Origin of the sequence: Streptococcus cuniculi (genome assembly GCF_004570575.1) — a bacterium.
Lineage (GTDB): Bacteria > Bacillota > Bacilli > Lactobacillales > Streptococcaceae > Streptococcus > Streptococcus cuniculi_A.
In genome coordinates this window covers 57,672-101,614 of record NZ_SPPD01000009.1, presented here as the reverse complement: position 1 = coordinate 101,614, position 43,943 = coordinate 57,672, and the positions used below count along the sequence as shown (strand labels likewise).

Genomic DNA, 43,943 nt, shown 5'->3' with positions numbered 1-43,943 from the left:
ATCGTCAAGACTGAGGCAAAGAAAAAATAATTTGTCTCAGTCTTTTTTGATAAGAATACTAGTTTTATCAGTTTTCTTGGCTATATATAAGGAATATCCGAACGTTCCCAAAAAGATAGACACACACAAAGTTGAAAGTTCTTCTTGCAATGAGTGGTATTTTTTGGTAGAATAGTCAAGTATGTGGTGCTAGCACATCCGTAATATTTGATCAAATGAGGAGGAATACACATGGCTAAAGTATGTTATTTTACAGGTCGTAAAACTGTATCAGGAAACAACCGTTCACATGCGATGAACCAAACAAAACGTGCGGTAAAACCAAATCTTCAAAAAGTAACTGTTTTGATTGATGGAAAACCTAAAAAAGTTTGGGCTTCAGCTCGTGCACTTAAATCAGGTAAAGTTGAACGCGTTTAATTTTTTAGAAAAAAGAGGTCCAGTGGACCTCTTTTTCACGAGCCAGAAAATGAGAGAGCGAGTTTAGAGGTCCAGTGGACCTCTTTTTCATTTTGTTTTTAAACTGAATGCTGACTTCTTATCTGTTGTCACAGCCTAGTTTTTTACAGCTATGAGAATTTATGGTAAAATAGAGTGATAAAATGATTTGAGGTACGAAAAATGACGGTTAAAATCAATACAAAAGATGGCCAGATTGAACTAACAGATGATGTCATTGCGACAGTTGTTGGTGGTGCTACAACGGAGATTTTCGGCGTTGTTGGTATGGCAAGTAAATCTGCGATTAAGGATAACTTTCAAGCGCTTCTTGGAAAGGAAAATTACGCCAAGGGTGTCGTGATTAAAACGACCGAAGAAGGGCATATTGCAGTCGATGTCTATACTGTGATGAGCTACGGTGTCAAAATCAGTGAAGTTTCACGGAATATTCAAGAACGTGTGAAGTTTAATTTGGAAAATCAATTGGGTATCGCAGCAGATACAGTCAATGTCTATATTCAAAATATCAAGGTCGTAGGAGAATAATGGTGTCTAAAATTACAACGAGTTCATTTCAAGAAATGGTGCAGGCTGCATCTACTCGCCTGAATAAACAAGCAGAATATGTGAATTCATTAAATGTCTTTCCTGTTCCAGATGGGGACACAGGTACAAATATGGGAATGACCATTACCAATGGTGCTAAAGAGGTATCTGATAAGCCTGCTAGCACAGTTGGTGAAGCTGCTCAGATTTTGTCAAAAGGCCTCTTGATGGGTGCGCGTGGGAACTCAGGTGTTATCACTTCCCAATTATTCCGCGGTTTTGGTCAATCAGTCAAAGGCAAAGAAGAGTTGACAGGAAAAGACTTGGCACAAGCCTTCCAACACGGAGTAGAAGTAGCCTACAAAGCGGTGATGAAGCCGGTTGAAGGAACAATCTTGACGGTATCCCGTGGAGCAGCGACAGCTGCCTTGAAAAAAGCAGAACAGACCGATGATGCTATTGAAGTGATGCGTGCAACCTTGGAAGGTGCCAAGCGTGCCTTGAAGAAAACCCCAGAGATGCTTCCAGTATTGAAAGAAGTAGGTGTCGTGGACTCTGGTGGTCAAGGCTTGGTTTACATTTATGAAGGCTTCCTTGCTGCTCTTACAGGTGAGTACATTGCTTCTGAGGATTTTGAAGCAACACCAGCGGTCATGTCTGGTATGATTAATGCAGAACATCACAAATCAGTTGCAGGACATGTCGCGACAGAAGACATCACTTTTGGCTACTGTACGGAAATCATGGTGGCACTCCGTCAAGGTCCAACCTATGTGAAAGAATTTGACTACGAAGAATTTCGAGCTTATTTGAATGACTTAGGAGATTCTCTTCTTGTGGTGAATGATGATGAAATCGTGAAAGTCCATGTCCATACAGAAGATCCAGGACTTGTCATGCAGGCTGGTCTCCAATACGGTAGCTTGGTTAAGGTCAAAGTGGACAATATGCGTGAGCAACACGAAGCGCAAGTTGAAAAAGAAGAAAGTTTCCAAAAGCCAGCTGAGCAAACAGAATATGCAGTCATTGCCGTTGCAGCAGGTGAAGGATTGACAGAAATCTTCAAATCACAAGGTGTCGACTACGTGATTTCTGGTGGTCAAACCATGAACCCGTCTACAGAAGACTTTGTTAAGGCTATTGAATTGGTCAATGCCCGCAATGTCATCTTGTTGCCCAACAACAAGAACATCTTAATGGCAGCTCAATCAGCGGCAGAAGTGGCAGAAGTGGCAGTCAAAGTGGTAGAAACACGTACGATTCCACAAGGATTTACGAGTCTTCTAGCTTTCGACCCAAGCCATGATATTGAGGCTAACTTTGAAGCCATGACGGCTTCTCTTGCAGATGTCAAGAGCGGAAGTGTGACGACAGCTGTGCGTGATACGACGATTGACGGGCTTGAAATCCACGAAAAGGATAATCTTGGAATGGTTGATGGGAAAATCGTAGTGTCTAATCCAGACATGGTGGAGACCCTCGTTACAACCTTTGACAAGATGTTGGATGAAGATAGTGAAATTGTAACCATTTACGTGGGTGAAGAAGGTGACAAGGCCTTGGCTGAAAGCCTTGCCCAAGACTTGGAAGAAAAATATGAAGATGTTGAAGTGGAAATCCACCAAGGCGGTCAGCCAGTCTATCCATATCTGTTTAGTGTTGAATAAGATACGAGGGCGTAAAAAAAGCGACTGAAAATTAGGAAACACGACGATGAAGCGTAGCTTCTAGGAGTGTTTATCTATTTTCCAAGCTTTTAGCCCGAGTTCAGTTCCATAAGATACGAGGGTGTTGACACGAGTTACACGCGTTTTATCCCTAGCCTCCAACCGTCTCCTAGACCGTTGGAGCGAGTACCAAGGGAAGCGAAACGCACCACTTTTGGGACTTCACGTTGATATTTCAAAGCAGTGGTTGAATGGCTGTTTCGTTTGCCTTTTCGCTTGAACCAGACCTTTACATGAGACATCAGTAGCGCTTACTCAATCGCCAAAGGTCTCGGTTGGTATGCGGAGGTGAGGTAAAATAAGTCAGTAGTTGAGCCCAATCCTAGAAACGAGGGAGTGAGGACGAGCAATTCGTAGAATGCTTTCTTACTCCCTTTTTCATGCTTTCATGATATATTCTTGAAAAAAGCGTGGAAAACGATTTCAAAAAGTGTTATAATGAAGAACAGAAGTAGGTGAAACGATGAAAGAAGTGCAGAAAAAATCAGTTACCATGAAAGATGTTGCCCAGCGGGCTGGTGTGAGCGTGGGAACGGTGTCACGGGTCATCAATCATGAACAAGGAATTAAGAAAACGACCTTGCAAAAGGTACAGCAGGCGATTGAGGACTTGGCCTATATCCCAGATGTCTATGCGCGGGGAATGAAAACCAATCGGACAGAGACGGTTGCTTTGATCTTGCCGACTATTTGGCACCCATTTTTCAGCGAGTTTGCCTTTTTTGTTGAAGAAGCCCTCAGTAAGAAAAACTATAAATTATTGTTGTGTAACACAGATGGGGTTAAAAAAGAGATTGAGTACCTCATGATGTTGCGGCAGAATAAGGTGGACGGTATTATCGCCATTACCTACAGTCCGATTGAAGATTATTTGGCATCTAATATTCCCTTTGTCAGTATCGATAGAACTTACAGGGATAAGGAAATCGCCTGTGTGACGTCTGACAACCAAAAGGGCGGAGAGCTTGCGGCGCAGATGTTACTCGAAAAAGGCTGTCAGCACCTCGCTTTTGTCGGCAGTCACAATGATACTTTCAATGAGACCAAAAAACGCCGCCAATTTTTTGAAAAGACCGTACGCCAGACAGGGAAAGAATGTCTTGTTTTTGATATTCCAGAGCCGGTGGATGATTTTCTTGGAGAACTAGAAAAATTCTTAGTAGCGCATCCGCAAATTGACGGAATCTTTGCCATCAATGATTTTGTGGCCTTAGAGACGATGCAGATTCTGGAGAAGCAGGGCAAGCGTGTGCCAGACGATGTGCAGGTGATTGGTTACGACGGGATTCGTTTTGCAAAAGAGCATGAATATGTTCTATCTACTATCAAGCAGCCACTTGAGCAAATGGCAGAAGAAGCAGTTAATATCTTGTTGGCGATTATCCATCAGAAGAACTATCAGCGACAAAGTGTGCTGCCCATTTCGTACATTGAAGGAAAAACAACAAAAAATTCAAAAAATCTATTGACAGAAAACGCTACCAATGGTACACTATAGGTACGAAATTTATTTTTTACAAAAAATATGAAACGTTTCAAAAATAAAGAAAGCTCTATTTAGAATAATGAGTTTTCTCATTTTAATCAAAATTGAAACGTTTCAAAAAGGAGGAGTTATGAATATAGGAAAGGAATACTCTGTCTGGAGTAGAATCAAGAAACAAAAAGTATTGTTGCTGATGTTGCTTCCAGGGCTGTTGTTGACCTTTATCTTTAAGTACATTCCGATGTATGGGGTCTTGATTGCCTTTAAAGATTACAATCCTTTGAAAGGTGTCATGGGAAGTGAGTGGATTGGATTTCAAGAGTTTACCAAGTTCCTTTCTTCTCCTAACTTCGGTATCTTGCTAGGAAATACGCTCAAGCTTAGTATTTATGGCTTGTTGCTCGGCTTCTTGCCACCGATTATTCTAGCTATTATGCTCAATCAGTTGTTGAGTGATAAGGCGAAAAAGCGCATCCAGCTCATTCTTTATGCGCCAAACTTTATTTCAGTCGTGGTCATCGTCGGAATGATTTTTCTCTTCTTCTCTGTCGGTGGACCCATCAATAGTATCCTCTCGCTCTTTGGTATTAAAGCAAACTTTTTGACGGATCCAGATGCCTTTAGACCGCTCTATATTCTTAGTGGTATTTGGCAAGGAATGGGGTGGGCATCAACGCTCTACACAGCGACTCTGGTCAATGTGGATACGTCCTTGATTGAAGCAGCGAAAATGGACGGTGCGAATATCTTCCAACGCATTTGGCATATTGATTTGCCAGCTTTGCGACCTGTCATGGTCATTCAGTTTGTCCTAGCAGCTGGAAATATCATGAATGTCGGCTATGAAAAAGCCTTCTTGATGCAAACATCGCTTAACTTGACCAGCTCAGAAATCATCTCAACCTATGTTTATAAGGTCGGTCTTGTATCAGGTGACTATTCTTATTCAACGGCCGTTGGACTTTTCAACGCAGTCATCAATGTTATCTTATTGATTGCGGTGAATCAAATCGTTAAACGGATGAACAACGGTCAAGGATTATAAGGAGAATGGAATGAATACACAAATTTATACAACATTCGACAAGCGTATGCTTGTGGTCAATAAAATTATCATTGCATTTCTAGTGTTGATTACGCTGGTTCCCATGCTCTATATTCTGGTAGCGTCCTTTATGGATCCGCAAGCTCTCGTGAGTAAGGGGATTAGCTTTGACCCTGCTGATTGGACGATTGAGGGCTACCAGCGGGTATTCAGCGACAAGTCTATCATTCGTGGATTTTTCAACTCGCTTTTTTATTCCTTTAGTTTTGCAGCTCTTACCGTTTTCTTATCTGTATTGACTGCTTATCCTTTATCGAAAAAGGATTTGGTTGGGAAAAAATGGTTCAATGCCTTTCTCATCTTCACCATGTTCTTTGGTGGTGGCTTGGTGCCGACCTATCTCCTTGTTAAAGACTTAGGCATGTTAAACACCGTTTGGGCCATTATCGTACCTGGTGCCATCAATGTTTGGAACATTATCTTGGCGCGGACTTATTTCCAAGGAATCCCAGATGAGTTGCTCGAAGCTGCTTATATTGACGGAGCCAATGATTTGGAAATCTTTGTCAAGATTATGCTACCGCTTGCCAAACCAATCATGTTTGTCCTCTTCTTATACGCCTTTGTAGGACAATGGAATTCTTACTTTGATGCCATGATTTATATCAAGGATCCAAACCTAGAACCGCTTCAGCTCGTCTTGCGCAAAATCTTGATTCAAAGTGAGCCTGGTAAAGATATGATTGGTGCGCAAGCCGCCATGAATGAACTAAAACGAATTGCAGAAATGATTAAGTATGCAACGATTGTGATTTCCAGCTTACCGCTCATTGTCATGTACCCATTCTTCCAGAAATACTTTGACAAGGGGATTATGGCTGGATCGTTGAAGGGGTAATACTTCCTAGAACATAGCTGTTAGGAAATATCATAAAATGTGTATTAATATAAAAAGGAGTTTTCTCATGAAAATGAAAACATGGATGAGTCTCAGTGCGACTCTATTGGCAACCTCTGCTTTGGTCCTGACTGCTTGTGGCAATAAAAATGCTGCCTCTAGCCCAGATTACAAGCTGGAAAATGTTTCTTTCCCACTGAAAGATAAAGTGACCCTAAAATTTATTACAGGTAGTTCACCGCTTGCACCAAAAGATCCGAATGATAAATTGATTTATCAACGCTTGGAAGAGGAAACAGGTGTTCATATTGACTGGACCAACTATTCTTCTGATTTTGCAGAAAAGCGTAACTTGGACATTTCATCGGGTGATTTGCCAGATGCGATTCACAATGCCGCTGCATCGGACGTTGAATTGGTGAAATGGGCAAAACAAGGGGTGATTATCCCAGTTGAGGACTTGATTGACCAATACATGCCAAATTTGAAGAAGATTTTGGATGAAAAGCCAGAATACCGTGCCTTGATAACAGCGCCAGACGGTCATATCTATTCCTTCCCTTGGATTGAAGAATTGGGTGAGGGCAAAGAATCCATTCACTCCGTGAACGATATGGCTTGGATTAACACGGATTGGTTGAAAAAGTTAAACCTCGATATGCCAACTACAACAGATGAGTTGGTGACTGTTTTGGAAGCCTTTAAGACACAAGATCCAAATGGGAACGGGAAGGCAGATGAAATTCCAATGTCCTTTATCAATGCAGGTGGAAATGAGGACTTTAAACTCTTGTTTGCTGCCTTTGGTATCGGTGACAATGATGACCACTTGGTCGTTGGGAATGACGGCGTGGTAGATTTCACAGCAGACAATCCCGAGTACAAAGAAGGAGTAAAATTCATCCGCCAGCTACAAGAAAAGGGCTTGCTAGACCCAGAAGCCTTTGAGCAAGATTGGAATACATACATTGCCAAAGGTGGCGAACACCAATACGGTGTTTACTTCACATGGGATAAGGCTAACGTTTCAGGCTTCAACGACAGTTATGATGTTTTACCAGTTCTTGCAGGACCAAGTGGTAAAAAACACGTTGCTCGTACCAATGGAATGGGCTTCTCACGTGACCGCATGGTCATTACTAGTGCCAATAAAAACCTTGAATTGACTGCAAAATGGATTGATGCGCAATATGCGCCATTGCAATCTGTTCAAAACAACTGGGGAACTTATGGCGATGATAGCCAACAAAATATCTTTGAATTTGACAAGGCAAACAATAGCTTGAAACACTTACCGCTTGAAGGAACCGCACCAGGCGAACTTCGTCAGAAGACAGAAGTCGGTGGTCCGCTTGCTATCTTGGATAGCTACTACGGTAAGGTGACAACGATGCCAGATGATGCTGCATGGCGCTTGGATATTTTGAAGAAAACCTATGTTCCATATATGAATAATGACGCCATTTACCCACGTGTCTTCATGGAAGAAGAGGATTTGGATAAATTGGCACAAATCGAAGCCGATATGAATGACTACATCTACCGCAAACGCGCAGAGTGGATTGTCAATGGCAATATCGACAAGGAGTGGGATGACTATATCAAAGAACTTGATAAATACGGGCTGTCAGACTGGTTAGCAATCAAGCAGAAATACTATGATAAATATATAGAAAATCAAAAATAGAAACCGAGAGTGAGTGAATATGGGAGACGTGTGGAGTATCAGTAAAGCAAATGAATTTATTGTGCAACATCAGGGAGAGGTCAATCTTCATTACAAGCCAGAGCTTCATTTTTCAGCTCCAATAGGCTGGATCAATGACCCGAATGGTTTTGTGTACTTTAGGGGTGAATACCATTTGTTTTATCAGCATTACCCTTACGGAACGCATTGGGGGCCGATGCACTGGGGGCATGCCAAGAGCAAGGATTTATTACATTGGGAGCATCTTCCAGTCGCTCTTGCTCCAGACCAAGATTATGATAAGGACGGCTGTTTCTCAGGGAGTGCGATTGTCAAAGATGACAAGCTGTGGTTGATGTATACAGGACATATTGTGGATCCAGATGGTAGCGTTCGTCAGGTGCAAAATATGGCCTACTCGACAGATGGCATTCATTTTGAAAAACTGGCTTCTAATCCTGTCGCGACAGGCGAGATTTTGCCAGAAGAGTTGGTGGCGAGTGACTTCCGCGATCCAAAATTGTTTGAAAAAGACGGGACCTATTACGCGGTGGTTGCGGCCAAACATCGAGATGAGATTGGAACGATTGTTCTGCTTGAGTCACCTGATTTGATGACTTGGGAATTTGTCTCCATTTTCCTCAAGGGAGAAAAGCACCAAGGTTTCATGTGGGAATGTCCTGATTACTTCGAGCTAGATGGTATCTCTTGCTTGGTTCTATCACCAATGCGTTATCAAAAAGATGGTCTAGACTATGTCAATATCAACTCGTCCGTCATCATGACAGGGCGTGTAGACTGGGATCAGAAAATCTTTCAGCTTGATACGGTGAAAGAGATTGACCACGGTCATGATTTCTATGCACCGCAGACCATGGAAAATGCTGCTGGCGAGCGAATCATGATTGCCTGGATGCAGACTTGGGGGCGGACCAATATCACAGACCAGCTCGACCATAAGTGGACCTGTGCTATGACATTACCAAGAAAGTTGCAGTTGAAAGATGGTGCCCTTGTTCAAGAACTTCCTGAAAGTCTTTCCGATCAACTGTCACCGCTCCTTCAACAAGGAGTGGTGACAGTTGGGACTTTTCAGGGAGATTGGACAAATGGCAAGGTCTTCCGCTTGGGAGATGAAGATGATTACATCGAATTTGGCTATGACGTGGTGGCAAAAGAAGTCTATATCGACCGCAGTCATCTAAAACAAGCCATTCGAGGAGAAGAAAGCTGGTCTACCGAACGCCGCGCTGTTCAGGCAGAAGCACCAGAGGTGGTGGTTGTGCTTGATACGAACAGCCTTGAACTTTTTGTCAATGGCGGTCAGGATAGTTTGACTAGTACCTATTTCTTATCAGGGGAGCGTCATTTGGCTACACAATAGGGTGGAGGGAGCAAGTCCTCTTCCCCTTTTTTCATTTAAGAAGGGAAAATTGCAGGACAACCGCATGAAGAACATCATTCGTTGAAAAAACAATGACCATCGCAAATTGTTATCCGTGTCTCACCGTTCAACTCTTTTTCCTGAGACCAAACTGTAAAAAATCTCTTTTTTATAAAAAAGAAATATTTGGGAAGTTACGTTTTCTAGAAAAACAACGAGTATTTTCTATTTTTCAGAGCATACTCCCTCTTTTCAGAAAAAATAGGGTAATTTTCTCTTTATATGTTTGTCGTAGAAATCCTGTTATTTTCCTTGCTATTTCTTAGAAAGTGCGGTATAATAATACCTTGTGAGCAGCCCTCACTTACTCATGGCGAGACCATGAGTCATTAGACCAAAAGGAGGAACATATCAATGGCTAAATACGAAATTCTTTATATTATTCGTCCAAACATTGAAGAAGAAGCTAAAAATGCTTTGGTAGCACGCTTTGACTCTATCTTGACTGACAACGGTGCAACTGTTGTTGAATCAAAAGCATGGGAAAAACGTCGTCTTGCATACGAAATCAAAGATTTCCGTGAAGGACTTTACCACATCGTGAACGTTGAAGCAAATGATGACGTAGCTCTTAAAGAGTTTGACCGTCTTTCAAAAATCAACGGCGATATTCTTCGTCACATGATTGTGAAATTAGACGCGTAAGAAGGTAGCTTATGATTAATAATGTAGTACTAGTGGGGCGTATGACCCGAGATGCAGAACTTCGTTACACACCGTCTAACCAAGCTGTTGCGACGTTTACACTTGCAGTGAACCGCAATTTTAAAAATCAAAATGGTGAGCGGGAAGCGGATTTTATTAACGTAGTCATTTGGCGCCAGCAGGCTGAGAACTTGGCAAACTGGGCTAAAAAAGGTGCCTTGGTGGGAATTACTGGTCGGATTCAGACGCGTAATTATGAAAACCAGCAAGGGCAACGCGTTTACGTGACAGAAGTTGTTGCAGATAATTTCCAATTGTTGGAAAGCCGTACTGCACGTGAAGGACAAGGTGGTGGTTATCAAGCTGGCAATTCGTTTGCTGGTGGTAATGATTACAATTCACCTTATCAAGCGCCTGCACAATCTACACCGAACTTTGCACGCGAAGAAAGCCCATTTGGAACAACCAATCCAATGGACATTTCAGATGATGATTTACCATTCTAGGTAAGGACAGATAAAAATAATAAAGGAGAAAAACATGGCTCAACAACGTCGTGGCGGATTCAAACGCCGTAAAAAAGTTGATTATATCGCAGCGAACAAAATTGAATATGTTGATTACAAAGATACTGAGCTTCTTAGCCGTTTCATTTCAGAACGTGGAAAAATCTTACCACGTCGTGTGACTGGAACATCTGCTAAAAACCAACGTAAAGTAACAACAGCAATCAAACGTGCTCGCGTAATGGCTTTACTACCATTTGTAAATGAAGATTAAAAAATAGCCCATTAAGGGCTATTTTTTCACGAGCCAAGAAACGAGGAAGCGAGTTGCAGCTGTGGCTGCCTGTAGGTATAAACTAAATGAGTATAAGACGAACCGAGCCCTTTCTTTCAACAGAAGTGTTACCTTCTCTCAGCCGTTCGATAGGGAGTGCGTCAGGGTGTGATTGTTGCAGAGTAGAAAAAGAACCTTAAGGTAGGTGTGCATCAAACTACCTTAGGGTTCTTTTTGTCTTAATCTGCGTATTGGATGGTGATGGTTCCTGCGGTATTTGTTCCTGTCAGGTAGAGTTGATGAGTGGCTTCTTGAGGGCTTGTGGGTGGTAGGTAGAGTTCCCCTAAGCTTGATTTGAGGGTGCTGACGACCTTGACATCTTTTGAAATCCGAATCCGACAGTTGGAAAGGGTATTTTTTACGACAAGGTGGGTCAAGTCTTTTTCAAACTGTGCTTGGCTTATATCTAGTTGCACATTGGCACAGAATGCCTTAATCGAGATAGCCTGTAGGGCAGGTGCAATGGAGTAGGCGTATTTGTCGGTGAAATTGGCTTCGATATTCAGATAATTGCTGTCAGTTGAGTGAAGGGTGGTAGTAGATGTAGCGTCAAATTGGAGGAACTTGTGTTGTTGCCTCTTCTTATTGATACTGTGGACGGCAACTCCTAGCACGAGAATCCCGAAAAAGAGGGGGCCGACGTTAAATGGAGTATAGGTATAGGGGATAATCTCCCGCATGTAGAGGGAGGAGAAACTAAGCCCGATGAAAAATAAAATGGTATTCTTACGCTCCACTCCCAACCACAGGAAACCAAGAGCCAAGAGCAGGGTGAGGCGGAAGTAGTCAAAGATGATATTGAGCTCGGGGAAAAAGGCGACAAGGATGAGATAGAGAGCAAATAAAATAAGGATGACTTGCCAAGAGTAGTTTTTTTTCATAGAGACCTCCAAGTAGTAAACAGAGTGGTAAAAAAGAAGAGGCTGAGCGATTGTCCCAGTCTCTTGACCTGACCGTTATGGCATTGGTTGCATCGCATTGCGGATGTTGTATTTTTTCTTGAGAAGATAGCGAATACCAAATGCTGCCGCCCCGATTAGAATGGCAAAGAATGGTGATACAACGGGATTGATTGCGCTTGGAATAAGCGCTGCGAGCAAGAAAACAAGACTCCAAGCAAGTGTCGCAAGAACGAGGAAGCCAATTGCTTTGACAAAGCTAGGGCGTTTACCAGTTTTCACTTGATCACGGTAAACAAAGTGGTACATCATATACATACCAGCCCCGACACCAAAACCAATAAGCAACATGGTAATGAGGCCGTAATTGACACCAGCTCCAAATGAGTTCATCGCACCGTTGACTACACCGATAATCGCAAGGAGCAAGAGGCTAGAGTCAAGCCACATGAGCCAAGGATTTTCGTTGAGTTCTGGCTTGTCTGCTTCTTCAGAACGAGTAGTTTTACTTGCTACCCAGTCACTTGGTGCTCCATAGAGGTTGCGGGCGGTGACACCTGCTTTTTGATTTTCTAAAATGACGGGAAGGATTTCTTCGAGCAATTCTTTGATTTCTGCATTGGTCTTACCAGCTTTGATGAGTTGGTTGGTTGCGATATGGATAAATTCTTGATTTTTCTTAGTTAATTCGTTCAATTCTGTAAATGACATCATAATCTCCTTTTGTGGTTAGAACCATTTTTTTCGTAAAAAGTTAATGACGACAACTGCGCTGAGGCAGGCTGAGATAAAGGCGATGACCCAGAAGGAATTTGTTTGTCCTCCAAAAGGCATGCCCGATTCGGGGACATTCATTCCGTAAGCTGAGAAAATAACCGTTGGAATGTCAAGTGCCATGGTCATGAGGGCTAAGGTTTTCATAATCGTGTTTTGATTGTTGGAAATAATCGCCGCAGATGTTTCGGTCATGGCATATAAGACATTGCCATAGATATCCGCCATTTCAAGTGCCTGCTGGGTTTCAATCAAGGTATCTTCCAATAAATCCTCATCTTCTTCGTATTTTTTTAGGGTACTATTTCGGACAGCGAGTTTTTTCACCACACGCTCGTTGAGTTTGAGGGAGGCTTTTAGGTAGACGATGGATTTTTCCAACTCCATCATATCAATAACTTGCTCATTTTTAGTGGCGCGGTCAATATGGGCGCTGATACGGTCTGTCTGTCGATCGATTGAACGCAGGGCGGTGATGAAGAGTTCAGCGTTGCGATAGAGCAACTGGAAGACAAAGCGCGTCTTCATAAAGGTATAGAAATTCTTAATCCGCTTATTGAAGAAGTGCTCAAAGAGGGTCAAGGGCTGCACGCAGGTGGTAATCACGACATCCTTGGTGACAATAATTCCGAGCGGCAGGGTGATGTGGTAGCTCTTGTTGTTACGCTCCTCGTAGGTTGGGACGTCTACGATAATCAAGGTGTAGTTATCTTCTACAGTGATACGAGATGATTCTTCCACATCGAGGGGGGCCCGAAGGTCCGTGATGTCAATGTCGAACTGTTCAGCTAGTTTGACCGATTCTTCCTGGGAGGGGTTAACCAAGTTAATCCAAGAGCCTGGTTCAAAGGTTTGGATTTCTTCTAAATCAGTTAATGTAGAACGAAACATTTGCTTCATACTCAAATCCTCCTCAGTTTTTTATTGCGTTTAAGTGCACCCCTTCATTATACCAAAAAAAGCTCTCTAAAGGAAAAGTTTTTCAAAAATATGGTATAATTGAACAACAACTTAAATATTTTTGGATAAGGCTTGTGCCGATGCTTTTTCATAGATAAAATGAATGTTTATATAAAAACGAACCAAGCAGGTATGATGAACTTTAACTATAAAATAAAGATTATTGTTGTGTTGTAAAAGGATATTTTTGTTTTGTATTTAAAATCAAGTAGGAATCGATAAGTGGTATTGAAAAAGATAGTGCTTTTGATTATGGTAAACATATAGTGGGGGTAGAAAATGGTTTACGACATTTTGTTGTTTTGTAATAAATTTGGCGCTAAGTTGATAATGTTTTATGGTTTATTAATGGGATACCGTCTAGCCAGAAAATATCTATCAGAATTAAACATTATTGTCAAAGCAACGTGTACTAAATGCGGAAATCAACGTGTGATGACTTACGATGCTTTTTCAAAATTTGGATTTGTTAAACGAAAATTCACTAGACGAGGGATTCATTTTTTGGGTTTTGGTGTGTCAATGTCTGATCGGATTGCTGAAGAGCATAGAATGTTTTGTGAACAGTGTCAGAAGAAAAGATTTTTTAATTGGGAAAATATTGAAGAGTTTCCACCTTCTGCACGGAGAGAATGTTTAAAACTGGTGTTTAAAACAGCAGCTCCTTACTTTATCTTATCGGTAATAGTGGATGGATTATCTAGCTTTTGAGTGGCTTGTGTACTGTCAATTGTAGTGGGTGAAATCTATAATGACTCAGGAGAGAATCAATTAGGTTCTCTCTTTTTGGATGCTTATAGCAATAAAAGGGATACAGAGATACCAAAAAAGGAGAGCTGAAATGAGGAAGAAACGAGATAAAAGCCTAACACTTGATGAGTATTTGCGCATTCGTAGTGAAGCAAGGGTAGCTACTCTTCTATTTTGTATATATACCGTTCTTTTTATCATAGGAGGGGTTTATTTAGTATTACAGGGAGGACGAGCTCACCTATATACATCTATTGGGATGGCTGTTTATCTGACACTGGGGCTGAAAATGTTTATTCCACCATTTCATAGAAAAGCCTATCTTGAATTAGAGCAACCAGAATTAAAGACGTATCCTTCTAGAAAAGGTTTATTATCTTCTCATTTTATGTTTTGCCAATTAGGAGCCTATAGTCTAGGATGTCTTGCTCTGATGATTGTACTAACGCAAACATTGTCTGCTATTCCACCAAAAGTAAAAATGATCGACTTACCGAGTATTGAAACCTCAAAAATGGAACCAAGTACAACTCCAAGTAAGTTTGAATAAGTGAAAATAATGAATGAGCGGATAGGGTAGAGTAGAGCTATCATGGATGTTGCGTTTTGTGAGAAGGTATAGCAAACCAACAGCTACTATTCGCTTTCTTGTTAAGAAGGTTCGTCTCTTTATGAATGTTTACCACGGACCCTTTTTATGTAATTGGGCTCTATAAAACTTAAAATCTGATTAAGCAACGAAGCCTCAGGTAGTTGAGAACTATTTCCAGTTGGAAATAAGAAAAGTACTACTTTTTTCAACGTTGCTTTCTAAGAAACTCTGTTTCAATCACAATCCTGGCAGAAGTAGAAAAACCTATTTTACTTCTGCTTTTTCATCATTATTTTTGTTATAACGAACCATAATTTATTTGTCTTGAAAGTTCTGGTTATCCAGGATTTGTCATAAAATTAGTTATTTAGAAAAACTAACCAAACAGGTTATTGACTTTGAATATAAAATAAAGATCATTATGCAAATAGTGATTGTTATTTTGTATTTAGACGTTTACAGCATCGAGTCAATTTTCTTGTATTGTAAGATTAACTAGTACAGATAGTTATTATATGTTTGGTAGATAATTTGTATATCTTGAGTTCTTTCTTTAAGATAGGGTTAAGGAATGAAATATAGACTTTTTGTAAAAGTAAGCGTTTTACATATGGTTTGAAATTTTTAATATCATTTTGTGAGAAGAATGATAGTAAAGGTCAGAATAGTTATTTAAAACAATAAATATATGAGGAGTGTATCATGAGACGAAAAACTTATTTTCGACCTCTTTCCGCTGGTGTAATATTATTTGTTGCCGGTCTAACTTTAATGGCTTGTTCTCCTGAAAAAGAACAGAATGCGGTATCTTCGCAGTCAGCAAGTGCTACAGTGAAAAATAAGGGAAGCCGTACGCAGATCGTGGATATTGCTGCTAGTCAGTATAGAGGTATTGCAATTATTCAATCGAAGAGCTACCCAGATGGTTTTGGAACAGGGAGCTTTATTTCATCAGATACGCTTATTACAAATCGACATGTTTTAACAGCCATTGAAAATGCAGAAGATGCGGTTATTCGAGTTGTAGATGAAAACAATCAATTTGTTGACCTACCTGTCAAATCGTTTGCGATCCCAAACGATGAGAGTATGGATGTTGGAATTGTAAAGTTACAGTCTCCTATTACTTCTAGTTCAGATCTAAAGAACATCAAGCCTTTTGTACTTGCTGATAATAAAATAATAGATAAGGTGAAAGCGAATCAGTCTATTCGAACTGTAGGATACCCTGGTGATAAGGATTATGGAAGTCTATGGAATAGTCAAGGAACTATCTTAGAAAAGGATGGAAATTTCTTAAAGTTTACGGCACCAATTGCAGGAGGTTCTTCTGGATCACCTTTATTTAACGAGGACAATCAATTAATTGGGCTCTCTAATGCGTCAACGGATGATATCAATAATCCAATGAGTTTTGGTTTTTTATTTGACTCTAAAATAAGAGACTTTATTGAAAAAAATAAATAGAGAATACTCTAATGAATATATCAGGAGAAACGATTATGAACACTTCGCTTTTTTCTTGGAAAATGAGCACCAAGAAGCGTCCGATAGAAGCCCTCGGTTTATTTGCAGGGTTCTATGCTCTTCATTTTTTGTTAATTCAATATTTGTCGGTAAATCCTATTATAGATCGGATTTCGTTACCATATATCAGTGATCTCGTAATAACGATTATTGATATTTTAACCCTTCTGTTATTGTTATATGTAATGAGAAAACGAGGTTTTGATTTATCGGATAAAGTTCCTCAAAAAGGGCTAAAAACACTCATTGTTGTTGCTGCCATCGCATTTACTCTTATTTCGATTAGTGATTTTATTTTTCAATATGCTATACCGAGTCCTCCATTAGGTTCTTTGCCTTTTGATGAGCGGGTTGCTACTTTTTTTGTCGAATTTATCATCGCTGTTGTCTCAGGTCCTATATTTGAAGAGGTTCTTTTTAGAGGTTTGTTACTGAAGTATGTTTTTACTGATAGACCTATGTTAGGTATTTTAGTTTCCAGTATTTTGTTTACTTTAGCTCACCCGTCTGTGGATTGGACTGCGTATTGGTATTATGGTATTCCTGGTATTATTCTTGGATTAGCGTATAATTACACTAAAAGTATTAAAGTGCCTATCGGAGTTCATATGATGTTAAATTTGGTCTCGCATATTAAATTAAAATTCTTTTAATTCATTCTAACTAAGCAAACTAAATTATTAAAATACTTGTCAAAAAACTCTAAAATGAATATAATCATATGAGAAACAGAGAAGGTCTCCTTAGTCAGTTTTGCTTTCTAAGAAACTCTGTTTCAATCATAATCCTGGCATAAGTAGAAAAACCCCACTCTACTTATGCTTTTTTATTTTGTGTAACATCTAGCAAATATAGTTTGAATGCGCTTACAAAAAAGGTAGATATTTATTATAAAACATGCTATAATAAAAATAAAAAGGAGGAAATCTGATGTTTCATAGAAACAGAGTAGTATCTAGTTTACTATTATCTGTGTTGCTTCTCTCTGCTATTCCTATTCATGCAGAGGAGACGGCAACTTCAACAACAGCCAGTGAACCCAGTGCGACTGTTGCGACCGCGGATTCTAGTTCTCTGGCTTCAGACGTATCGAGTAGTTCTACAGATACAAGTCTGACAGAACCTTCGTCAAGTAGTGCTTCCCAAACAGACAGCTCCTCGGCCTCTTCAACTTCTGAGGTGGTTGATAGTAGCGCAACCGAGCCTTCAAGTAGTAGTTCTAGCGAGGCTACTACAACTATAGATGCTTCTACCATGGAAGATAGGGCTGCAAGAGAGGCAAGTGATGATCCAACCATGATTTTTGGGAAGGATGATCGAGTAGCTGTAAAGAATGTCAAAGCCTCTCCATACAGGCAGGTCGTAGCATTATTTATAGTCCATAAGGGGCAGATTCGGTGGAATGGGAGCGGTGTCTTAATAGCTCCTAATAAAGTATTGACGGCTGCTCATGTTATTAGAAATCCTGAAACTAATGAGACATACGAGAAAGTGATAGCTGTTCCAGCTAATTCAGGAACAACAGCACCCTACGGGAGAATTCAAGGTAGTACTTATTACTTTTTCACTAACTACATAAACGATTATTCAGCTGGTTATAATTTTAATAAGATGAGTGAGGATATGGCAGTTGTTACCCTAGATTCGTCTTTTAAATCAGTAGGACAACTTTCTGTTACGAAGAGTGTAACTGTTGGTCAACCTGTTGATGTTGTTGGCTATCCATGGGATAAAAACAAACATATGTATATTTCTTCAGGAAAGGTAGAGAAGATTGCGAGTAAACTTATCCGATATCGAAATGATACATTACCAGGAAATAGCGGTGGACCTGTTTTAGACAAGCAAAATCGCATTGTAGCGATTAATGTGGCAGAGCCGAAGATTGAAGAACCGTATACAGATGCATATTGGCAGGAATATGGAAATAATACAGGAAGGGTGATTGATCAAGATGCTGTAAATTTAGTTAACTCTGCATTGCAAAATAAAGTTATTGGAACTGGAATACGCAAGTCAATTCCGACTTACAGGTTATATCATGCTGGATTAAGGTACCATTTGTATACCAATGATAAAAACGAGATGGGAACTCTCTCTAGTCATGGTTGGAGGTATGAAGGTGTTGCTTGGAGAACAGATGCACAAGGCAAGCCAGTTTACCGTCTATATCATCAGGGAATTAAAAAGCACGTATATACTACCGATACAAATGAAAAAAATGTTCTTTCTAAGTCAGGTTGGAAGTATGAAGGTATAGCGTGGTATTCGTCAGGAAGTCGAAATGTCTATCGCCTCTACCATTCAGGTTTAAAAGTTCATCTTTATACAACTGATGCAAATGAAAAAGATACTCTTTCTAAATCAGGTTGGAAGTATGAAGGCATTGCTTGGAATGTGGAATAAAAGGAGCTGTAACATGAAAAAATATCTTACTTATATAATGGCAATATCGTCAATGCTTCTAATATGTTTTACTCTTACTGTACATGTAGAAGCAACAACATATATAAAACATGGGGAATTTTATTTAGATGAATCAACAGTACCGCAAGGAAAAGTTGTGGTTGGGCAATCTGGACAAATCCGTCCCTTACAGGATGGACCCTTGAAAGACTTCCAATACGCCTATGGTTATGATTTGATGGAGAGTTCACCCGCTAATGTTTTAGAGGTAGATGAAATAGGAAACTGGAAAGCAGTCAATGTTGGAAAAGCAACACTTGTCCTCTATCTAAATGATTCCACACAACCATTTTTTGATTATATAAACCAGCATGATATCACCTATAAGCATGACCCTGGTACAATTCCTGATAGGCCTACAATACCAATACAGCGTCAATTCTCTGTGGAAGTTGTGCCAGCAAATAGCCCCGTCTACCGCCTTTACCAACCAGACTTAAAAGTCCATCTCTATACCATGGACGACAATGAATATCGTGTTCTTGGAACACGTGGCTGGAAACAGGAAGGTCAAGCTTGGACTAGTAATAATGCTTCTGGTACTCCTGTCTACCGTCTCTATCACCCAGGCTTAAAGGTTCATCTCTATACCATGGATACAAATGAGTACAAGGTCCTTGCGACCCGTGGCTGGAAGCAAGAGGGGGAAGCCTACAAATCAAGCGGCAGCACCCCAGTTTATCGTCTCTACCACGCAGGCATTAAAAAGCACCTCTATACACGAGATGCCAACGAGAAGAACGTCCTCTCGACCCGCGGTTGGAAATATGAAGGTGTCGCTTGGAATGTAGAATGATGACTATAAAAGACTAGAATTGAGTTTCTAGTCTTTTTAGGCGACTATTTCCGTTATAAGGGATTTTAATTTGAAAAATCATGCCAAAGTGAGCGTTTTTATCGTCTTTAAGTGCTTGTTCAGTCGCTTTGATGAACGCCGGTTCTATCTGCCGCTTCTTGCCTGCCTTGTCCTACTCCTTTTTCAATCTACTATAAAAGCCAAGGGCAATGTTCGGATAGCTCTGCTTTAGAATTTCAAAAAAAGCAGTATCGGCTAGTTCTTCTATAAATCGCCTTTTCTGCTTGTTTGATTGCAACTATTATATCTTCGGGCACTTTGTGTGTCGTATAGCCTTGTATAATAAGTATCATCTCACCATCCGATCATTTTGTGTGGTAGCTGAGAAGTTGTTTCAATAAACTTCCTGCGCAACTACAACTGACAACTGAGTTTCAAAGGAGTGTTTCTTAGCAGTGAAAAAGGGTAACAAGAAAAAACGGGTTGCTCTTTTTAAGTACAAGAAATATCTTTCTGTATTTTGCTTTTTGAAATGATAACGTATGTCTGTTGATGAAAGCACAATTTGACAAGGTGTGCTTGATTTTCCAATACTCTCTATCATCGCGAACATTTATCAAGAATTCTAGTATCTCGTTCATGACAAAATCCTCCACTATCTCTAGTATAGCAGAGGATTCACACCTAGTTTATGAAACGGTTATCTGAAAACTATATTTTCTTCATGCGTTTGTCCTAATTTGATACTTTCTGATTTGGTTGTTTTATTTAGATGTGCTATAATTGAGGTATTTTTAGAAGGAAGAAGAAATGAACGATAAGATTGTAATTCATGGGGCGCGTGCCCACAATTTGAAAAATATTGATGTAACGATTCCGCGTGAGAAGCTGGTTGTGGTCACGGGACTATCTGGGTCTGGGAAGTCAAGTCTAGCCTTTGACACCTTGTATGCAGAAGGGCAACGACGCTATGTGGAGAGCTTGTCCGCCTATGCCCGCCAGTTTTTAGGCAATATGGACAAGCCTGATGTAGATTCGATTGAAGGGCTAAGTCCAGCGATTTCCATCGACCAAAAGACCACCTCCAAAAACCCACGTTCGACAGTCGGAACGGTAACAGAAATCAATGATTACCTCCGCCTCCTGTATGCTCGAGTAGGGACACCTTATTGTATCAATGGTCATGGGGCGATTGCTGCCTCGTCTGTAGAGCAGATTGTCGATGAGGTCTTGGAATTGCCAGAGCGTCAACGCCTGCAAATTCTAGCGCCGATTGTACGGAAGAAAAAAGGACAACACAAGGTCATTTTTGAGAAGATTCAAAAGGACGGTTATGTCCGTGTCCGTGTGGACGGAGACATCTATGATGTGACAGAAGTACCGGAGCTATCAAAGAGCAAGCAGCATAATATTGAGGTAGTAGTGGATCGAATTGTGATAAAAGATGGGCTCCGTTCACGTTTGTTTGACTCGATTGAAGCGGCTTTGCGCCTTGCTGAAGGTTATGTCATCATTGATACCATGGACGGGCAGGAGATGCTCTTTTCTGAATATTATGCTTGTCCTGTTTGTGGCTTTACAGTGCCAGAGTTAGAGCCGCGACTTTTTTCCTTCAATGCCCCTTTTGGGTCTTGTAGCGACTGCGATGGTTTGGGGATGAAACTGGAAGTCGATGAAGATTTGATTGTGCCGGATTCCCAAAAGACCTTGCGTGAGGGGGCTTTGGCACCTTGGAATCCCATTTCGTCCAACTACTATCCGCAGATGTTGGAGCAGGCCATGACCCAGTTTGGGATTGATATGGATAAGCCCTTTGAGGACTTGTCAACCGAGGAAAAGGAACTGATTTTTCACGGTTCAGATGGCAGAGAATTTCATTTTCATTATGAGAATGAATTTGGAGGTGTGCGTGATATTGATATTCCTTTTGAGGGCTTGATGAGCAATATCAGCCGCCGTTACCGTGAGACCAATAGTGACTATACCCGTCAAGTTATGCGGGCTTACATGAATGAGCTGACCTGTGTGACCTGCCACGGCTACCGCTTGAACGACCAAGCCTTGTCTGTTCGTGTGGGCGGTGAAAATGGTCTGCACATTGGGGAACTCTCTGACTTATCAGTAGCGGATCACTTGGAGCTTGTGTCCCACCTGCAGCTCTCAGCCAACGAAGCGACGATTGCGACTCCGATTGTCAAAGAAATCAAGGACCGCTTGACCTTCTTGAATAATGTAGGTCTCAATTATTTGACCCTGTCCCGTTCGGCAGGCACCTTGTCAGGGGGAGAGAGCCAGCGGATTCGTTTGGCGACCCAGATTGGTTCCAACCTAAGCGGGGTCTTGTATATTCTAGACGAACCCTCTATCGGTCTTCATCAGCGGGATAATGACCGCTTGATTGCTAGTCTTAAGAAAATGAGGGATTTGGGCAATACCTTGATTGTGGTGGAACATGATGAAGATACGATGCGAGAGGCAGACTATCTGATTGATATCGGACCAGGTGCGGGTGTTTTTGGAGGTGAGATTGTGGCCTTTGGAACACCTGTACAGGTTGCAAAAAATAAAAAATCCATCACTGGTCAATACCTCTCAGGCAAGAGGGAAATCCCCGTTCCTCTGGAACGTCGTATTGGCAATGGTCGCTTTGTTGAAGTGACTGGGGCGCGTGAGAATAATTTGCAAAACGTGACGGCTCGGATTCCGCTCGGCAAGTTCGTCGCTGTCACGGGGGTATCGGGTTCTGGGAAGTCAACCTTGGTCAACTCGATTTTGAAGAAAGCCATTGCCCAAAAGCTCAATCGCAATTCGGAAAAACCAGGAAAATTCAAATCCATTTCAGGAATTGAGCATCTCGATCGTTTGATCGATATTGATCAAAGCCCGATAGGACGCACCCCACGTTCCAATCCTGCTACCTATACGGGGGTATTTGATGATATTCGGGATTTGTTTGCCCAGACCAACGAAGCCAAGATTCGCGGTTATAAGAAAGGGCGTTTTTCCTTTAATGTCAAAGGCGGTCGTTGCGAGGCCTGCTCGGGAGACGGAATTATCAAGATTGAGATGCACTTCCTACCAGATGTATTTGTGCCTTGTGAGGTCTGCCATGGGCGTAGGTATAATTCTGAAACCCTCGAAGTCCATTACAAGGAAAAAAATATCGCAGAAATTCTGGATATGACAGTCAACGATGCAGTTGAGTTCTTCAAACACATTCCCAAAATTGAGCGGAAGTTGCGGACCATTCAAGATGTCGGCTTAGGCTATGTCACGCTGGGACAACCCGCTACGACCCTCTCAGGAGGAGAGGCGCAGCGGATGAAGCTGGCGAGTGAACTCCACAAGCGTTCAACGGGGAAATCCTTGTATATCTTAGATGAACCGACGACAGGGCTTCATACAGAAGACATTGCCCAGTTGTTGAAGGTTTTGGCGCGCTTTGTCGATGACGGAAATACAGTGCTCGTCATTGAGCATAACCTAGATGTGATTAAAACCGCAGACCATATCATCGACCTCGGACCAGAGGGCGGTGTCGGTGGCGGTATGATTATCGCAACAGGAACGCCTGAAGAGGTCGCGGTAAATGAAGCCAGCTATACAGGACAGTATCTGAAAGGGAAGTTGAAAAAATAAGGGTGAGTCTTGAACTTGAAATGATATAGAAGATAGTAGTCGCTTTAAATCGGGATTTTCAGTCCTTGATTTAGGCGACTTTTTGCTAGTTTATATTTAATTTGTCTGCTTTTCGGTTTTTAGTGAGTAGTAGATTTGAAAAACAGTGATAAAAGTGTTGCTATTTCCATATATTTTGCTATACTATAGATAGTCAAAAGCCTTGTTCGTCAAGGATACACGTGGGGCGTATTTCATAATACGTCTCAATTTTTTTTGAGACTATAAAATGGGTTTAGATATCGGCGGTGTTTATGTAGTGCGGTTTCCTAATCGTGGCATGAATGAATTTTATGGAAAACATTACGGAGTTATTTTATCTAAGGTGTCAGGTGACGACAAGACTCTTTTGATTGCTCCAGTAACAGGTAAAAAGAAAGGACGAAAATATCGTGGTGGTATAACGTTAGATAACTTTAAATATCAGACTAATCCTTCTTATGATAGTTCTTTTGTTTATGCTCGTAAAATTCAGGAAGTAGATAAACGTAGAATTTCAAGTGAACGTAAATTAAAATGTGGTGATAATGGGAATACTATTTTAGATAAAGGCGGGAAGTAACTATATTATCGTAAATATGCAAAGGTTTACCAATTAGATAACGAGGATTTAAGTAAATTACGTTCTAAAATTGATGAAATTATTGAAATATAGATTGTACTATCATATAGCAAGTACCTCCTATGTAGTAGAAGAGTAGCTTGTAGTGGCTTGATTCGGCAACTAAGTAGTAGGACTATTTTGTACAAGGAGCGCACGCTGTAATGCAGAAGAGTTGGGAATCATGATTTCCAGCTTTTTTGGATTTTAAAAGGGTGTCAGTTGTTTTCTTTTAGCTCTTTAGTAAGTAGTAGATGAAGGAAAGACTTCCGCCTTCGTCCTATTTCCCTATTTATGGTACAATGATACTAGATGATAACCAAGGAGGACATATGATGAACCAACGATTAACGAAATTACGGCAGCAAATGGCAGAGGGGAACTATTCCACCCTTCTCATTACCAATCTTAAAAACATTTACTATTTGACAGGTTTTTGGGGGACGGCTGGAACGGTGTTGGTCACAGCGGAGCGTCAGATTTTGATTACGGATGACCGCTACATTACCTATGCCCAGTCGGTTGTCAAAGACTTTGAAATCGTCTCAAATCGTGATGCGCTTTCGGTTGTGGCGCAGGTGCTGAAAGATAGCAACTTGAGAGAACTTGCCTTTGAAGATGAGGTGTCTGTTGCCTACTACCAAGCCATGCAAGCTGTTTTTGAGGGAGTACACTTGGTGCCTACGACAGATGTGGTTATGGGCTTGCGCATGGTGAAAGACGAGACGGAGATTGCGACCATTCAGCGCGCCTGCCAGATTTCGGATCAAGCCTTTTTAGATGCCTTAGACTTTATCAAAGTGGGGAAAACCGAGTTGGAAGTGGCTAATTTCATTGATTTTCGCATGCGGAAAATGGGTTCTGAGGCAGTGTCATTTGATACGATTGCAGCATCAGGTTACCGCTCTGCTATGCCACACGGACGGGCCTCCGACAAGGTCATTGAAGCAGGCGATGCCCTGACCTTGGATTTTGGCTGTATCTACAACCACTATGTAAGCGATATGACGCGGACCATTTATATTGGTTCTGTCAGCGATGAAGAGGCAGAGATTTACCAGACGGTTTTAGCAGCCAACCAAGCTTTGATTGCGGCAGCTAAGGCGGGTATGGAATACCGTGAATTTGACGGTGTTCCGCGTCGTGTCATTGAAGCAGCGGGCTATGGTCCTTACTTTACGCATGGAATCGGCCACGGTATGGGACTGGATGTCCATGAGGTTCCCTATTTTAGTCAAGCCGCGACTGCGACTATTCAGGCGGGCATGGTCTTGACCGATGAGCCGGGTATCTATCTGGAGGGCAAGTACGGAGTGCGGATTGAAGATGATCTCTTGATTACAGAGACAGGTTGTAAAATCTTGACCTTGGCACCAAAAGAGTTGATTGTGATTTGAGAAATCAGACAATTTGTGATAGAATAAAACGAATAATAAAATAATGAAGAGGTAATCATAGACATGATTGATGCAAGTAAATTAAGAGCCGGTATGACCTTTATTGCTCCGGACGGAAAACTTCTCCGCGTATTGGATGCAAGCCACCACAAACCAGGTAAAGGAAATACAATCATGCGCATGAAATTGCGTGATGTGCGTACAGGTTCAACCTTTGATACGACTTACCGTCCAGATGAAAAATTTGAACAAGCTATTATCGAAACCCGCGTAGCAACCTATCTTTACCAAATGGATGAGACAGCCTACTTCATGGATACAGAATCCTTTGACCAATACGAAATTCCAGTGGCAAGTGTCAAGGAAGAATTGCTCTACATTCTTGAAAATTCAGAAGTTAAAATTCAATTCTACGGAACAGAAGTGATTGGTGTGACCGTTCCAACAACCGTTGAATTGGTGGTTGCGGAAACACAGCCGTCTATCAAGGGAGCAACGGTGACTGGTTCAGGTAAACCGGCTACACTGGAAACAGGACTTGTGGTCAACGTACCAGACTTCATCGAAGCAGGTCAAAAATTGGTCATCAATACAGCAGAGGGAACATACGTGTCACGTGCTTAATGGCATTCCTCTTAGAAAGGATTTCTCATGACAAAAGAAAATGTAGGCGAAATCGTTATTGCACCTCGTGTGTTGGAGGTGATTACAGGGATTGCTTCTGCGAAGGTAGATGGCGTTCATTCGCTCCATAATAAAAAAGTAAGAGATGGCTTATCAAAAACGGCTCTAAACCGCGGTGTTTATCTCCAAACGGACGAAGCAGGTGATGTGACAGCGGATATCTATGTGTATCTAGAGTATGGTGTCAACGTTCCGACAGTATCGATGAACATTCAGCGTGCGGTCAAAACAGCTGTTGCGAACTATGCCGATGTGACGGTGAAAACTGTGAACATTCACGTGGATGGCATCGTGCCAGACAAGACACCAAAACCAGACCTAAAGGATTTGTTTGGTGAGGACTTCTTAGATGAAGAGTAAGCAACACGAATCACGGCATTATTTGCGCCAATGTGCTCTCCAGGCGATTGTGTCCCTAGAATTCGGTCAAGAGCCTGTTCAAGCAGCCCAATTTGCCTATCTCTATGATTATGACGAAGAGCAAGAAGTGGAAATCCCTCTCTTTTTGCTCAATCTTGTGACAGGAGTTGCAGATGTGCAAGATGAGATTGATGCCCAATTGGCAACACGCTTGAAAGCGGGTTGGACCTTGGAGCGCTTGACCTTGATTGATAAGAATATTATGCGTTTGGGACTCTTTGAAATCTTGTATTTTGAAGAAACACCTGACCGCGTGGCTGTCAATGAGGCAATCGAGCTAGCCAAAGAATTTTCAGATCCTGCGTCTGCCAAATTCATTAACGGTGTCTTGAGTCAGTTTATCAGAGAAGAAGTCTAAGCGACTTCTGTTTGAGGTAGAAATGATGAAGATGAAGAAAATGCTGCAACTCTTTTCCGCTCTGGTCTTTGGAGGAAATCTATGTTTGGTCGTGTATGGTTTCCTAGACAGAATAGAAACCATTCCTGTTTTCTGGGCTCTGATATGGAGTTTCTTGATGATCAGCTACATCATTCTAGTAATCGTCTATTATCTCTATCATCTTCGTCACCGAATCAAGTCATGTAACCAATAGCAAAAAGCCTTACAGCCCTTTCCTTTACGGAAATCTGTAAGGCTTCTTTTTTAACTAAAATAGACAAGGAAACGCAATCGCAGATAGAACTGGCGTTCATCAAAGCTCCTATTTTTATTAGGACTTTTTTAACGCTCTCATATTTTACTAATTGAACACGCCCTAAACGATGTGGCTACCTTTAGGTATAAACGAAATGACGATAATGCACTATATCACACACTCCGACCCGCTAAGAGGGTGATTGGGAGTGAATAGTGTTGCTGGAGGATTTTTCCGTTGATTTTCTGAATGAGGAGATCAACCATGAGCCTAGCAATGTCTGCTAGTGGTTGTTTGATCGTAGTTAATTGCGGATAATGGGTCTCGATAAAGTAAGTTCCGTCATAACCGATCAGTTTCAAGTCTTTTGGAATGGATATTCCCAAGGATTGAGCGATATTCCAGACCAGCATAGCTGTCAAATCTCCTGAGATGAAGATTCCATCTGCGCGGCTGGTTTGGAGGATATTTCTGATTTCCATTTCCTTGCGCACAGGTGAGAAGTCGCTTGAAATGTGGTAGATATCAGCCTGTGGAAAGACGCTGGAAAAGCCTGTTTGACGAAGACCGGTGGGGGAATTGGAATCATCATTTCCCGTAATCATCATCGGTTGCTTACAGCCTGCTTTTTGCAGGGTTTGGGCTGCGAGCAGCCCGCCGCCGTAGTTGTCAGAGGAGACAATGGGAGTGGAAGGGGATAAATTGCGGTCAAAGGCGATGATTGGCGCAGATACGCGGTCGTAGTCCTTGATACCGAGGTTATGACTGCCTGAGATGATGCCGTCCACCTGATTGGCTGTCAGCATTTCTAAGTATTCCCGCTCTTTTGCGGAATCATGTTGGCTGTTGCAGACAATGGCCTTGTAGCCACGATTGAACAATTCCTTTTCCAAATGCTCAATCAGTTCTGCGTAGAAAATATTGCTAATGGTGGGGAAGATGAGCCCGACCAGCTTGGCAGATTTGCCCTGCAAACCCCGAGCAAGGTTGTTGGGTTTGTAGCCCAATTCCCGCATGGCCTGGGTCACCTTGCGGACGGTTTTTTCGGAAAGATAGCCTTTTTTATTAATGACACGGGAGACAGTTGTGGGGCTGACTCCAGCTAGCTTTGCGACATCAGTTAGTTTTGCGACCATAATCTAATGAGTAGTAATTTCCAGTTGCCTGACCTGATAGAACCTTAATGCCAGTTTGATCTTGTCGTGGGAAGACACGTCCAGAAAATACTTTTTCTCCTTTATTGATGAAAATTTCAAAGACGGATTTGTCGATGAAGATGTTGGCAGTTGTTGCTTGATTGTCAATTTGGCACTGACGTTCGGTACCAAAATCCAAGGCGAAAGCCTCTCCGCAGTCCTTGCGGTCAAGCACAATACGCTTGTTTGCAGGAGCAATGGTGAGCTTGAGACCATGTCCTTCAGCATCTGCAAAGAGGACCAAGCCTAAGCTACTATCAGCTTCCACGGTTAAGTCTAACTCGTAGACATTGTTGGTTTCCGTTTTTTCTGCAAAGACTTGTGCATCCGTGCGAAGACTGGTAATGGCTTCTACTGGAGTTTGGTAGAGCTTGCCGTCTTTAATGGTCAATTCCTTGACGATAGACAGGCAACCTTGGTAGTCATAGCGATCTGTCGGATACTCGACGTCTGGAAGAGCGAGCCAGCTGACAGCAAGAGCGCGTCCGTCAGGTGCATTAAAGGCTTGGGTTGCATAGCACTCAAATCCGTAATCCAATTGTTCAAGTGGACCTGGATTGACCATGGCCGCTGTATCAGCATCGAAGGCTTGCCCGATTTTATAGAGGTTTGGATAGATGTTGTCATAATCAAGGATAGCCTTGTCTAGCCCTTGTGGACAATAGAGAAGGACAGGTTTATCTTCGATAAAGACCAAATTTGGACATTCCATCATGTAGGCAGTCTGGTCATTGTCAAAATTCAAATCCCCCACATACTCCCAGTTGAGGTAGTCGTTGTCTACTGCCTTGTAGAGTTTGATGATGCCCTTTTGCTCCAGATTTTGCCCACCGACAATGGTATAGTAGTTCCCTTTAAAGTTGAAAATCTGTGGGTCGCGGAAGTGGTCGGTTGTGTCGGTTGGCTGTTCAATCAAAACCTGATCGATTTTTTGAATCCGCCCTTCTGTGTCCATCAAAGCACCGATTTGGTAGGGGTGGCGAATCCAGTTTTCATCGCGCACATTTCCCGTATAAAATAGAAAGAGCTTACCGTCAAACTGCATGGCAGAGCCAGAATAGGCGCCGTGGCTATCGAATGGTGTGTCGGGATAGAGCATGCTACCCGTTGGTTCAAAGTGGACCAGGTCTGTTGATTCGGTATGAACCCATGATTTCAAGCCGTGAGCTGCACCGAATGGGAAATACTGATAGAAGAGGGTCCATTTTCCATTGAAGTAGGAAAAACCATTGGGGTCATTTAAGAGCCCGTGAGGTGTTTCGATATGGAAGTTGGTCCTCCAAGGTGAGCTTTGGGTGTTGTTTCTAATCGTATCAATGTAGTCTGCTGACCAGTCCGCATAGGCACGGTAGCGTTCTTCAGTGGTGAAGGCCATGTCGTCTCCTTTTATTCTGTTGTACGTATTTCTTCTATAGTTATAGTAATATAGTAAACGTTTGCTTGTCAAAAAGCAAGGTTTTAATGCCAAAATATAAAAAAACAGCAAAAATTATGTCAAGCGTTTGACATATTTCTCAAAAATGATATAATAAAAAACAGAGAAAGTGTGAAAATGCTTTCAAAACAAAAATGGGAATTAAAGGAGATTTACTTTATGGATTATAATAAAGTAGCCAAGGACGTCATTGCAGCGGTTGGAAGAGACAATCTCGTTGCGGTGGCGCACTGTGCAACTCGTCTACGCTTGGTTCTTAAAGATGACTCAAAAGTTGACCAAGTCGCTTTGGATCAGCACGAGGATGTCAAGGGAACGTTTAAGGCATCAGGGCAGTATCAAGTCATTATCGGTCCTGGTGATGTGAACTTTGTCTACGCAGAGTTAATTAAAGAAACAGGCTTGAAAGAAGTTTCGACAGATGATTTGAAACAGATTGCTGCTAGCGATCAGAAGTTCAATCCAATCATGGCTTTGATTAAATTGTTGTCCGATATTTTTGTCCCAATTATTCCAGCCCTTGTAGCGGGTGGTTTGTTGATGGCATTGCGTAATTTCTTGACCTCAGAAGGTCTATTTGGTCCTCAATCGATCGAGCAAACTTTCCCAGCAATCCAAGGTGTTTCTGAAATGATTCAACTCATGTCAGCTGCGCCATTCATGTTCTTGCCAATCCTTGTCGGAATTTCAGCAGCAAAACGTTTTGGTGCCAACCAATTCCTAGGAGCTTCAATCGGTATGATTATGACGACTCCAGCTCTTGGTGGCGGAGAGGTCTTCTGGGATATTTTTGGACTGCAAGTTGCTCAGACAAGCTACATCTATCAAGTTATTCCAGTCTTGGCTGCTGTATGGGTCTTGTCTATCTTGGAGAAATTCTTCCACAAACACTTGCCAGCAGCGGTTGACTTTACCTTTACACCATTACTATCTGTCATGATTACAGGTTTCCTAACCTTCACAGTCATTGGTCCGGTGATGTTGTTGGTATCAAATGGAATCACAAACGGTATTGTATGGTTGTATAACACAACTGGATTCCTTGGTATGACAGTCTTTGGTGGAACTTACTCCTTGATTGTTATGACAGGACTCCACCAATCGTTTCCAGCGATTGAAACCCAATTGTTGACAGCTTTCAACGAAAACGGAGCTGGTTACGGAGACTTCATTTTTGTCGTTGCCTCAATGGCAAACGTTGCCCAAGGTGCAGCGACGCTTGCCGTTTGGTTCTTAACCAAAGACTCTAAAACCAAAGGTTTGACTTCTTCAGCAGCAGTATCAGCCTTTTTGGGAATTACAGAGCCAGCCTTGTTTGGTGTCAATTTGAAATATCGTTTCCCATTCTTCTGTGCCCTAGCAGGTTCAGCAGTTGGAGCGGCTGTAGCAGGTTTGACCCATGTTATTGCAGTGTCTCTTGGAGCAGCAGGTTTCCTTGGTTTCCTATCTATCAACGCTTCTTCTATTCCAATGTATATCGTCTGTGAGTTGATTGCTTTTGCAGTTGCCTTTGCCTTGACCTTTACCTACGGTAAAACAAAAGCGGCAGCTGTCTTTGCGGCAGAAGCTGAGCCTGTTACACCAGTAGCAGAAACACCAGTTCAAGAATCAGAAGTCGTTATGTCAGAATCTGTTGAAGAAACACTTGTATCACCGCTTTCAGGTGAAGTAGTTGCCCTTGAAAATGTGAATGACCCCGTCTTTTCATCAGGAGCTATGGGGAAAGGACTAGCTGTTAAACCGTCTGAGGGTGTAGTGTATGCACCAGCAGATGCGGAAGTTACGATTGCTTTTGAAACAGGCCACGCTTATGGCTTGAAGACAGCAAGCGGTGCTGAAATTCTTATCCACATCGGTATTGATACGGTATCAATGGAAGGTGATGGATTTGAAAAATTGGTGGTCGCAGGCGATAGAGTAACCGCTGGTACACCGATTGCGAAGTTTGATGCAAGCAAAATTGTAGCCGCAGGTCTTGATGATACCACTATGGTCATTGTGACAAACACAGCAGACTTCGCAGCAGTTGAAGCACTCGCAAGTGCAACAGTTGCTCATGGAGATGCCTTTATCAAAGTTGCAAAATAATCTAGAGAAAAAGGCGGTTCGCCTTTTTCTTACGCTTTAAACTATGATATAATAAAGTGGAATAAAACGATTTCAAAAGGGAGAAACACGATGACAAAATTGTATGGAAGTTTGGAAGCTGGCGGGACAAAATTTGTCTGTGCAGTTGGAGATGAAAATTTCCAAGTGATTGAAAAGACACAATTTCCAACGACAACGCCGTATGAAACGATTGAGCGGACAGTCGAATTTTTCAAGCGTTATGAGGACCGTCTAGCGGGGATTGCGATTGGCTCGTTCGGTCCTATTGATATTGATCAAAATTCAGCAACCTATGGCTACATTACGACAACTCCAAAACCTTACTGGGCAAATGTCGATTTGCTAGGCTTGATTGCAAAAGAATTTAAGATTCCATTTTACTTTACGACGGATGTAAACTCTTCTGCATTTGGAGAAGCCCTCGTTCGTAAAGGCGTGAACAGTCTCGTTTATTACACGATTGGAACAGGAATCGGAGCGGGTGCGATTCAAAATGGCGAATTTATCGGAGGCGTAGGCCATACAGAAGCAGGTCATACCTACGTTGCGCTTCATCCGCAAGATGTAGCCAAGGAATTTACAGGTGTCTGTCCTTTCCATAAGGGTTGTTTAGAGGGCTTGGCGGCAGGACCGTCTTTGGAAGCTCGCACAGGAACGCGTGGTGAATTGATCGAGCAAAACGCTGATGTATGGGATGTTCAAGCCTACTATATCGCTCAAGCGGCAGTCCAAGCAACCTTGATGTATCGCCCACAAGTCATCGTTTTTGGTGGCGGTGTTATGGGACAAGAACACATGCTCAAGCGTGTGCGGGATAAATTCACAGCCTTGATGAATGGCTATGTACCAACCCCTGATGTGACAGAGTACATCGTGACACCAGCGGTCCCTGAAAATGGTTCAGCGACCCTCGGCAACTTTGCCTTGGCAAAACAAGTATCGGAGAGATAAGGAGGGGCATGCAACCTTTACAATTAGTGACAAAGCAGTAAGTATGGGAAATTCTTCTAACAAGTCTGTCTACATCAATGCAAATGGTGCTCAAAATCCAGCTTACGTCCGTACTGTATTAAAACTAAAGAAACCAATTGCTGAGTTGTTGACAGGTTCGCAGGATGGCTTCCCAGTGTTTAAAGTACCAGCGGATTCCGATATTTTACCAATTACTGGTTACTTCACAACAGGAGATAACGGCGTATTACCGACAACACTTGGAAATTCAGGATTATTGGCAACAGATGTTGAGCTTCAAGATAAGGACATTTACGATCCTGAAACAGAGGTAATCAACAAGCCGTTTGGTGAAGCAACGACAGCAGGTGATTTGAGAAATGCTGTTAAAAAAATACCTGCAGCCTCTAAAGTAGCTGCTAAAGCAGGAGCAACAGTTCCAGACGGAAATACTGCTGGTGCGTTTAAAGTTCCTGTAGTGATTACCTATCCAGATGGGTCAAGTGAAGAAGCAACAGTTACGGTTATTGTTGCAGAACCAGCCGCACAACCATCTGTTGGGAACATCGATAATAAAACCGTTACTGAAAAACAAGCCATTGATCCAATTGATGTCCCAGTAGAAAACAAACCAAACAATGGTACAGATGAAGTGACAGGTCTGCCAAGCGGCTTGACTTATGATCCAACAACAGGTAAAATTAGCGGAACGCCAACCGTTTCAGACTGGGGTAAAAACAGAAGAAGAACGCGACTTCCCAGTGAAGGTTGTTGTCAAAGATGAAAACGGGAAAACCGTAGCTGAGAAAGATTTCACCATCAAGGTTCAACGTGACACAGACGGTGACAAACAGCCAGATGTCACAGACCCAGATGACGATAACGACGGTTACACTGATGATCAAAAAAAGACAGCAGGTACCGATCCGAAAGATCCAAATAGCAAGCCAAGTGCTACTCCTGCGAAAACTGCTGCAAAAACAGTGCTTCCGAAAACAGGAACAGAAGCGTCTCATATGGGGGTATATGGTCTTGTGGCTCTCGGTTTAGCAGGCCTCTTGTCTCTCGGTAAAGCTAAAAAAGAGGAAGAGTAATCCTCCTCTGTCATGGCTATCGAAGTCTGTTAGATGAATGATTGTGAGATTTGTCTAATCTAGTATCCGTACAGCCTACAGACAATATTGAAACATTCCGAGGTCTATCCTGACCTTGGAATGTTTTGTTTTTTGGCGACTAGGAATAGATAGTCTTTACTATTTATTGGTTGCTTACTTAGCTTGTATCACTTCTTGCAGCCTGTTCACCACATCAGTAAGTGTTTTAAATGTTTTATTCTTAAAGTCTCTCTTGCGAATCTCAGCCCAGACTTGTTCAATTGACTTCATCTCAGGTGTATAGGGGGAGTACACTCAAAGCCAATGTTGGCAGGTTTCTCTAACGTAATGTCTTTTTCTTTGCTTTTTTGCCGAATATTCTAACGGCATTGGCTTTTCTTGCTTCTTTTTGCTATTATAAAAGAAGAATAGAGAAACGAGGAATCATTATGGCAGAACCATTATTTTTGAAATCTGTGATGCAGGAAAAAATCTGGGGTGGTACCAGGCTTCGGGAAGAGTTTGGCTACGACAGTTCGAGCGACCATGTCGGAGAATACTGGGCGATTTCAGCACATCCCAATGGCGTGTCAACTGTTAAAAACGGTGCCTATACAGGCTGGAAATTGGATGACTTGTACCGTGAACACCGCGAACTCTTTGCCAATCGTTCAGAAGAAGTCTTTCCGCTATTAACCAAGATTTTAGATGCCGATGATTGGCTGAGTGTGCAGGTTCATCCTGATGATGCTTACGGACTGGCACACGAAGGCGAACTTGGTAAAACGGAATGCTGGTATGTTCTAGCAGCCGATGAGGGCGCGGAAATTATCTACGGTCACAAGGCTCTCTCCAAAGAAGAACTCCGTGAGAAGATTGAGAAAAAAGACTGGGACGGTCTGTTGCAGCAAGTTCCTGTCAAGGCGGGAGATTTTTTCTATGTGCCAAGTGGGACCATTCATGCCATTGGAAAGGGCATCATGATTTTAGAAACGCAGCAGTCAAGCGACACGACCTATCGTGTTTATGATTTTGACCGTAAGGACGATGCGGGCAATCTCAGGGAATTGCATTTGGAAAAATCGATTGATGTCACCACAATCGGTGAGCCTGCAAATAGCAGACCAGCCACGCTTCACGTGGACGATTTGCGCTCAACCTTGCTAGTTGCCAACGATTTTTTCAGTGTCTATAAATGGGAAGTGACAGGGGAAGTCCGCGTGAAGCAAACTGCTGATTATTATTTGGTCAGTGTTTTGGCTGGTCAAGGAGAACTTGGTGTGGCGGGTCAAAGTTATCCAATCGCTAAGGGGGATCATTTTATCCTGCCAAACGATGTCAAGGATTGGACCTTTAAAGGGCAAGGCTTGGAAATGATTAGTAGCCACCCGTAAGGATGAAAAATGGATTTTAAACAGAGCCGATGAAGCAGGTGTTTCATCGGTTTAATCTATCGCTCATTCTTGAAAGTAGAGGGGAAACGTGCTATAATGAAAAGAACACAAAAAAGAATCGATACAAGTAAGGAATAAAATGGCAAATATTTTAAAAACGATTATCGAAAATGATAAGGGTGAATTACGAAAATTAGAAAAAATGGCCGACAAGGTCATTTCCTATGCAGATGAAATGGCTGCCTTGTCCGATGAGGAATTGCAGGCCAAAACAGTAGAATTTAAAGAACGCTACAACAAGGGGGAAACTCTTGATGACCTTCTATACGAAGCCTTTGCAGTTGTCCGTGAAGCGGCTAAACGGGTACTTGGTCTCTATCCGTATCCTGTTCAGATTATGGGGGGGATTGTTCTTCACCATGGCGATGTACCAGAGATGCGTACTGGGGAAGGAAAAACCCTAACAGCAACCATGCCCGTTTACCTCAATGCCTTGGCTGGTAAGGGTGTGCACGTTGTCACGGTCAATGAGTATTTGGCGAGCCGTGACGCGACAGAAATGGGTGAAGTATATTCATGGCTCGGTTTGTCTGTAGGAATTAACTTAGCAGCTAAATCTTCTCTTGAAAAACGCGAAGCCTACAATTGCGATATTACTTACTCAACCAACTCAGAAATCGGCTTTGATTACCTTCGTGATAACATGGTAGTCCGTGCGGAAGACATGGTACAACGTCCCTTGAATTTTGCCTTGGTCGATGAGGTAGACTCGATTTTGATCGACGAGGCGCGGACACCGCTTATTGTATCTGGTCAAACATCTTCTGAGACCAACCAACTCTATTTCTTAGCAGACAACTTGGTCAAATCATTGGAAGAGGATGATTACATCATCGATGTTCCATCAAAAACCATCAGTTTGTCTGACGCTGGAATTGACAAGGCAGAGAGCTTCTTCAAACTGAAGAATCTATATGACATTGAAAATGTAGCACTGACCCACTTTATTGATAATGCCCTTCGTGCCAATTATATCATGACCTACGATATTGACTACCTCGTAAATGAGGAGCAAGAGGTCATGATTATCGACCCCTTTACGGGTCGGACCATGGAAGGTCGTCGTTATTCGGATGGTTTGCACCAAGCAATTGAAGCTAAAGAAGGTGTGCCAGTCCAGAATGAATCAAAAACCAGTGCTTCTATTACCTATCAAAACCTCTTCCGTATGTATCGCAAATTAGCGGGTATGACAGGTACAGGTAAGACTGAGGAAGAAGAATTCAGAGAAATCTACAACATTCGTGTGGTTCCAATCCCAACCAACCGTCCGATTGCTCGTATTGACCACGAAGACCTATTGTACCCAAGTTTGGAGTATAAGTTTAATGCGGTTGTCGCAGATGTCAAGGCGCGTTATGAAAAAGGTCAGCCTGTCCTAGTCGGTACCGTTGCGGTAGAGACTTCTGATTATCTATCAAAACGTTTGGTGGCAGCAGGTGTTCCCCACGAAGTCTTGAATGCTAAGAACCACTATCGTGAAGCTCAAATCATTATGAATGCCGGTCAACGCGGTGCAGTTACCATTGCAACCAACATGGCTGGACGTGGAACAGATATCAAATTAGGCCCCGGTGTGCGTGAACTCGGTGGACTCTGTGTCATCGGTACAGAGCGCCATGAAAGTCGTCGGATTGACAATCAGCTCCGTGGACGTTCAGGTCGTCAAGGAGACCCAGGTGAATCTCAATTCTACCTCTCACTAGAAGATGATTTGATGAAACGCTTTGGCCCTGAGCGGATTAAAGCCTTCATGGAACGCATGAATCTGACCGAGGAAGAGTCTGTCATCAAATCTAAGATGTTGACGCGTCAAGTGGAAGGGGCTCAGAAACGTGTAGAAGGAAACAACTACGATTCACGTAAACAAGTTCTTCAATATGACGATGTCATGCGTGAGCAACGCGAAATCATCTACCGTCAACGTCAAGATGTGATTACTGCGGATCGTGATTTAGCACCAGAAATCAAGGCGATGATCAAGCGGACGATTGAACGCCAAGTGGCAGATCATAAGGCAGGCAAGCGCGATGAGGCCTTGCAAGCGATTCTACACTTTGCTCACATCAATCTTGTCCCAGAAGAGTCTATTAGCCTAGCGGATTTAGAAGGGAAATCAGATCAAGAGATTGTGGCTGATTTGTACAATCGTGCCTTGGAAGTGTACGACAGTCAAGTAGCCAAGTTACGCGACGAAGATCGTGTACGTGAGTTCCAAAAAGTCTTGATTCTTCGCGTAGTGGACAATCGTTGGACAGACCATATCGATATGATGGATCAATTGCGCAATGCAGTCAGCCTACGTGGATATGCACAAAACAATCCAGTTGTAGAGTATCAGTCAGAAGCTTTTGCGACCTTTAATGATATGATTGCTGCGATTGAGTTCGATGTAACACGTCTCATGATGAAAGCCCAAATTCATGACAATATTGAACGGGAGCGTACAAGTCATGAAGCACGTACAACGGCTGTTAAGAATATCGTCCCTGCCCAAGTAGCTACGAGTGAGCAAGTCAGCTTTGAAGGAGTGGATCGTAACGCCCCATGCCCATGTCAGTCAGGTAAAAAATTCAAGAACTGTCATGGACGCAAACATGTATAGTAAGAAAATATGAGGGAGGAGTGAGGGATCTAGTATTCAATCGAATACGGATTCCTCACTCCTTTTTTGAAAAATGATTGTAGGACACGGAATAGATTTACAAGAAATCGCTGCTGTTGAGGCAGCCATGAACAAGCACGATCGCTTTGTCGAGAAAGTCTTGACGGAAAATGAACGAGAGCGATTTGAACAGTTGAAAGGTCGTCGAAAGCTGGAATACTTAGCCGGTCGATGGTCTGCTAAAGAAGCCTTTGCTAAGGCACTAGGAACGGGAATTGGCAAGGTTGGATTTCAAGATATTGAAATTTTGACAGATGACAAGGGAGCACCCTATGTCGCCAAGTCTCCTGTTCGAGCTAAGTCTTGGCTCAGTATTAGTCACTCTGCTGGTTTCGTGCAGGCCAGTGTGATTTTGGAGGAAGTAGATGAAAGCAAGCACTCATAGACCCACAAGGATTCAGGTCAACTTGTCAGCTATCTCATACAATGTAGAGCAGGTTAAGCGCCACTTGCCGGAAGAGACCAAGGCTTTTGCGGTGGTCAAGGCCAATGCTTATGGACACGGGGCGGTTGCGGTAGCGCGTCACCTAGAAAGTCAAGTCGATGGTTTTTGTGTCTCCAACCTAGATGAAGCCTTGGAATTGCGCCAGGCGGGCATTTCTCGACAAATTTTAATTCTTGGAGTAGTTCCAGTAGAGGTTGTACCACTTGCTATTTCTGAGAAGATTACGCTGACAGTTACAAGCCTAGAGTGGCTGGAACAGCTCTTTGAGTGTGGCATTTCCTTAAAGGGGTTGACTGTCCATATCAAAGTGGATACAGGGATGGGCAGACTTGGTTTTCGGGATTGCCAGTCTCTCAATCAGGCTATAAATGACTTGAGAGATGAGGCCGTGCAAGTCGAAGGCATTTTTACCCACTTTGCAACAGCAGATGAAAAAGACGACAGTCAGTTTCAGACTCAACTTGCTCGCTTTAAAGAACTGCTTGCGGCACTAGACCAACTGCCTACCTGCATTCATGCTAGCAACTCAGCAACCAGTATCTGGCATGCAGATACTGTCTTTAGCATGGTTCGTCTGGGCAATGTCCTATACGGTCTCAATCCGAGTGGGCATGAGCTAGACTTACTCTATCCCGTTCAGCCAGCTTTGCAGTTGACCTCTGAATTAATCCATGTCAAAGAAGTCGAAGCGGGAAGCAGTATCGGCTATGGTGCGACCTACCATAGTGAAGAAGCGGAATATATCGGCACTGTTCCGATTGGCTATGCGGATGGTTTTTTGCGTGCAATGCAGGGCTTTGCGCTCTTAGTCGAGGGTGAAGTCTGTCCTGTTGTCGGTCGGGTTTCCATGGATCAGATTACCATCCGCCTACCGAAAAAGTATGCTTTAGGGACACCTGTGACTCTGATTGGTCAAAGTGGAAACGGTACGATTTCCGTGCAGGACTGGGCAGATTACCTAGAGACTATTAACTATGAAGTGGTCTGCACCCTGTCTGACCGCATTCCAAGGTATTATAAGTAATATAAAGATCATTTGTTGCTCCAAATGGTCTTTTTCTGGTTTGGGCAAGTCCTTGTAGCTAAACCTTCTTCCTCCAACTCGGAGCCTTGCACAAGATACGACAGGAGTGAACTTGCTACGCATGTTTTCATCGTCTGTTGTACACCAAAGATACACTGTATCTTTGGTGCGTTAAAAACTCAAAGCGCACTCAAGAGTATCCGTAAGAGACTAGGACAAAAGTACTAACCTCCGTAGTTTTATCATTTTGAACCGCTTGACGCAGTAGTTCCAACACCCCCCTGCACCGAGAAGAAAGTAAAGCTACACTTTGCCATATTTCCCGATTGAAATAGTTCCCCGCACTATTTCAACCTTCAACAGTCCACAGGACTGTTGAAGCAAGGTGAGTAAACGACGTCAGGTTTTGATTTTTAACGAGTATTCCATTTTCGTTCTTATTATTCCTCTTTGGCTTGTAGCTTTTTAGTCGGTTTGCAGTTGATCGTGACTTGTTACTTGGTGCTTTATTTTTGAGCGTATTTTTGGCGCTGGGAAACCAAAAATAACTTGACAATTGGGCAAAAGGTGAGTACAATAATAGGAGAGGTTATAACCAGTTTCGGGTTAATATGTTAAATCAAGTAGAATCGAGTCTTAATGAAAGGAGACGATATGTCACATTATATTTTTGCTAAGTCCATTATTTTATCAGATAGGGAGCTAGAAAATGCCTATCTTGAGATTACAGATGATGGTCAATTTGGTGCGATTGTAACGGAAAAACCAGATGGTGATATCGTGGATTATGGAGATTATCACATTGGACCAGGTCTCGTTGATACCCACATCCACGGCTATGCGTCGCATGATGTCATGGATAATGATTTTGAAGGAATCAAGGTGATTTCAGAAGGGCTCTTGTCCTGCGGTGTGACGTCTTGGTTGCCCACTACTCTTACGGACTCTACAGAAAATCTGGATGCAGTCTGCGAAACGATTGGTCGCCATGCAGGTGAGGAAACCGGTGCCAAGATTCAAGGGATTTTCCTTGAAGGACCATTTTTCACTGAGAAATATAAGGGAGCGCAAAATCCTAAGTACATGAGTGACCCCTCGGTGGAAAAATTGGACAACTGGCACCGCTTGTCTGAGGGCTTGGTCAACAAGATTGCCATTGCTCCAGAACGGGAGGGTATAGAAGCCTTTATCGATTTTGCCAATAGCAAGCACATTCGTACCGCCCTTGCCCATAGCGATGCGACCTATGATCAAGCTAAGAAAGCAGTGGAAGCAGGAGCGAATATCTTTGTCCATGTCTACAATGGTATGAGCGGACTTCATCACCGAGAGCCAGGCATGGTTGGTGCAGCACTTGATTTGAAGAATGTCTTTGCGGAAGTGATTTGTGACGGACATCATGTGCATCCTGCAGCTGTTGAGATTGTTCTGAAGGCGCGTGGTGCAGATGAAACTGTCCTCATTACGGACTGTATGCGGGCTGGTGGTCAAGGAGAAGGCGATTCTCGTCTCGGTGAATTTGAAGTGGTGGTCAAAGACGGAACAGCTCGTTTGAAACACAATGGCAGCCTAGCAGGGTCAATCTTAGAATTGATTCAAGCGGTCGAACACATCGTAGAATGGGGCTTAGCAAGCCTACCAGATGCTGTTCGGATGGCTTCACTTGCGCCAGCAAAATCTGTCAACATCGATCATGTCTGTGGACAAATTGCAGCAGGTCGCGCAGCAGATTTCATTGTGGTTGATGACAAGGGGCATTTGCAGGCTACTTACTTGGACGGTGTCAAACGTTTTAGTAAATAGCCCTAACAACGGATAGTTTATTGGCGAAAGGCCAGTTATTATTGCTTATATTCTACTTTACGAGGAGGAAGATAATGGAAAAATTACAACTTTCACAGGAAAAGTTCAATCATTTAGTTCGCCTATCAAATGATGAAAAAGTGATTGCAGCTCTTGCGATTGACCAACGTGGTGCCTTGAAGCGCCTCTTGTCAGCGGCAGCAGATGCTGACTTTGGAGATGACATCTTGGTGGATTTCAAAAAAGTCATCTCAAGTGATCTAACTCAGTATGCAAGCTCCATCTTGTTGGATGCCGAGTACGGTGTACCAGCAGCAGGATTGCGTCATCCAGATTGTGGCTTTATTGCCGCTTATGAAAAAACAGGGTATGATGCTTCAACGCCAGGTCGCTTGCCTGACTTGCTACCACATTGGTCTGCCAAACGGATTAAGGAATTGGGTGCAGATGCTGTGAAAATCTTGCTCTACTACGATGTAGATGATAAGCCAGAAATCAATGACATTAAGCATGCTTGGGTGGAACGAATCGGTAGTGAGTGTATTGCTGAGGATATTCCATACTTCGTGGAAATCTTGACCTACGATGCGAGCGATATGGATGTGACGTCACGTGAATATGCAGCTTTGAAACCTCATAAGGTGAACGGCGCTATGCGGGAGTTTAGCAAGCCACGTTACAATGCAGATGTCTTGAAGGTAGAAGTGCCTGTTAACATGAACTTTGTGGAAGGCTACACTGTTCAAGAGCCAGTCTACAGCTTAGAGGAAGCTAAATCTTACTTTAAGGAGCAAGCAGAAGCAACCCATCTACCATTTATTTTCTTGAGTGCAGGTGTATCTGCGAAACTCTTCCAAGAAACATTGGTGGTAGCTAAAGAAGCAGGCTCTAGCTTTAATGGTGTGCTTTGCGGTCGGGCTACTTGGAAAGACGCAGTTGCCGTCTTTGCAAAAGAAGGTGAAGCAGCAGCCAAGGCTTGGTTGGCAGACCAAGGTCGCAAAAACATGGAAGAATTGAACGGTGTTCTTGCAACAACTGCAAGTTCTTGGCTCGATAAAGTAGAAGTAAAATAATATGCAAAAATCCAACTCTGTATCAAGAGTTGGATTTTTATAAGAAATTGTTTTTTGCTTTCTATTGAGTATGGGGAGGGTTGGAGATAAAACGAGTAAAACTCGTGTCAAACGCCCTCGTATCTTGGGCAATTGAACACGGGCTAAAAGCTCGGAAAATAGATAAACATTCCTAGAAGCTACGCTTCTTCGTCATGTTTCCTAATTTTCAGTCGGTTTTTTAACGGCTTCACATCTTAACTGAACACGCCCTAAACTCTGTGCGAAAAAGATAAATACTCCTAGAAGCTCCGCTTCTTCGTCGTATTTCCTATTTTCGCTTTGAGTTTTTAACGGGCTCGTATCTTGTGTTACCCGAAAAAGGCTTGATACAAGGCTTTTAGGGCTTTTTCTTTTTCTTCGGTTTTAATGGCGAAGAGGATAGAAACTTCGCTTGCACCTTGGGAAATCATGGCCAAGTTGACATTTTCTTTTGAAAGAGCTGCGGTTGCAGTTGCAGTAACCCCGACATGGCTCTTCATGTTTTCACCGACGATCATGATAATAGACAGACCGTGCTCGATTTCTGCCTTGTCCACTTCTAGTTTTGAATTGAGTTGGCGGAGGATTTCTTCTTCCTTGATTGGTGTCAATTCACGGCTACGCAAGACCAGAGAAAGGTCATCGATACCAGTCGGCATGTGTTCCCAACGGATATTGAGATCTTCAAGGATATTCAAGACCTTGCGTCCAAAACCGACCTCGCGGTTCATCAGGTATTTGGACATATTGATGCTGACAAAGCCATCGTCTGCTGCGATACCGACAACTGGCAGGGTGTGGTCGGTATGCTTGAGGACAATTCGTGTACCAGGGTGATCAGGATTGTTGGTATTTTTAATGACGAGAGGAATCCGACCACGATAGGCAGGAAGAAGGGCTTCGTCATGAAGCACTGAAAAGCCAGCGTAGGCCAACTCCCGCATTTCACGGTAGGTTAATTCCTTGATGGAGTGGGGATTGTGAATGATACCGGGGTGGGCCGCAAAAATCCCGTCCACATCGGTAAAGTTTTCATAGAGCTCCGCCTTGACACCAGCTGCTACGATAGAACCGGTAATGTCTGAACCGCCGCGAGAGAAAGTACAGATTTGATTGTCAACGGTTACTCCGAAAAATCCCGGAATGATGAGGACTTCATCTGCCTCTTTTAAGGCTTCAATCTTGTCATAACTAGACGGCAAAATGCGAGCATTTCCAGGTTCGGAGCTGACAATGATGCCTGCCTTTTTAGGATGGATATAGCGGGCTGGAACGCCTTTATAGGTGAAATATTCAGCGACTAATTTGGCATTGTTGTCTTCTCCGGCCGCCAAAAAGGCATCGTAGAGAAATTCATTGTCGTCAATTGGAAGAGTTGCCAAGGTAAGAATGCTTTCTGCAATCTTCTTCATACACTTGCCAGGAAAACCTAACTCGTCCACCATGGCTTGGTAGCGGTTGATAATCCACTCTTGACTAGCAGAAACATCTTTGCCATCGATATATTCTTTGTAGTATTTGATGAGGGCATCGGTCACCTTGGTATCCTTGCTATCGCGTTTACCAGGGGCGGATACGACGACAAATCGACGTTCTGGATCTGCTTGAACAATGTTGAATACTTTTTCAAGTTGGGCAGCTGAAGCAAGGGAGCTACCACCAAATTTTGTCACTTTCATAACAATTTTCAATCTCCTTTTATGCTTTTCAACATTATAGCAAAAACTACTACGCT

40 protein-coding genes and 1 pseudogene are annotated in these 43,943 nt (G+C 42.6%); 34 read left to right on the top strand and 7 right to left on the bottom strand.

Annotated elements, in window-relative coordinates; all coding sequences use genetic code 11:
• Positions 1-231 precede the first annotated feature (231 nt).
• From rpmB to rpsR, 11 genes are all read left to right on the top strand, one after another.
• Entirely contained in the window at positions 232-420 is a 189-nt protein-coding gene (gene rpmB / locus E4T82_RS07400; protein ID WP_001140948.1) for a 50S ribosomal protein L28, read from the top strand.
• A 201-nt stretch (positions 421-621) separates the two neighbouring features.
• The gene (locus E4T82_RS07395) at positions 622-987 is read left to right on the top strand and encodes an Asp23/Gls24 family envelope stress response protein (protein ID WP_075105451.1); all 366 of its coding nucleotides are present in this window, start codon (positions 622-624) and stop codon (positions 985-987) included.
• 2 nt (positions 988-989) lie between these two features.
• Positions 990-2,654 carry a DAK2 domain-containing protein gene (locus E4T82_RS07390; protein WP_135182207.1) on the top strand — a complete coding sequence of 555 codons (1,665 nt, stop codon included), beginning with the start codon at positions 990-992 and terminating at the stop codon, positions 2,652-2,654.
• 523 nt (positions 2,655-3,177) lie between these two features.
• The gene (locus E4T82_RS07385; RefSeq protein ID WP_135182206.1) at positions 3,178-4,212 is read left to right on the top strand and encodes a LacI family DNA-binding transcriptional regulator; all 1,035 of its coding nucleotides are present in this window, start codon (positions 3,178-3,180) and stop codon (positions 4,210-4,212) included.
• Between the two features lie 118 nt (positions 4,213-4,330).
• Complete coding sequence (locus E4T82_RS07380) at positions 4,331-5,245, top strand: ABC transporter permease (RefSeq protein ID WP_075105453.1); 915 nt, start codon at positions 4,331-4,333, stop codon at positions 5,243-5,245.
• Between the two features lie 10 nt (positions 5,246-5,255).
• A complete protein-coding gene (locus E4T82_RS07375) occupies positions 5,256-6,143 on the top strand; it encodes a carbohydrate ABC transporter permease (RefSeq protein WP_135182205.1) in 888 nt (295 codons plus the stop codon).
• Positions 6,144-6,210: 67 nt separating this feature from the next.
• The gene (locus tag E4T82_RS07370; protein WP_194185879.1) at positions 6,211-7,830 is read left to right on the top strand and encodes an ABC transporter substrate-binding protein; all 1,620 of its coding nucleotides are present in this window, start codon (positions 6,211-6,213) and stop codon (positions 7,828-7,830) included.
• Between the two features lie 19 nt (positions 7,831-7,849).
• On the top strand, positions 7,850-9,214 hold the full coding sequence (locus tag E4T82_RS07365) for a glycoside hydrolase family 32 protein (RefSeq protein WP_135182204.1): 1,365 nt from the start codon (positions 7,850-7,852) through the stop codon (positions 9,212-9,214).
• Positions 9,215-9,628: 414 nt separating this feature from the next.
• On the top strand, positions 9,629-9,919 hold the full coding sequence (rpsF, locus tag E4T82_RS07360) for a 30S ribosomal protein S6 (protein ID WP_075105456.1): 291 nt from the start codon (positions 9,629-9,631) through the stop codon (positions 9,917-9,919).
• A gap of 11 nt (positions 9,920-9,930) precedes the next feature.
• The gene (locus tag E4T82_RS07355) at positions 9,931-10,425 is read left to right on the top strand and encodes a single-stranded DNA-binding protein (RefSeq protein WP_135182203.1); all 495 of its coding nucleotides are present in this window, start codon (positions 9,931-9,933) and stop codon (positions 10,423-10,425) included.
• 34 nt (positions 10,426-10,459) lie between these two features.
• The gene (rpsR, locus tag E4T82_RS07350) at positions 10,460-10,699 is read left to right on the top strand and encodes a 30S ribosomal protein S18 (protein ID WP_002939250.1); all 240 of its coding nucleotides are present in this window, start codon (positions 10,460-10,462) and stop codon (positions 10,697-10,699) included.
• Between the two features lie 239 nt (positions 10,700-10,938).
• On the opposite strand, the gene E4T82_RS07345 is transcribed toward rpsR, so the two are convergent.
• The 3 genes from E4T82_RS07345 to E4T82_RS07335 form a co-directional block, all read right to left on the bottom strand.
• Positions 10,939-11,640 (bottom strand): hypothetical protein, encoded by a 702-nt coding sequence (locus E4T82_RS07345; protein WP_135182202.1) that lies wholly within the window; start codon positions 11,638-11,640, stop codon positions 10,939-10,941.
• A 75-nt stretch (positions 11,641-11,715) separates the two neighbouring features.
• Positions 11,716-12,369, bottom strand: a complete 654-nt coding sequence (locus tag E4T82_RS07340; RefSeq protein ID WP_135182201.1) for a DUF1129 domain-containing protein — start codon at positions 12,367-12,369, stop codon at positions 11,716-11,718.
• An 18-nt stretch (positions 12,370-12,387) separates the two neighbouring features.
• Positions 12,388-13,332 (bottom strand): magnesium transporter CorA family protein, encoded by a 945-nt coding sequence (locus E4T82_RS07335; protein ID WP_135182200.1) that lies wholly within the window; start codon positions 13,330-13,332, stop codon positions 12,388-12,390.
• A gap of 339 nt (positions 13,333-13,671) precedes the next feature.
• Here E4T82_RS07335 and E4T82_RS07330 point away from each other — a divergent pair, with 339 nt between their 5' ends.
• The 13 genes from E4T82_RS07330 to E4T82_RS07265 all read left to right on the top strand — a co-directional run bounded on the left by E4T82_RS07330 (position 13,672) and on the right by E4T82_RS07265 (position 26,896).
• Complete coding sequence (locus tag E4T82_RS07330) at positions 13,672-14,103, top strand: hypothetical protein (RefSeq protein WP_135182199.1); 432 nt, start codon at positions 13,672-13,674, stop codon at positions 14,101-14,103.
• A gap of 130 nt (positions 14,104-14,233) precedes the next feature.
• The gene (locus E4T82_RS07325) at positions 14,234-14,692 is read left to right on the top strand and encodes a hypothetical protein (RefSeq protein WP_135182198.1); all 459 of its coding nucleotides are present in this window, start codon (positions 14,234-14,236) and stop codon (positions 14,690-14,692) included.
• A 744-nt stretch (positions 14,693-15,436) separates the two neighbouring features.
• Positions 15,437-16,201 (top strand): trypsin-like serine peptidase, encoded by a 765-nt coding sequence (locus E4T82_RS07320; RefSeq protein ID WP_135182197.1) that lies wholly within the window; start codon positions 15,437-15,439, stop codon positions 16,199-16,201.
• Between the two features lie 35 nt (positions 16,202-16,236).
• Positions 16,237-16,914, top strand: coding sequence for a CPBP family intramembrane glutamic endopeptidase (locus E4T82_RS07315; RefSeq protein ID WP_135182196.1), 678 nt, complete (start codon positions 16,237-16,239; stop codon positions 16,912-16,914).
• Positions 16,915-17,191: 277 nt separating this feature from the next.
• The gene (locus E4T82_RS07310) at positions 17,192-18,667 is read left to right on the top strand and encodes a trypsin-like peptidase domain-containing protein (RefSeq protein WP_135182195.1); all 1,476 of its coding nucleotides are present in this window, start codon (positions 17,192-17,194) and stop codon (positions 18,665-18,667) included.
• 13 nt (positions 18,668-18,680) lie between these two features.
• Positions 18,681-19,523, top strand: a complete 843-nt coding sequence (locus E4T82_RS07305) for a hypothetical protein (RefSeq protein ID WP_135182194.1) — start codon at positions 18,681-18,683, stop codon at positions 19,521-19,523.
• A gap of 810 nt (positions 19,524-20,333) precedes the next feature.
• Complete coding sequence (gene uvrA / locus E4T82_RS07295) at positions 20,334-23,162, top strand: excinuclease ABC subunit UvrA (protein ID WP_135182192.1); 2,829 nt, start codon at positions 20,334-20,336, stop codon at positions 23,160-23,162.
• Between the two features lie 268 nt (positions 23,163-23,430).
• The gene (locus E4T82_RS07290; protein WP_228065087.1) at positions 23,431-23,763 is read left to right on the top strand and encodes a type II toxin-antitoxin system PemK/MazF family toxin; all 333 of its coding nucleotides are present in this window, start codon (positions 23,431-23,433) and stop codon (positions 23,761-23,763) included.
• Positions 23,764-24,137: 374 nt separating this feature from the next.
• Positions 24,138-25,199 carry a M24 family metallopeptidase gene (locus tag E4T82_RS07285; protein WP_135182191.1) on the top strand — a complete coding sequence of 354 codons (1,062 nt, stop codon included), beginning with the start codon at positions 24,138-24,140 and terminating at the stop codon, positions 25,197-25,199.
• Positions 25,200-25,262: 63 nt separating this feature from the next.
• Positions 25,263-25,823, top strand: coding sequence for an elongation factor P (gene efp / locus E4T82_RS07280; RefSeq protein WP_135052010.1), 561 nt, complete (start codon positions 25,263-25,265; stop codon positions 25,821-25,823).
• A gap of 27 nt (positions 25,824-25,850) precedes the next feature.
• Positions 25,851-26,243: an Asp23/Gls24 family envelope stress response protein gene (locus tag E4T82_RS07275; protein WP_135182190.1), complete on the top strand. Its 393-nt coding sequence runs from the start codon at positions 25,851-25,853 to the stop codon at positions 26,241-26,243.
• Positions 26,233-26,661, top strand: a complete 429-nt coding sequence (gene nusB / locus E4T82_RS07270; protein ID WP_135182189.1) for a transcription antitermination factor NusB — start codon at positions 26,233-26,235, stop codon at positions 26,659-26,661. Before E4T82_RS07275 ends, nusB begins: the two co-directional genes overlap by 11 nt.
• Before the next feature lie 22 nt (positions 26,662-26,683).
• Positions 26,684-26,896, top strand: coding sequence for a hypothetical protein (locus tag E4T82_RS07265; RefSeq protein WP_135182188.1), 213 nt, complete (start codon positions 26,684-26,686; stop codon positions 26,894-26,896).
• Between the two features lie 215 nt (positions 26,897-27,111).
• Here E4T82_RS07265 and E4T82_RS07260 read toward each other — a convergent pair whose 3' ends face one another.
• Together E4T82_RS07260 and E4T82_RS07255 are read right to left on the bottom strand one after the other, a co-directional pair.
• A complete protein-coding gene (locus E4T82_RS07260) occupies positions 27,112-28,074 on the bottom strand; it encodes a LacI family DNA-binding transcriptional regulator (protein WP_135182187.1) in 963 nt (320 codons plus the stop codon).
• A complete protein-coding gene (locus E4T82_RS07255) occupies positions 28,055-29,509 on the bottom strand; it encodes a sucrose-6-phosphate hydrolase (protein WP_135182186.1) in 1,455 nt (484 codons plus the stop codon). The genes E4T82_RS07260 and E4T82_RS07255 overlap by 20 nt, the downstream gene beginning before the upstream one ends.
• 219 nt (positions 29,510-29,728) lie before the next feature.
• Here E4T82_RS07255 and E4T82_RS07250 point away from each other — a divergent pair, with 219 nt between their 5' ends.
• From E4T82_RS07250 to E4T82_RS07235, 4 genes are all read left to right on the top strand, one after another.
• Entirely contained in the window at positions 29,729-31,657 is a 1,929-nt protein-coding gene (locus E4T82_RS07250) for a sucrose-specific PTS transporter subunit IIBC (protein WP_135182185.1), read from the top strand.
• A 90-nt stretch (positions 31,658-31,747) separates the two neighbouring features.
• The gene (scrK, locus tag E4T82_RS07245) at positions 31,748-32,629 is read left to right on the top strand and encodes a fructokinase ScrK (protein WP_135182184.1); all 882 of its coding nucleotides are present in this window, start codon (positions 31,748-31,750) and stop codon (positions 32,627-32,629) included.
• On the top strand, positions 32,574-33,413 hold the full coding sequence (locus E4T82_RS07240; RefSeq protein ID WP_135182183.1) for a Rib/alpha-like domain-containing protein: 840 nt from the start codon (positions 32,574-32,576) through the stop codon (positions 33,411-33,413). The genes scrK and E4T82_RS07240 overlap by 56 nt, the downstream gene beginning before the upstream one ends.
• Positions 33,391-33,723: an LPXTG cell wall anchor domain-containing protein gene (locus E4T82_RS07235; protein WP_167753590.1), complete on the top strand. Its 333-nt coding sequence runs from the start codon at positions 33,391-33,393 to the stop codon at positions 33,721-33,723. Before E4T82_RS07240 ends, E4T82_RS07235 begins: the two co-directional genes overlap by 23 nt.
• A gap of 180 nt (positions 33,724-33,903) precedes the next feature.
• Here the strand turns inward: E4T82_RS07235 and E4T82_RS07230 are convergent.
• A pseudogene (locus tag E4T82_RS07230) lies at positions 33,904-34,079 on the bottom strand (IS630 family transposase); the annotation flags it as partial.
• A 93-nt stretch (positions 34,080-34,172) separates the two neighbouring features.
• On the opposite strand from E4T82_RS07230, the gene manA reads away from it, so the two are divergent.
• The 6 genes from manA to lacD all read left to right on the top strand — a co-directional run bounded on the left by manA (position 34,173) and on the right by lacD (position 42,187).
• Positions 34,173-35,117, top strand: coding sequence for a mannose-6-phosphate isomerase, class I (manA, locus tag E4T82_RS07225; protein ID WP_135182181.1), 945 nt, complete (start codon positions 34,173-34,175; stop codon positions 35,115-35,117).
• 139 nt (positions 35,118-35,256) lie between these two features.
• Positions 35,257-37,782 carry a preprotein translocase subunit SecA gene (gene secA / locus E4T82_RS07220; protein ID WP_135182180.1) on the top strand — a complete coding sequence of 842 codons (2,526 nt, stop codon included), beginning with the start codon at positions 35,257-35,259 and terminating at the stop codon, positions 37,780-37,782.
• Positions 37,783-37,855: 73 nt separating this feature from the next.
• Entirely contained in the window at positions 37,856-38,227 is a 372-nt protein-coding gene (gene acpS, locus E4T82_RS07215; protein ID WP_135182179.1) for a holo-ACP synthase, read from the top strand.
• Positions 38,208-39,311, top strand: a complete 1,104-nt coding sequence (gene alr, locus E4T82_RS07210; RefSeq protein WP_135182178.1) for an alanine racemase — start codon at positions 38,208-38,210, stop codon at positions 39,309-39,311. Before acpS ends, alr begins: the two co-directional genes overlap by 20 nt.
• 654 nt (positions 39,312-39,965) lie before the next feature.
• Entirely contained in the window at positions 39,966-41,114 is a 1,149-nt protein-coding gene (nagA, locus tag E4T82_RS07205) for an N-acetylglucosamine-6-phosphate deacetylase (RefSeq protein WP_135182177.1), read from the top strand.
• Between the two features lie 74 nt (positions 41,115-41,188).
• Positions 41,189-42,187: a tagatose-bisphosphate aldolase gene (gene lacD / locus E4T82_RS07200; RefSeq protein WP_135182176.1), complete on the top strand. Its 999-nt coding sequence runs from the start codon at positions 41,189-41,191 to the stop codon at positions 42,185-42,187.
• Between the two features lie 350 nt (positions 42,188-42,537).
• Here the strand turns inward: lacD and E4T82_RS07195 are convergent, their stop codons facing one another.
• Entirely contained in the window at positions 42,538-43,887 is a 1,350-nt protein-coding gene (locus tag E4T82_RS07195; RefSeq protein ID WP_135182175.1) for an aspartate kinase, read from the bottom strand.
• Positions 43,888-43,943: the final 56 nt, after the last annotated feature.

Excerpts from the sequence above, each read along its gene's own strand:
- E4T82_RS07290 (WP_228065087.1), top strand. The coding sequence starts at position 23,431 with ATGGGTTTAGATATCGGCGGTGTTTATGTAGTGCGGTTTCCTAATCGT.
- E4T82_RS07310 (WP_135182195.1), top strand. The coding sequence starts at position 17,192 with ATGTTTCATAGAAACAGAGTAGTATCTAGTTTACTATTATCTGTGTTG.
- E4T82_RS07365 (WP_135182204.1), top strand. The coding sequence starts at position 7,850 with ATGGGAGACGTGTGGAGTATCAGTAAAGCAAATGAATTTATTGTGCAA.
- E4T82_RS07275 (WP_135182190.1), top strand. The coding sequence starts at position 25,851 with ATGACAAAAGAAAATGTAGGCGAAATCGTTATTGCACCTCGTGTGTTG.
- E4T82_RS07195 (WP_135182175.1), bottom strand. The coding sequence starts at position 43,887 with ATGAAAGTGACAAAATTTGGTGGTAGCTCCCTTGCTTCAGCTGCCCAA.
- E4T82_RS07320 (WP_135182197.1), top strand. The coding sequence starts at position 15,437 with ATGAGACGAAAAACTTATTTTCGACCTCTTTCCGCTGGTGTAATATTA.
- alr (WP_135182178.1), top strand. The coding sequence starts at position 38,208 with ATGAAAGCAAGCACTCATAGACCCACAAGGATTCAGGTCAACTTGTCA.
- E4T82_RS07315 (WP_135182196.1), top strand. The coding sequence starts at position 16,237 with ATGAACACTTCGCTTTTTTCTTGGAAAATGAGCACCAAGAAGCGTCCG.
- nagA (WP_135182177.1), top strand. The coding sequence starts at position 39,966 with ATGTCACATTATATTTTTGCTAAGTCCATTATTTTATCAGATAGGGAG.
- E4T82_RS07395 (WP_075105451.1), top strand. The coding sequence starts at position 622 with ATGACGGTTAAAATCAATACAAAAGATGGCCAGATTGAACTAACAGAT.
- efp (WP_135052010.1), top strand. The coding sequence starts at position 25,263 with ATGATTGATGCAAGTAAATTAAGAGCCGGTATGACCTTTATTGCTCCG.
- manA (WP_135182181.1), top strand. The coding sequence starts at position 34,173 with ATGGCAGAACCATTATTTTTGAAATCTGTGATGCAGGAAAAAATCTGG.
- E4T82_RS07355 (WP_135182203.1), top strand. The coding sequence starts at position 9,931 with ATGATTAATAATGTAGTACTAGTGGGGCGTATGACCCGAGATGCAGAA.
- E4T82_RS07380 (WP_075105453.1), top strand. The coding sequence starts at position 4,331 with ATGAATATAGGAAAGGAATACTCTGTCTGGAGTAGAATCAAGAAACAA.
- E4T82_RS07325 (WP_135182198.1), top strand. The coding sequence starts at position 14,234 with ATGAGGAAGAAACGAGATAAAAGCCTAACACTTGATGAGTATTTGCGC.
- uvrA (WP_135182192.1), top strand. The coding sequence starts at position 20,334 with ATGAACGATAAGATTGTAATTCATGGGGCGCGTGCCCACAATTTGAAA.
- E4T82_RS07260 (WP_135182187.1), bottom strand. The coding sequence starts at position 28,074 with ATGGTCGCAAAACTAACTGATGTCGCAAAGCTAGCTGGAGTCAGCCCC.
- rpsF (WP_075105456.1), top strand. The coding sequence starts at position 9,629 with ATGGCTAAATACGAAATTCTTTATATTATTCGTCCAAACATTGAAGAA.
- E4T82_RS07335 (WP_135182200.1), bottom strand. The coding sequence starts at position 13,332 with ATGAAGCAAATGTTTCGTTCTACATTAACTGATTTAGAAGAAATCCAA.
- rpmB (WP_001140948.1), top strand. The coding sequence starts at position 232 with ATGGCTAAAGTATGTTATTTTACAGGTCGTAAAACTGTATCAGGAAAC.
- E4T82_RS07330 (WP_135182199.1), top strand. The coding sequence starts at position 13,672 with ATGGTTTACGACATTTTGTTGTTTTGTAATAAATTTGGCGCTAAGTTG.
- E4T82_RS07250 (WP_135182185.1), top strand. The coding sequence starts at position 29,729 with ATGGATTATAATAAAGTAGCCAAGGACGTCATTGCAGCGGTTGGAAGA.
- E4T82_RS07340 (WP_135182201.1), bottom strand. The coding sequence starts at position 12,369 with ATGTCATTTACAGAATTGAACGAATTAACTAAGAAAAATCAAGAATTT.
- secA (WP_135182180.1), top strand. The coding sequence starts at position 35,257 with ATGGCAAATATTTTAAAAACGATTATCGAAAATGATAAGGGTGAATTA.
- E4T82_RS07265 (WP_135182188.1), top strand. The coding sequence starts at position 26,684 with ATGATGAAGATGAAGAAAATGCTGCAACTCTTTTCCGCTCTGGTCTTT.
- E4T82_RS07385 (WP_135182206.1), top strand. The coding sequence starts at position 3,178 with ATGAAAGAAGTGCAGAAAAAATCAGTTACCATGAAAGATGTTGCCCAG.
- lacD (WP_135182176.1), top strand. The coding sequence starts at position 41,189 with ATGGAAAAATTACAACTTTCACAGGAAAAGTTCAATCATTTAGTTCGC.
- E4T82_RS07345 (WP_135182202.1), bottom strand. The coding sequence starts at position 11,640 with ATGAAAAAAAACTACTCTTGGCAAGTCATCCTTATTTTATTTGCTCTC.
- scrK (WP_135182184.1), top strand. The coding sequence starts at position 31,748 with ATGACAAAATTGTATGGAAGTTTGGAAGCTGGCGGGACAAAATTTGTC.
- E4T82_RS07285 (WP_135182191.1), top strand. The coding sequence starts at position 24,138 with ATGAACCAACGATTAACGAAATTACGGCAGCAAATGGCAGAGGGGAAC.
- E4T82_RS07255 (WP_135182186.1), bottom strand. The coding sequence starts at position 29,509 with ATGGCCTTCACCACTGAAGAACGCTACCGTGCCTATGCGGACTGGTCA.
- E4T82_RS07305 (WP_135182194.1), top strand. The coding sequence starts at position 18,681 with ATGAAAAAATATCTTACTTATATAATGGCAATATCGTCAATGCTTCTA.
- E4T82_RS07240 (WP_135182183.1), top strand. The coding sequence starts at position 32,574 with ATGGTTCAGCGACCCTCGGCAACTTTGCCTTGGCAAAACAAGTATCGG.
- rpsR (WP_002939250.1), top strand. The coding sequence starts at position 10,460 with ATGGCTCAACAACGTCGTGGCGGATTCAAACGCCGTAAAAAAGTTGAT.
- acpS (WP_135182179.1), top strand. The coding sequence starts at position 37,856 with ATGATTGTAGGACACGGAATAGATTTACAAGAAATCGCTGCTGTTGAG.
- E4T82_RS07375 (WP_135182205.1), top strand. The coding sequence starts at position 5,256 with ATGAATACACAAATTTATACAACATTCGACAAGCGTATGCTTGTGGTC.
- E4T82_RS07370 (WP_194185879.1), top strand. The coding sequence starts at position 6,211 with ATGAAAATGAAAACATGGATGAGTCTCAGTGCGACTCTATTGGCAACC.
- nusB (WP_135182189.1), top strand. The coding sequence starts at position 26,233 with ATGAAGAGTAAGCAACACGAATCACGGCATTATTTGCGCCAATGTGCT.